Annotated in this window: 36 protein-coding genes and 1 pseudogene (2 of these 37 cut by a window edge); 23 read left to right on the plus strand and 14 right to left on the minus strand. The window is 72.9% G+C overall.

What is annotated here, in order from left to right:
- The 3 genes in view from IA22_RS0128950 to mnhG are tightly spaced (each overlapping or abutting the next) and all read left to right on the plus strand, a layout consistent with a single transcriptional unit that may run on beyond the window.
- Positions 1-624 carry the 3' portion of a Na+/H+ antiporter subunit E gene (locus tag IA22_RS0128950; protein ID WP_030125302.1) on the plus strand. The gene continues 57 nt to the left of window position 1, outside the view, so only the last 624 of its 681 coding nucleotides appear in the window; its start codon lies beyond the left edge, outside the window; it ends in the stop codon at positions 622-624.
- Positions 621-944 (plus strand): MrpF/PhaF family protein, encoded by a 324-nt coding sequence (locus IA22_RS0128955; protein ID WP_014153478.1) that lies wholly within the window; start codon positions 621-623, stop codon positions 942-944. The genes IA22_RS0128950 and IA22_RS0128955 overlap by 4 nt, the downstream gene beginning before the upstream one ends.
- Positions 941-1,342 (plus strand): monovalent cation/H(+) antiporter subunit G, encoded by a 402-nt coding sequence (mnhG, locus tag IA22_RS0128960; RefSeq protein ID WP_014153477.1) that lies wholly within the window; start codon positions 941-943, stop codon positions 1,340-1,342. The genes IA22_RS0128955 and mnhG overlap by 4 nt, the downstream gene beginning before the upstream one ends.
- 9 nt (positions 1,343-1,351) lie before the next feature.
- Here the strand turns inward: mnhG and IA22_RS36540 are convergent.
- Positions 1,352-1,480 (minus strand): annotated as a pseudogene (locus tag IA22_RS36540) (tyrosine-protein phosphatase); the annotation flags it as partial.
- A 162-nt stretch (positions 1,481-1,642) separates the two neighbouring features.
- Between IA22_RS36540 and IA22_RS0128965 the strand changes: the two are divergent.
- The gene (locus IA22_RS0128965; protein WP_030125303.1) at positions 1,643-2,374 is read left to right on the plus strand and encodes a CDP-alcohol phosphatidyltransferase family protein; all 732 of its coding nucleotides are present in this window, start codon (positions 1,643-1,645) and stop codon (positions 2,372-2,374) included.
- Here the strand turns inward: IA22_RS0128965 and IA22_RS0128970 are convergent.
- Positions 2,343-2,792: an FAD synthase family protein gene (locus tag IA22_RS0128970; RefSeq protein WP_014153475.1), complete on the minus strand. Its 450-nt coding sequence runs from the start codon at positions 2,790-2,792 to the stop codon at positions 2,343-2,345. The genes IA22_RS0128965 and IA22_RS0128970 overlap by 32 nt on opposite strands.
- Before the next feature lie 166 nt (positions 2,793-2,958).
- On the opposite strand from IA22_RS0128970, the gene IA22_RS0128975 reads away from it, so the two are divergent.
- Genes IA22_RS0128975 through IA22_RS0128985 form a run of 3 tightly spaced genes read left to right on the plus strand, consistent with a single transcriptional unit; the run spans position 2,959 to position 7,129 of the window.
- On the plus strand, positions 2,959-4,203 hold the full coding sequence (locus IA22_RS0128975) for a glycosyltransferase (protein ID WP_030125304.1): 1,245 nt from the start codon (positions 2,959-2,961) through the stop codon (positions 4,201-4,203).
- Positions 4,200-5,888, plus strand: a complete 1,689-nt coding sequence (locus IA22_RS0128980) for a tyrosine-protein kinase domain-containing protein (RefSeq protein ID WP_014153473.1) — start codon at positions 4,200-4,202, stop codon at positions 5,886-5,888. The genes IA22_RS0128975 and IA22_RS0128980 overlap by 4 nt, the downstream gene beginning before the upstream one ends.
- Positions 5,885-7,129 carry an MATE family efflux transporter gene (locus IA22_RS0128985; protein ID WP_030125305.1) on the plus strand — a complete coding sequence of 415 codons (1,245 nt, stop codon included), beginning with the start codon at positions 5,885-5,887 and terminating at the stop codon, positions 7,127-7,129. Before IA22_RS0128980 ends, IA22_RS0128985 begins: the two co-directional genes overlap by 4 nt.
- On the opposite strand, the gene IA22_RS0128990 is transcribed toward IA22_RS0128985, so the two are convergent.
- Positions 7,098-8,639 carry a hypothetical protein gene (locus IA22_RS0128990; RefSeq protein WP_030125306.1) on the minus strand — a complete coding sequence of 514 codons (1,542 nt, stop codon included), beginning with the start codon at positions 8,637-8,639 and terminating at the stop codon, positions 7,098-7,100. The genes IA22_RS0128985 and IA22_RS0128990 overlap by 32 nt on opposite strands.
- A gap of 108 nt (positions 8,640-8,747) precedes the next feature.
- On the opposite strand from IA22_RS0128990, the gene IA22_RS0128995 reads away from it, so the two are divergent.
- On the plus strand, positions 8,748-9,908 hold the full coding sequence (locus IA22_RS0128995; protein ID WP_030125307.1) for a glycosyltransferase: 1,161 nt from the start codon (positions 8,748-8,750) through the stop codon (positions 9,906-9,908).
- 3 nt (positions 9,909-9,911) lie between these two features.
- On the opposite strand, the gene IA22_RS0129000 is transcribed toward IA22_RS0128995, so the two are convergent.
- From IA22_RS0129000 to gmd, 5 genes are read right to left on the minus strand one after another with little or no spacing between them, the layout of a single operon-like run.
- Positions 9,912-10,739 carry a glycosyltransferase family 2 protein gene (locus tag IA22_RS0129000; RefSeq protein ID WP_030125308.1) on the minus strand — a complete coding sequence of 276 codons (828 nt, stop codon included), beginning with the start codon at positions 10,737-10,739 and terminating at the stop codon, positions 9,912-9,914.
- Entirely contained in the window at positions 10,736-11,437 is a 702-nt protein-coding gene (locus IA22_RS0129005; protein ID WP_015579172.1) for a hypothetical protein, read from the minus strand. The genes IA22_RS0129000 and IA22_RS0129005 overlap by 4 nt, the downstream gene beginning before the upstream one ends.
- Positions 11,434-13,689: a LamG domain-containing protein gene (locus IA22_RS0129010; protein WP_051694854.1), complete on the minus strand. Its 2,256-nt coding sequence runs from the start codon at positions 13,687-13,689 to the stop codon at positions 11,434-11,436. The genes IA22_RS0129005 and IA22_RS0129010 overlap by 4 nt, the downstream gene beginning before the upstream one ends.
- Positions 13,686-14,132: a DNRLRE domain-containing protein gene (locus IA22_RS0129015; protein WP_245229612.1), complete on the minus strand. Its 447-nt coding sequence runs from the start codon at positions 14,130-14,132 to the stop codon at positions 13,686-13,688. Before IA22_RS0129015 ends, IA22_RS0129010 begins: the two co-directional genes overlap by 4 nt.
- Positions 14,129-15,142 carry a GDP-mannose 4,6-dehydratase gene (gmd, locus tag IA22_RS0129025; RefSeq protein WP_014153466.1) on the minus strand — a complete coding sequence of 338 codons (1,014 nt, stop codon included), beginning with the start codon at positions 15,140-15,142 and terminating at the stop codon, positions 14,129-14,131. Before gmd ends, IA22_RS0129015 begins: the two co-directional genes overlap by 4 nt.
- Positions 15,143-15,257: 115 nt before the next feature.
- Here gmd and IA22_RS0129030 point away from each other — a divergent pair, with 115 nt between their 5' ends.
- A complete protein-coding gene (locus IA22_RS0129030; protein WP_030125312.1) occupies positions 15,258-16,241 on the plus strand; it encodes a GDP-L-fucose synthase family protein in 984 nt (327 codons plus the stop codon).
- A 72-nt stretch (positions 16,242-16,313) separates the two neighbouring features.
- Here IA22_RS0129030 and IA22_RS0129035 read toward each other — a convergent pair whose 3' ends face one another.
- Positions 16,314-17,861, minus strand: a complete 1,548-nt coding sequence (locus IA22_RS0129035) for a sugar transferase (RefSeq protein ID WP_049799029.1) — start codon at positions 17,859-17,861, stop codon at positions 16,314-16,316.
- Between the two features lie 202 nt (positions 17,862-18,063).
- Here IA22_RS0129035 and IA22_RS0129040 point away from each other — a divergent pair, with 202 nt between their 5' ends.
- On the plus strand, positions 18,064-18,441 hold the full coding sequence (locus tag IA22_RS0129040; protein WP_030125314.1) for an ankyrin repeat domain-containing protein: 378 nt from the start codon (positions 18,064-18,066) through the stop codon (positions 18,439-18,441).
- 143 nt (positions 18,442-18,584) lie between these two features.
- On the opposite strand, the gene IA22_RS0129045 is transcribed toward IA22_RS0129040, so the two are convergent.
- Both IA22_RS0129045 and IA22_RS0129050 read right to left on the minus strand, forming a co-directional pair.
- Positions 18,585-20,051, minus strand: coding sequence for a catalase (locus tag IA22_RS0129045; RefSeq protein WP_014153462.1), 1,467 nt, complete (start codon positions 20,049-20,051; stop codon positions 18,585-18,587).
- Positions 20,044-20,523 (minus strand): Fur family transcriptional regulator, encoded by a 480-nt coding sequence (locus IA22_RS0129050; protein WP_014153461.1) that lies wholly within the window; start codon positions 20,521-20,523, stop codon positions 20,044-20,046. Before IA22_RS0129050 ends, IA22_RS0129045 begins: the two co-directional genes overlap by 8 nt.
- A gap of 190 nt (positions 20,524-20,713) precedes the next feature.
- Between IA22_RS0129050 and IA22_RS0129055 the strand changes: the two genes are divergently transcribed.
- From IA22_RS0129055 to IA22_RS0129090, 8 genes are all read left to right on the plus strand, one after another.
- Complete coding sequence (locus IA22_RS0129055; protein WP_033249809.1) at positions 20,714-22,201, plus strand: AlkA N-terminal domain-containing protein; 1,488 nt, start codon at positions 20,714-20,716, stop codon at positions 22,199-22,201.
- A gap of 77 nt (positions 22,202-22,278) precedes the next feature.
- On the plus strand, positions 22,279-22,788 hold the full coding sequence (locus IA22_RS0129060; protein ID WP_014153459.1) for a methylated-DNA--[protein]-cysteine S-methyltransferase: 510 nt from the start codon (positions 22,279-22,281) through the stop codon (positions 22,786-22,788).
- 13 nt (positions 22,789-22,801) lie between these two features.
- Positions 22,802-23,470 (plus strand): alpha-ketoglutarate-dependent dioxygenase AlkB family protein, encoded by a 669-nt coding sequence (locus tag IA22_RS0129065; protein ID WP_030125315.1) that lies wholly within the window; start codon positions 22,802-22,804, stop codon positions 23,468-23,470.
- 124 nt (positions 23,471-23,594) lie between these two features.
- Positions 23,595-24,113: a hypothetical protein gene (locus IA22_RS0129070; RefSeq protein ID WP_078468484.1), complete on the plus strand. Its 519-nt coding sequence runs from the start codon at positions 23,595-23,597 to the stop codon at positions 24,111-24,113.
- Complete coding sequence (locus IA22_RS0129075; protein WP_015579184.1) at positions 24,113-25,501, plus strand: hypothetical protein; 1,389 nt, start codon at positions 24,113-24,115, stop codon at positions 25,499-25,501. Before IA22_RS0129070 ends, IA22_RS0129075 begins: the two co-directional genes overlap by 1 nt.
- Positions 25,498-26,952, plus strand: coding sequence for a vWA domain-containing protein (locus IA22_RS0129080; protein WP_014153455.1), 1,455 nt, complete (start codon positions 25,498-25,500; stop codon positions 26,950-26,952). The genes IA22_RS0129075 and IA22_RS0129080 overlap by 4 nt, the downstream gene beginning before the upstream one ends.
- Positions 26,953-27,047: 95 nt before the next feature.
- Positions 27,048-28,160, plus strand: coding sequence for an ATP-binding protein (locus tag IA22_RS0129085; protein WP_014153454.1), 1,113 nt, complete (start codon positions 27,048-27,050; stop codon positions 28,158-28,160).
- Positions 28,157-30,949, plus strand: a complete 2,793-nt coding sequence (locus IA22_RS0129090) for a DUF5682 family protein (protein WP_030125316.1) — start codon at positions 28,157-28,159, stop codon at positions 30,947-30,949. The genes IA22_RS0129085 and IA22_RS0129090 overlap by 4 nt, the downstream gene beginning before the upstream one ends.
- Positions 30,950-31,022: 73 nt before the next feature.
- On the opposite strand, the gene IA22_RS0129095 is transcribed toward IA22_RS0129090, so the two are convergent.
- Together IA22_RS0129095 and IA22_RS0129100 are read right to left on the minus strand one after the other, a co-directional pair.
- Positions 31,023-31,493, minus strand: coding sequence for a DUF3291 domain-containing protein (locus tag IA22_RS0129095; protein ID WP_015579187.1), 471 nt, complete (start codon positions 31,491-31,493; stop codon positions 31,023-31,025).
- 48 nt (positions 31,494-31,541) lie between these two features.
- A complete protein-coding gene (locus IA22_RS0129100) occupies positions 31,542-32,204 on the minus strand; it encodes a helix-turn-helix transcriptional regulator (RefSeq protein WP_014153451.1) in 663 nt (220 codons plus the stop codon).
- 165 nt (positions 32,205-32,369) lie between these two features.
- Between IA22_RS0129100 and IA22_RS0129105 the strand changes: the two genes are divergently transcribed.
- Positions 32,370-32,993 carry a DUF6058 family natural product biosynthesis protein gene (locus tag IA22_RS0129105; protein ID WP_030125317.1) on the plus strand — a complete coding sequence of 208 codons (624 nt, stop codon included), beginning with the start codon at positions 32,370-32,372 and terminating at the stop codon, positions 32,991-32,993.
- A gap of 41 nt (positions 32,994-33,034) precedes the next feature.
- Here IA22_RS0129105 and IA22_RS0129110 read toward each other — a convergent pair whose 3' ends face one another.
- Positions 33,035-34,135: a hypothetical protein gene (locus IA22_RS0129110; RefSeq protein WP_030125318.1), complete on the minus strand. Its 1,101-nt coding sequence runs from the start codon at positions 34,133-34,135 to the stop codon at positions 33,035-33,037.
- A gap of 606 nt (positions 34,136-34,741) precedes the next feature.
- Here IA22_RS0129110 and IA22_RS0129115 point away from each other — a divergent pair.
- From IA22_RS0129115 to IA22_RS0129130, 4 genes are all read left to right on the plus strand, one after another.
- On the plus strand, positions 34,742-34,960 hold the full coding sequence (locus IA22_RS0129115) for an MbtH family protein (protein ID WP_015579190.1): 219 nt from the start codon (positions 34,742-34,744) through the stop codon (positions 34,958-34,960).
- Between the two features lie 393 nt (positions 34,961-35,353).
- Positions 35,354-49,816 carry a non-ribosomal peptide synthetase gene (locus IA22_RS0129120; protein WP_030125319.1) on the plus strand — a complete coding sequence of 4,821 codons (14,463 nt, stop codon included), beginning with the start codon at positions 35,354-35,356 and terminating at the stop codon, positions 49,814-49,816.
- The gene (locus IA22_RS0129125) at positions 49,813-57,384 is read left to right on the plus strand and encodes a non-ribosomal peptide synthetase (RefSeq protein WP_030125320.1); all 7,572 of its coding nucleotides are present in this window, start codon (positions 49,813-49,815) and stop codon (positions 57,382-57,384) included. Before IA22_RS0129120 ends, IA22_RS0129125 begins: the two co-directional genes overlap by 4 nt.
- A gap of 57 nt (positions 57,385-57,441) precedes the next feature.
- Positions 57,442-57,671: the beginning of a GNAT family N-acetyltransferase gene (locus tag IA22_RS0129130; protein WP_030125321.1), read on the plus strand. 232 nt of this gene lie beyond the right edge of the window; the window shows 230 of its 462 coding nt (coding positions 1-230); the start codon lies at positions 57,442-57,444; the stop codon falls past the right edge of the window.

A 57,671-nucleotide genomic window follows, 5' to 3' on the forward strand; every position in this document is an offset into this window, starting at 1 on the left:
GGGTTCGCGGGCCGGCGGCGCCGCGTGCTCGACCTCCCGCTGATCGCCTGGCTCACCTTCATCTGGGTGCTGCTGTGGTCCACCCTGACCTGGGCCAACGTCGTCACCGGTGTGGTCGTCGCGGTCGCCGTGTGCCTCGCGTTCCCGTTGCCCCAGGTCGACCTCGGGCTGAGGCTGCACCCCTGGGGCATCCTCCTGCTCGCCGCCTATCTGCTCTACGACATGTACACCTCGGGGGTGAAGGTCACCCGGCAGATCTTCGCGGACCGCCCTCACCGGCCCGCTGTCATCGGTGTCCCGCTGCGCTGCAGGAGCGACCTGATGCTCGCCGCGACCGCCGTCTCCGTCTCCAACGTCCCCGGTGGCTCCGTCGTCGAGGTGCGCAGGGCCACGGCCACGCTCTTCCTGCACGTCCTGGACGCCGACCGGCCGGCCGAGCTGGAGGCGGTCCGGCGTTCCGTCTGGAAGCTGGAGGAGCTGACGGTCCGGGCGTTCGGCACCTCCGACGAGATCGCCCGGGTGTCCGAGCCGCCGCCACCGGTCCCAGGGTCCGACACCGCTCCCGGCACCGGTCCCGAACGGGGCCCCGACACAGGTTCCGACACCGGAGAGGAGGGGGCATGAGTGTTCCCGAGACCGTCGACCGGGTGCTGATCAGCGCCGCCGTCGTGCTCGTCGTCGTGGCCGGAGCGCTGCTGCTCTTCCGCATCAGCCGCGGTCCCTCGATGCTGGACCGGGCCATCGGGCTCGACGTGTTCGCCGCCGTGATGATCGCGGGACTGGGCGCCAAGTCGGCGTTCGCCCGGGACTCGTTCTACTTCCCGATCATGCTGGTGCTCGCCTTCCTCGGCTTCACCGGCTCGGTCGGCATCGCCCGGTTCATCGCCGTCCGCGACAAGCCGCTGTCGCGGCGCGGGCCCAGGCGGAAGGAGGAGCGAAAATGAGCGTCTGGCTCCAGATCACCGATACGGCTGGGGCGGTGCTGGTCTTCCTCGGCGCGGCCATCTGCCTTCTCGGCGTGGTCGGCATGCTGAAGCTGCCCGACGTCCTGTCGCGCAGTCACGCGGCGACCAAGCCGCAGACCCTCGGGCTGCTCCTGGTCCTGGCCGGGGTCGCGCTGAGGCTGCGCGGCGGGATGGACTTCGCGACACTCGCGCTCATCGGCTTCTTCCAGCTCATGACCAGTCCGGTGGCTTCCCACCTCGTGGCGCGGTCGGCGTACCGGACGGGACAGATCGAGCGCGGCGAGCTGCTGTTCGACGACCTGGACGCGCAGCTCACCGAGCCCGGGCAGGAAGCCGGGAAGCGGCCGGAGCCCGACAGCGGGCCCGAGCGGGACTGACACCGGCCGTCAGCCGTCGAGCAGCCTGTCAGGCAGAGCGCCCACCGTGGCGTCGCTGATGCCGAGCCTGCCGGTGACGTACCCCCGGACCGACCCGTGCGCGGCTCCCAGGTCGGCCAGGAACAGCCGGATGACCTCCTCGGGCGCACGCCCGCGGCGGACCGGCCGTCCGAAGCCCGACGGCCGCCCAGGTCACGGAAGTTGTGCAGTCTCTCGAACGTGATGCGTCCCGTTGTCCCCACGCCGCACACACTGTTTCTGCGATGATGCGGCGGGGAACCACCGGGCGCTGGGGGGCGTATGTCGGGTACGGGTACGGTGCTGCGCGAATTGCGCGGTGCACAGAAGTCGTCCAAAGGTGTCTCGCTCTACTCGCGGTACGTGAACCGCCCGGCCGGGCGCCTGCTCGCGGCGGGTGCGTACCGTGCGGGGCTGACACCCAATCAGGTCACCATGATCAGCGCGCTGTTCACGTTCTCGTCGATCGTCGCGGTCGTGCTCGTCGAGCCGTCCTGGTGGCTGGGAGTGGCTGTGTACGCTGGTCTCGTCGTCGGCTTCGCCTTCGACTCGGCCGACGGGCAGCTCGCCCGGCTGACCGGACGCGGCGGGCCGGACGGCGAATGGCTCGACCACGTCGTGGACTGCGCGAAGATGATCCTCGTCCACAGCGCCGTCCTCATCTCCTTCGACCGCTTCGGCGCGCTGCCGGGGGAGGGGTGGCTCCTGCTGCCGCTCGGCTTCCTGTTCGTCGCCGTGCTGACCTTCTGCGCGGGACTGCTCCGTGAGCAGCTCGGCAAGGCGGCGGCCGGCACGGTGCCGACGGCCACGGGCCCCGCGGCTCCGGTGTCCCGGGTGCGGGCGGTGGCGCTGCTGCCCGCGGACTACGGGGTCTTCTGCCTGGTCTTCCTGCTGCTCGGCGCACCCGGCGCCTTCCGGGCCGGGTACGCCGCACTCGCGGCCGTGCACGCCGTGTTCCTGGTGGCGTTCCTGGTCAAGTGGTTCAGGGAGCTGAAAGCGCTCCGGGCCGGCTGACCAGCACGTCCAGCGCCCGGCGCAGCTGGGTGCTGGACGTGTGCACCGTGTAGGGGAAGTAGACGACCTCCACCCCGACGGCGGCGAAGTCCCGCTCCAGGCGTTCACCCTTCTCGGTGCCCCGCCAGTCGTCGCCCTTGAAGAGGACGTCGAAGCGGACCTGCTGCCATGTCTCGACCTTGTCCGGAACGGTCTCCACGAACGCCGCGTCCACGTACCGCACACCGCGCACGATCTCCAGCCGCTCGGCCAGAGGGATCACCGGGGTGTGGCCCTTGGCCCGCGCGGCCATCTCGTCGGAGACCACTCCGGCCACCAGGTAGTCGCACTGGCTGCGCGCGTGCCGCAGGATGTTGAGGTGGCCGACGTGGAACAGGTCGTACACCCCCGGCGCATAACCGACCCTGTGCTGCACCATCCGTTCTCTCCCCCCACGGTGGAACTGGTCCAACGACCTTACTGTGAAGAACACTTGTGCAACCCGTGAACGGATAAGCTCGGACAAGAGGCTGTTCCGGGGGGAAGGCGATCATCCGTTGTCCGCTGCTGAGCATCAGAGACCGTTCGAAAACCGCAGACTTCTCGTGGTCTCCACGAACTACGCCCCCGAGCTGACGGGCATAGGGCCCTACGCCACCCAGCTCGCCGAGCACTGGGCGGCGTCGGGGGCGCGTACCCAGGTGCTGACCGGGATGCCGCACTACCCCGCCTGGCGCGTGGACGAGGGCTACCGGGGGGTGTGGCGCAGGGAGGAGACCCGCGAGGGAGTCCGCGTGCACCGGCGGCGCCACTACGTGCCGCCCCGCCAGACCGCGCTGCGCAGAGCCGCGTTCGAGGCGTCCGTCCTGGTCCACGGCGTCCTCGCCCCGCCGCCCGGCCGTCCCGACGCGGTGATCTCCCAGATGCCGAGCCTCGCGGGCGGGGTGATCGGTGCCCGGCTCGCGCGCCGCCACCGCGTTCCCCACATACCGGTCGTCCAGGACCTGATGGGCGCCGCCGCCGCGCAGAGCGGCATCCGCGGGGGAGGCAGGGCGGCGCTGGTCGCCGCGAAGGCCGAGCGCCACGCACTGCGCGGCGCCACCCTCGTCGGGGTCATCCACGAGAGTTTCGTTGCGGGTGTCACCGCCCTCGGCGTGGACCCCGGCCGCATCCGTGTCGTCCCGAACTGGACGCATGTGAAGAACCCTTCGGCGGACCGTGCCGCCACCCGGGCCAGGCTCGGGTGGGCCGAGGGCACCCCCGTGCTGCTGCACTCGGGGAACATGGGACTCAAGCAGGGACTGGACGTCCTGGTCGACCTGGCGCGGCTGGCCCCGGACATCCGGGTCGTCCTGATGGGCGACGGGAACCAGCGTGACGGGTTGCGGGAGCGCGCCGCCGGCCTGCCCAACCTCGACTTCCTCCCGCCCGCGGGCGCCGACGACTTCACCGACGTGCTCGCCGCCGCCGACGTCCTCGCGGTGACCCAGCGGGCCTCCGTCCTCGACATGAGCGTGCCGTCCAAGCTGACCTCGTACTTCGTCTCCGGGCGGCCCGTCGTCGCCTCGGTGGCCGACGAGGGCGGTACGGCCGACGAGGTGCGCCGTTCGGGCGCCGGGGTCCTGGTCGCCGCCGAGGACCCGGCCGCGCTCCTCGCCGCCGTACGCCGGCTGGCCGCCGATCCCGTCGCGGCCGAGGCGCTGGGGGCACACGGCCCCCGGTACGTCGCACAGCATCTGAGCAGGGAGGCGGGTCTCGCCCGCTTCGACGCCCTGCTCGCCGAGGCGCTCGGGGACGCGACGGCCGGCGCCACGCGCACCGGGGAATCACGAGGGGGAGCAAGCCGATGACACACCAGATCCGTCCCCTGGACGACCAGGACGAACCAGCGCTGCTGCGCGACCAGTTCCGCCAGCTCCTGCGTTACCGCGCCCTGCTCGCCGGCGGTGTCGTGGCGGGGCTGCTCGGCGGCGGGTTCCTCGCGCTCAGCGGCGACGACACGTACACGGCCACCGGCGAGGTGCAGGTGCGTTCCGCGACCGCCGACCCCTTCGCCACCGGGGCGTCCGCCGACAAGGGCATCAACATCGGCTCCGAGCGGCAGACCGCGGTGAGCGACACCGTGGGAGACCTGGCCGCCGGAACCCTGCTGAAGAAGGGCGACGACGTGACCGCCCGGAAGCTGCTCGCCGGCCTCCAGGTGACGAACCCGCCCAACACCCTCACCCTGCGTTTCTCCTACACCGGTGCCAGTCCCGAGCAGGCCCGGGCCCGCGCCGAGGCCCTGGCCAACGCCTATCTGGCCCATCGCAAGGCGCGGACCCAGGAGAGCATCGACAACATGGCGAACGGCTACCGCGCCCAGCTCGATCCGCTGGAGGAGAAGCGCGACCTGCTGGAGGAACGCACCGGGGTCGACGCCGCGGACGACGTCAGCAGCGCACGCGCCAACATCATCGTCTCCATCTCCGAGCTGAGCCGGAAGATCTCCGAGCTCAAGGCACTCGACACCACCCCCGGCTACCTCAACAAGAAGCCCGTCGCGCCCACCGAGCCCGCCGGCGCCGGGCTGCCGCTGCTCCTCGGGCTGGGCGCGGTCGTGGGTCTCGCCCTCGGACTGCTGCTCTCCTGGGTGCGCCTCGTCTTCGACCCGGCCGTACGCTCACCCCGGGAGCTCGTCCGCTCCCTCGGGGCGCCCCTGCTCGGCACCCTGCCCAGGGAGCGCGCCGCCGCGGGCGCCCTGCTCGCGATCGGGCGCAGCGGTTCGCGGCTCGCCGAGGAGTACCGGGCGGTGGCCTTCCGGCTCGCCTACGACCCGTCGTTCGCGGAGCGCCGCCGGCTCCTGGTCACCGCCCCGCGCGGGGACAACGCGGCGGCGTCCGCCGCGGCGGTCAACCTGGCCGCCGCCTTCGCCGAGATGGGCCGCGACGTCCTGCTCGTGGAGGCCGACCTCCGCACCCCGTCCCTCGCCCGTGACCTGGGACCGGCCGCCCACGAGGTCCGGCCGCCGAGCTGGGCGGCGGAGGAGGGCGACCGTACCTGGCCGGCGGGCGGGCGATGCAACGTGGACGTGCCGGGATCCGGCGCGTTCGCCCTGGTGGCCGGGACCACCGCGGACAACGTGCCGCGCGCCCTGACCTCCGCGTCCGTCGCACGGATCGTGGCCGAGGCCGACCGCCCCGGCGCCGTGGTCATCGTGCTCGCCCCGCCGGTGCTGTCGTACGCCGACGCCGTCGCGCTCGTCGACCGGGTCGAGGGCGTCATGATCGTCTGCGATCCTCGCGAGGTCCACCGCAGCGACCTGGAACGCATCCGGGAGATCATCAGCGCTTCCGGGGGACAGGTGCTCGGAGCCCTGCTCCACACCGGCAGGGGCAGGCTGGGACGGGGCGAACGCCGCTCCGGGTCCGGCCGGCGGCGCGGAGGCGGCGGACCGGGCGCCCCGGCCGTCGACGCGGACGCACCGGAGCTCACCAGGAACCCCGACGAGACCATGGGGCTGCGCACCTTCACCCTCCCGGGGGCGCGCCGGTGAGAGCCCGCACCGCGATCCTCTGCTCGGTCGCGGACCAGGGCGTGGCGGCGCTCACCAACATCCTGGTGCTCGTGGCCGCAGCCCGGCTCTCCACCGTCGCCGACTTCGCCCGCTTCTCCGCCGTCTACCTCGTCTTCACGGTCCTGCTGGGCGTCTCCGGCGCGTACACCGGGCAGCCCCTGGTCCTGCGGCGCGGCGCCGGTGCGGACGTCCGGGGCGCCTGCCGCTCGGCCGTCCTGTTCACCGTGGGGGCCTCAGCCGCCCTGGGCGGCCTGCTCGCCGCCGTCTGCCTGTTCGTCCCGGGGGACACCGCACGCGCCCTCGTGATGCTGGGCGCCGTCCTGCCGGTCGTGCTGGGGCAGGACGCCCTGCGCTACGCCTTCTCCACCCTCCAGAGCCCTCATCTCGCCCTGATTTCCGACCTGCTGAGGCTGGCCTGCGTGCTCGGCGCCCTGTCCGCCCAGGGCTACGGAGCCACCCCCGCCCGGCTGATCCTGGTCTGGGGACTCTCCGCCGTACCCGCCCTCGCGCTGTCCGCCGCACTGCTGCACCGCGGCACGGCCGGGGCCCCGCTGCTGCTGCGTCCGCTGCTCCGGCGCGGTCACCTCGGGCAGCGCTTCGTCGTCGAGTTCGGTGTCGGCAACGCCGCCGGCCAGCTCTCCGTCCTCGGTCTCGGAGCCGTCGGCAATCCGCTCCTGGTCGGCGCGCTGCGCGGCGCGACGACCCTGTTCGGGCCGCTCAACGTGCTGTTCACCTCCGCCACGTCCTTCGGCCCGCCGCTGCTCGGCCGGATCGGCGACGAGCGGCGCCGGGTACGGGCCACCGCTGGGCTCGCGGCCGTCCTCGCCGCGACCGCCGCCCTCTGGGCCACCGCGCTGGCGCTGCTGCCCGAGCGCGCGGGCCGGGAACTCCTGGGCGACACCTGGCCGACGGCCGCCGCCCTGCTCCCGGCGACCGGCAGCCAGTACGCGGCCATGGCCGCCGGCACCTGCGGACTGCTCGCCCTGCGCATGCTCGACCCGCGTACGACGCTGAGCATCCAGGTCGTCTTCTCGCTCACCGCCGTGGCACTGATGGCCGGCGGCTACGCCCTCGGCGGTGTCCCCGGGGCCGCCTGGGGGCTCTGCCTGGGATCGGTCTGCAAGGCCGCCGCCACCTGGACGCGGGTGATCCGGGTCCGGCGCCGGAAGCCGTCGCCCGAGGAGGCCGTCACCGCCGACGCGCTGTCCTCCGCTCCTTGAACGTGCTGATCAGCAGCAGACACAGCGCGGCGATGGCCAGCTTCCCCGCCGCCTGCAGGAGCGGGCCGCGCAGCAGGATGAAGGTGTATCCGGCGATCAGCGGCGCGGCGACGGCCAGCACACTCCCGGGGCCGGGCCCCGCCCGGGTGACGGCCAGCGCGTAGCGTCGGTCGGTGCGGGCCACCGCGTAGCCGATCAGTGCGAGCCCGCCGATCACCCCGGAGGCGCCGAAGTCGACCCAGAACTCGGTCCACAGCGGGGCCGAGAGGTTGGTCATGCGCAGCCCCATCCACTGCCCGACCCGGACCCCGGTGTCCTCCGGCTTCCCGCTCCACACCGCGCGTGGCACGAAGAACAGTGCGGAGCCGCTCAGCTGGCGGCCGTAGGTGTGGCCCCGGGTGTCGACCCACGAGATGGTGTTGGCGAACATCACCATCTGGTCGTAGTCCTTGGTCACCAGCGGCTCGAAGACCGAGGCCGACTGTGCGGGCCGCTGTGCTTCGTCGTCGTACCGGAACTTGTCGGCGTACGGGAACACCACCAGAGCCCCCACCACCCCTGTCGCCAGCACCACGCGGTAGATCGCCGCACTGCTCGGGAACGCGGTGAACACGAAGGCCATCAACACCGTCAGGAACCAGTAACGAGCGTTGGAGACCGGGTTGTTCACCACGAGGTTCAGTGCCACCAGCGCCACCCACACCAGTGCGGTCGACGGGGTGCGCCGGGCCCGGTAGGACGTCGCCAGACGGCGGGTGTAGAAGAGCAGCGCCAGCAGCGCCGGGACCTGGCCGAAGCCCTTGACGAACGCCGAGCCGACATTGGACCCTTCCGAGACCACCCCGCTCGCCGCGACGGTCTCGTTGATCTCCTGCCGGCTGGAGAAGAAGACCGAGGGCCCGCCCAGCTTCATCACGTAGAACGCGCTCGCCGCGAACGCCAGCAGCACCAGCAGTCGTAGCCGCAGCGGATGCGCCACGGCCTGCCCCCCGCCCGGGCTCCGCGGCGAGGGCGTACGGCGCCGCAGCGGGCGCCGCGAGGCCAGCAGCGCCCCCAGGTCGAAGGCGGCGCACCCCACCAGGACCAGCGCGACGGCCGTGATCAGGTCCTGGCGCGGTCCCACCATCGGCGTCGGCGTCTGCCCGATCACCACCTGGGCGAAGGGCGCCACGCCCATGGCGATGTACACGAACATCCAGAAGACGCCCTGAAGCAGCCGCCGCCTGGTGGAGAGGATCATCGTCGCCAGCCGGGCTCCCGCATAGCAGGTCAGCACCAACTGGAGCCAGTACGCGGTGTCCTTGACTCCGCTGCCGGGCTGGGCGGCGATCACCGCGGGCAGGAAGCACACCAAGCCTAGGATGAGGGGCACGGACAGGGCCCGCGACAGCATCGACCAGGCGATAGGCCGCTCGGGCGGCTCCGGGAGGCCGCCCCGGGTACGTGCCCACTCCGGACTCGCGACCGCGCGGGCGTCCTGCTCCTGCGTCGATGTGTGCACCGACGTCATGCGCCCCCCCGGGATCAGTGAACCACTGAACACTCTAACGAATCAGCCCACTTGAAGGAGTGCGATGGATACCCTGTGAATTACTGGCCACAGTCGAGGGGAACTCTGGTGAAGGTCCTGCATGTCGTCACGCTGCACACTCCGGACCATGCCTTCGGCGGGCCGACCCGGGTGGCGTTCAACCTCTCCAAGGTTCAGCGGGCGCACGGCGACGACGCGCGCGTCATGGCCCTCGGAGACGGCTTTCCCGACGGTGAACTGCCCAGCCATGTCGAGGGAGTTCCCGTCCACCTCTTCCAGGCACGGCATCTGCTCCCGATGTTCGAGGTCAGCGGCATCACCTCCGCCGCGCTGCTGCGCACCGCACGCCGCATGATGCGCGGTGCCGACCTCGTACACGTCCATCTGATGAGGGACCTGGTGACCCTTCCGGCGGCGCTCCTCGCGCTCGCGACCCGTACGCCCCTGGTCGTCCAGACCCACGGCATGATCGACCCCACCGAGAAGAAGGTCGCCCAGCTCACCGACGTCCTCGGGGTCCGCAAGGTGCTGCGCGAGGCCGACGCCGTCCTGCACCTCACCGAGATGGAGCGGATCGACGTGAACGCGGTGGCCGCGCCGACCGTCCTCACCAACACCGTCAGGCTGGTCAACGGCGTCCGTCCGCAGGAGCGCAAGCCCGCCCGCGAACCCGGGCGCCCACCGACCGTGCTGTACCTCGCCCGCATCCAGGAGCGCAAGCGGCCCGAGGACTTCATCGCCGCGATGCCGCACGTCCTGGCCCGCCACCCGGACGCCCGCTTCGTGCTGGCCGGACCGGACACCGGCGCGCTGGCCGGCACCCTTGCCCTCGCCCGGAAGCTGGGCGTCACGGACTCCCTCGACCATGTGGGGCCGCTGGAGCACGACGAGGTGCTGGCCGCCGGGCGCGAGGCGGACGTGTACGTGCTGCCGGCGATCGAGGAGCCGTTCCCGGTCTCGGTCCTGGAGGCGATGTCGGTCGGCACTCCGGTCGTCATCACCCGTACCTGCGGGCAGGGCCCCGATGTGTCGGGGGCCGGCGCGGGCCGGGTCATCGACAGCCGCGTCGGCGAGGACGCGGCCAACGCCCGCAAGGTCGCCGACGCGATCCTGGAGCTGCTGGAGCCGGAGGCCGCGGAGCAGGCGGGCAAGGCCGCATGGCAGCTCGTCAACGACCAGTTCACCATCGAGGCCGTCACCGCCACCCTCCGGCAGACCTACGAGGACGTGGTCCGCCGGAGGAGGTGACACTCAACCCGCTCTGCCCTCGCGGGACTTCAGGGCGATCTGCCAGCGGTAGAAGCTCATCGCGAGGGCGAAGTCCAGGCCCGCACGCCCGTCGAGGAAGCCCCTCCGGTAGACGTACATGTAGGCGAAGGACACCAGCGGCTTGAACGGCGCCTTGTGGAAGAGCTGCCCCTGACGGGACTTCACCCTCCGCACCTGCTCCTTGACGTCGGGGTGGTGTTCCAGCCACGCCTCCCAGTCCGAGTAGCGGTTGTGCCGCTCGAACCAGGCGGTGACCGGGTCCAGGTCCTGGTGCTCGATGGGGTTGCTCAGCGCCTCGGCCGTCGACGCGACCGGCTGGTAGTGCCCCTCGACCTCACCGATGCCGGGGGCCGCGAGGTCACCGACCTCCGGGTAGTAGCACCTGGTCCGGTCGGTCAGGGACCGCTTGCGGATGGTGTAGCCGTGGCGGAGCCGCTTTCCCGAGAACCAGTAACCCAGCGGTATGTCGTACGCCGCCGGTTTCGGGCCGTCCCGGTCGGCGAAGATCCTCCGCAGCTCCGCGAGCAGCCCGGGGCTGAGCCGCTCGTCACCGTCGAGCAGCAGGATCCAGTCCAGATCGGTACGGACGTTCTCCAGGCACCACTGCTTCTTGCGGGGATGCCCTCCGTCCCAGGTGTAGGTGACCACCTCGGCCCCGCACTCCTCGGCGATCTTCGCCGTGTCGTCGGTGCTGTGGGAGTCCACCACGACGACCGCCTCGAAGTGGCCCAGGACCGACTTCACCGCCTCGGCGATGTTCAGTCCCTCGTTCTTCGTGGGGATCGCGACGGCGATCGGCAGCTTGTTCATCCGTTCTCTCCTCGGGGCAACCAGGCGTAGCAGCCTGTGGAGGTGAAGGCGCGGGCTGACTTCGGGACGGTGATCTCCACCGGCTTCCCGGTGGCGGAGGAGCCCGCGGCGAGCTCCTTGCCCCCGGCCCCGGTCAGCTGCCAGCTGCACGCGGTGGTCGGTGAGACGGCCCTGTACCGTCCCGGCCGGATCTTCGCTCCCTCGTAGGTGCCGTCGGCGTAACCGAGGGCGGCCTCGTCCACGAGGTCCTGGTGCCGCGGGCAGAGATGCGTGACGGCCGGCTTCGCGTCCACGACCTCGCCGGAGACGATCGCCCCGACGGCGATGTCCCGGTCGGCCTTGACCAGGTACCGGAGCCGGTCACAGGTCTCCTGCCCCGTCTGGAGCACCGCGGCGGGGTCCATCCCCTCGGGCACGCGGTCGGTCAGGTACTCCTTCTGCTTCTCGGTGAGGGAACCCGTGGCCGGGGTGATCTCCCCGGCGGGCGCCTTCGCGGGGTCACTGGACTTCCGGGGCGTCGGAGCCGTCGTACCGGCCGCCGGGCCGGCCACGGAGGGTGTGGCGGAGGCCACCGCGGACGGCTTGCCGCCCGCCGCGGCCTCCGTGCCCCCGCCGCCGGACCCGCCGGACGAGCCGCAGGCGGCCAGCACCGCCGTCGCGAGCGCGACGGCGGCACCGGCCAGGAACGGGTATCTCACTCACTCGTCCTCAGGGCGTAGTGCGCGCTGACCTGGGAAGCGCTCAGCGCGGTCGGGTACACGGCCGTCTCGTCGATCTGGCCGGCGAAGAAGTTGCTGGTCGGGCGGTTCGGCCAGTTGGCCAGGTTGTCGCCGCCGACCCGCCAGTACCCCGGGTAGTTCTCGCTGCCCGAGAAGAGGAAGTTGGACGCCCGCAGCTGCCCGTCCACGTACAGCGCCATCCCGCCGGTGCCCTGCGTGGCGACGACGTGGTGCCAGTTGCCGTCGTTGTACGCGCCCGTCGTGGTGACGGTGCGGTAGCCGCCGCTGTAGACGCCGAAGACGAGGCGACCGTTGTTGGCCATGTAGACCTGCTTGTCGTAGCGGGTGCTGTTCTGCATGGTCAGGTTGCCGAACCCGATGACCTTGCCACCCCGGGTGGTGGTGGTCCTGATCCAGGTCTCCACGGAGAAGCGGGTGGGTGACGCGTGCAGCTTGTTGCTGTACGCGTACTCCGCGGCGCCGTCGAAACCGATGGCGGTCGAGTCGCCCGCGATCGCGGCAGGCGTCTGGCGGTAGGACGGGCCGTTGCGCAGGAAGCCGTTGTTCAGCTGCCCGGTGGTGTCCGCCGCGAAAGTGGAGGTGCCCTCGTCGTAGCGCCAGTAGAGCGAGGCGCCGTCGGACAGCACCCGTGCCGGATAGGGCTGGGTGGAGGACGCGACGGTCGCCGACTGCGCCGGGGACTTGGCGCTGGTGTTGGTGCCGTCGCTCGCGGTGATGCGGTACGAGTGCGTCTCACCCACCGCCACGTCCGTGTCCGTCCACTTCAGCTGCGGACGGTTCCAGGAGAGCGAGTACCCCGTGACCGTGTGCACCGGAGTGCTCGCACCGTCCTTGTAGATCCGGTAGGTCAGTTCACCGTCGTCCGTGTCGAAGCTGGTCTGCCACTGGACGTCGATCCGGCCCGGGGTGATCGTGGAGAGACTGACGTTGGGCACCCAGGGCGCCCCGGTGTCCGGTCCGTCGGCGAACCGGGTCAGCCCCTGCTGGCCGGTGCCGTTGACGGTGGTGAACTCGCCGCCGACCCAGAGGTAGTGGCGGCCGCCCTTGTCGGTCTGGGTCATGACCCGCGGCCCGACGGGCTCACCGATGCCGTCGTTCGTGTCCGGGAACCAGGGCAGGAGCGTCGGGTCGTCCACCGACTGGGCCAGCAGGTGCTTGCGCGGCTGGTCCGGGAAGCCGCCCATGCTGGCGCAGTCGTGGGCGTGGCTTCCGCTGTACAGCACGCCCGCGTGGACCAGCACGGCCTGGGTGGCGCCCAGGCAGGTGTCCCGCCAGCGCTGCTGGTAGTCGTCGAGGTCGATGGCGATCCGGCCGTCGAACACCCCGCCGCCGGTGCCCTCGTTGGCGGTGTACAGCCCCGTCGCGTCCGTGGTGAGGTCCTGCACGGTCGAGGTGTTGGGGATGAAGCCCGGGTAGCTCTTGGTGAGCGCGCCGGTGGTGGCGTCGACCACGGCCAGGGCGTGCGAGGTGGTGCCGTTCACGGTGAAGAAGTCACCGCCGAGCACCACGTGCTGCCCGTCCGGGGTCACCTGGACCGCCCTGGCCACCTCGTCCGCGTTGGCGGTCCACGGCAGCAGGGACGCGCCGGTGGTGACGGCGGCGAACTTGTTCCGGGTCTGGCCGCCCACGCTGTTGAAGTCACCGGCCAGGTAGACGGTGTCCGCGGTGACGTCCAGGGCCCGCACCGTCGCCGAGACGGCGATCTTGAAGTTCTGGCGCGGCGTGCAGGTCGCCGTGTCCACGGCCACGATGTTGCTGACGCCCACCCCGTTCACCGCGCCGAACTGTCCGCCGGCGTACAGGGTTCCGCCGTCCGGGGAGAGCGCGAGGGCTCGCACCGTCGCCGTCCCCGAGGACAGGGTGAACGACAGGCTGCACCCGGTCGGCGCGCCGGTCGCCGCGTCGAACGCGGCGAAGTTGACCGCGGGCTCCTCCGAGGTGCCCGCCGCCGCGTCCGGCGGCCGGACGGTGGAGAAGGTGCCGCCGGCGTAGACGACCCCGTCCGTCGCGGCCATCGACCAGACGATGCCGTTGGTCTGCCACGTGGTGAGGTCGTCCGCCGTGATCGACACCGGCGGTGTGAGCGCCGCCGCCGGGGAGGCCCCGGCCGCTGTCGCGGTCAGGGCTCCGGCGAACAGGCAGAGCGCGGCGGACGCGGCCCGCACACGGCCGCTCCCCCCATGTCTCCGCCCCGTGCTTCCGTTCATCATTCATCTCCGAAGGTGAGGACGAGCTGCGGCCGGCAGGCCGCGGTAGCCTCGCTCGACCAGATGCGGAGACTGTCCGTCCCGCTGCTGGTCAGGGCGAGTGAGGTGACGGAGCCGAGGGCCCCGTCCAGTGCCGTCGCGTCGAGGTCCGCCGAGTGGTCGGTGGAGACCGCGGACGCGCCGGTGATGGTCCCCGGCACGGACGTGGAGAGCGTCGGCCGGGTGCTGTAGGTGACCGCCGACTCGGTCCACGCGCCGGTGACCGGCACGATGCTGTGGCTGTCGGCCGAACCCGCCGTCGAGTCCGACGAGGTACGGAAGGTGAGCCGCGCGCTTCTGAGCACCCGGCCCGCCGGAGCGGGCGGCGGCGTGAACAGCGGACAGCTCCGGTGGGCCGAAGCGGGGAAGCCGGCCCGGGTGCGTCCGAGACGTCCGGGCCTGTTCACCGGTCCACCCGGACCGCGGACCCCGTGAGCTGGTCGCTCAGCAGCCGGATGTCGGCGTCCACCATGATCCGTGCCAGCTCCCGCGACTTCACCTCCGGCTTCCAGCCCAGGAGTTCCTCCGCCTTGGACGCGTCACCGATCAGCGCGTCGACCTCGCTGGGGCGCTCGTACTTCGGGTCGTAGCGCACGTGCTCCGCCCAGTCGAGGCCCGCGTGCTCGAAGGCGTACTCGAGGAACTGCCGCACACTGACCCCCTCTCCGGTGGCCACCACGTAGTCGTCGGGGGTCTCGCACTGGAGCATCCGCCACATCGCCTCCACGTACTCGGGGGCGTACCCCCAGTCGCGGACGGCGTCGAGGTTGCCCAGATGCAGCCGGTCCTGCAGGCCCGCTTTGATCCGGGCCACCCCACGGGTGATCTTGCGGGTCACGAAGGTCTCACCGCGCCGCGGGGACTCATGGTTGAACAGGATGCCGTTGGTGGCGAACATCCCGTACGCCTCACGGTAGTTGACCGTCGCCCAGTACGAGTAGACCTTGGCCACGCTGTACGGGCTGCGCGGGTGGAAGGGGGTCTTCTCGTTCTGCGGGGGCGGGCTCGCTCCGAACATCTCGGACGAGGACGCCTGGTAGACCCGGGTCTCGATCCCGCTCGCGCGGACCGCCTCCAGCAGCCGTACGGTGCCCAGACCGGTGACGTCACCGGTGTAGAGAGGCGCGTCGAAGGACACCCGGACGTGTGACTGCGCACCCAGGTTGTAGACCTCGTCCGGCTGGATGTCCCGCAGCAGGTTCACCAGCGCCACACCGTCGGAGAGGTCGGCGTGATGGAGCACGAAGGAACGATTCGCTTCCTCGGGACCCTGGTAGATGTGGTCGATCCGCTCCGTGTTGAAGCTCGACGATCGCCGTATCAGGCCGTGGACCGTGTACCCCTTCTCGAGCAGCAGCTCCGACAGGTACGAACCGTCCTGTCCGGTCACACCGGTGATGAGTGCGGTCTTTGCCATGACTCCCCCCTTCTGTGGTTGCCCATGGGGCGGTTTGTTTCACTGAAATATCTTGATCTGAGTGGAATGCGGCAAAGGGTCACCCGGATGCCGTGCTGCTGGCACAATCCGAGCCATGACGACCGAACCCCCGGGCCAGGCCCAGGAATCCACCCGCTCCCTGCTGCGTCCGGGCGCCCGCATATTCGTCGCGGGCCACCGCGGTCTCGTCGGATCGGCGCTGGTGCGCCGTCTCACCGCCGACGGCCATGAGGTGATCACCCGCGGCCGGGACGAGCTCGACCTGCGCGAGGGCGCGCCGACCGAGGCGTTCCTGCGCGAGACCCGGCCGGACGCGGTGGTGCTGGCCGCCGCCAAGGTGGGCGGGATCATGGCCAACAGCACGAGCCCGGTCCAGTTCCTGGAGGACAACCTCCGGATCCAGCTCGCCGTGGTCGCGGGCGCCCACGCGGCCGGCGTCCCGCGTCTTCTCCTCCTCGGCTCGTCGTGCATCTATCCCAAGCACGCCCCCCAGCCGATCCCCGAGAGCGCCCTGCTCACCGGCCCGCTCGAACCGACCAACGAGGCGTACGCGCTGGCCAAGATCGCCGGAATCGTCCAGGTCCAGTCCTACCGCCGGCAGTACGGCGCCTCGTACATCAGCGCCATGCCCACCAACCTCTACGGCCCCGGGGACAACTTCGACCTGGAGACCTCGCACGTGCTGCCCGCCCTGATCCGCCGCTTTCACGAGGCGAAGCGGGACGGCGCGGACGAGGTCACCCTGTGGGGTTCGGGCAGTCCCCGGAGGGAGTTCCTCCATGTCGACGACCTCGCCGCCGCCTGTGTCCGGCTGCTCGAGGTGTACGACGACGCCGAGCCGGTCAACGTCGGCTGCGGCGAGGACCTCGCCATCCGGGAACTGGCCGAGACCGTGGCCGACGTGACGGAGTACCAGGGACGCATCGTCTGGGACACCACGAAGCCCGACGGCACCCCCCGCAAGCTCCTCGACGTCTCCCGGCTCTCCTCGCTCGGCTTCAAGCCGCGGATTCCGCTGCGGGACGGCATCGCCCGTACCTACGCCTGGTGGCTCGGCCGGCAGGCCCCGCAGGACTGACCGTCCGGCCGGACGGCCGCGGCCCGTCCTGTTCCCGTGCACGCGGCCCCCCTCGTGACCCCCCACCACGATTCAGTACGCTCCCCGGCCGTCGGTGACGGCGCGTACCGTCCGGGCGAGCAGCCCCATGTCCGTCGCCACCGACCAGTTGTCGACGTACCAGAGGTCCAGCGAGACCGTCTCCTGCCAGGACAGGTCCGACCGCCCGCTCACCTGCCACAGGCCGGTCAGGCCCGGCCGTACGGCCAGGCGCCGCAGCTCGCGCTCGTCGTAGCGCGACACCTCGTCCGGCAGGGGCGGACGTGGACCTACCAGGGACATGTCACCCCGTAGCACGTTGAGGAGCTGCGGGAGCTCGTCCAGGGACGTCCTGCGCAGGGCATGGCCGACCCGGGTCACCCGCGGGTCGCGGCGCATCTTGAACATCGGCCCCTCGCTCTCGTTCGCTGCCGAGAGCTGCTCCCTGCGGGCCTCCGCGTCCGCCACCATCGTGCGGAACTTCCACATGGTGAAGGGCCGGTTGTGGCGGCCGTGACGGGTCTGGCGATGGAAGACGGGGCCCGGCGACGAGAGGCGGACCGCCAGCGCCAGCCCGAAGAACAGCGGGGCGAGCAGCAGCAGGCCGAGTGCGGCTCCGGTCCGGTCCACCACGGTCTTGAGCAGGGCCTGCGGACCGTTCCGCAGCGGCGGTGCGACGTGCAGCAGCGTCAGTCCGGCCGCGGACGCCGGACGCACCCGGGCGGCGGCGACCCCCGACAGCTCCGAGAGCACGCACAGGGCGAGCCCGCCGTCGTGCAGGCCCCACGCCAGCCGGCGCACCCGGTCGTCGTCCAGCTGCGGACCGGGGGCGACGAGCACCAGATCCGCGTCGTGGGCGAAGGCGCCGCCCAGCACCGTGGACACGTCGTCGTCGGCCGGCTCGGGTGCCAGCCTGCCGGGCACCGGGGTCCCGCAGTCCGGCATCGCCGGGCCCACCGGGACCACCGCGACCGCCGTGTACGGGTGCCCCTTGCGGGAGTTGAGCAGACGCACCGCTCGGTCCAGGCCCGCCGCCTCACCGACCACCAGGACCCGGCGCGGGCGTCGGCCCCCCGTGGTCCGCAGCCGGCCGACGGCCCCGGCCAGGACCGCGAGAACCAGGCCCGGCACCAGCGCCGCGACGGCGGTCGCCGGGTCGAGGCCCCCGCCCGTCACGGCCAGCAGCACGGCCAGCCCCCCGACCAGCGCGAACCAGTCCCCGAAGGGCGCGTAGGGGTCCCCGGACGACTCCCCCGGAAGCGGTCGCGCGTACCGGCCGCGTGCCGCCCGCACTCCGGCCCACATCAGCGCCGCCGACGTCGCGGCCGCCCCCGGCCCCGGCTGGTCACCGGCCCGGAGCACGAGCCAGGCGGGTACTCCCGTACCCGCCAGATCCATCAGGACGAGCAGGGCCGCACGCGGATCGGGCCGGTGCCTCGCCCGAGGTCTCTCCGCGTGGTCGCGCTGTACATGCGCCGGGGCCCTCCACACGTGCCCGGGAGCCACCCCGTGATTCCGGGAGGCGGCGGTACGCGGTCGTGGTGCCCCCGCCAGCCCGACAGGCCCGGATATATCCGATTCAGGTATTTCGACATGCCCCATGAACCCCCCAGCCACAGTTGCATCCCCACAAACGGGGCGCATCCGCCGATCCCATGGACAGACGGATGCGCCCTCGCTCGGTGCACGATATCCACACACGTGCCATTTCGCTGGAGTTCCCGTGAAGTTCAGACAGGACGGACGTTGTGATGCGTATCGCTCCGCCCGGCGGGTTTGAGGGGTGCCCGCCTAATATGGCGGCATGGAACCGCTTTCCGAGGAACAGAGCGACCAGCTTGTCGCGATCGTGACGGACCTGGCCCGGCAGGGGCGCACGGACGAGCTCCTGGAGTTCTTCGACCACGGCCTGCCGGTCGACGTCCAGGACCACGAGGGCAACACGGCGCTGATGCTCGCCGCGTACCACGGGCACACGGGGACGGTGCGCGCACTGATCGGCCGCGGCGCCGACGTCGATCTGCGCAACGCCCGGGACCAGTCCCCCGTCGCGGGTGCCCTGTTCAAGGGCGAGGAGGCGATCGTGGGGGCTCTGGTCGACGCGGGCGCCGACCTCGACGCGGGGACGCCCAGCGCACGGGCCACCGCGGAGATGTTCGGACGGACGACCCTGCTCGGGTAGCCGCGGTCGCGCGCGGAGCCGCGGGAGGCTCCCGCCGGGTCGCCGGCGGCCTCCCGGACGGACCGGCGGCGACGGACACGGCACGAGGGCCCCGGGCGACGGTCGTCGCCCGGGGCCCTCGTGCGCTATGGCCGAAAAGAGCTCTACTTGGCGGCCTGCAGTGCCTCGATCGCCTTGCGGACACCCTCGCCGTAGGCCGGGTCGGCCTGCGTGCAGTGGCCGATGTGGCGCTCGATGGTGGCCTGGGAGGCGCCGTCGATGGCCCGAGCGGTGTTGCCGAACAGGGCGTCCTGCTCCTCCGGGGTCATCGCCCGGAACAGGTTCCCCGGCTGCTCGAAGTAGTTGTCGTCGTCCTCGCGGTAGTCGAACCGGTCCGCCGCGGCGCCGTCCAGCGCCAGGCCCGGCTCGGCGAACTGCGGCTGCTCCGCCCAGCGGCCGTAGCTGTTGGGGGTGTAGCCGGGCACGGCGCCCTGGTTGCCGTCCACGCGCAGCTGGCCGTCACGGTGGTAGGTGTTGACGTTCTTCGCGCCGCGGGGCTGGTTCACCGGGATCTGGTGGTGGTTGACCCCGACGCGGTAGCGGGCGGCGTCACCGTACGAGAACAGCCGGCCCTGCAGCATGCGGTCGGGCGAGGCGCCCACGCCCGGGACGAGGTTGGCCGGGGTGAAGGCGGCCTGCTCCACGTCGGCGAAGTAGTTCTCCGGGTTGCGGTTGAGCTCGAACTCGCCGACCTCGATGAGCGGGTAGTCCTTCTTGGACCAGACCTTGGTGAGGTCGAACGGGTGGTAGCGGTACGTCGCGGCGTCCGCCTCCGGCATGACCTGGATGTAGAAGGTCCACTTCGGGTGGTCGCCGCGCTCGATGGCGTCGAACAGGTCAGCCTGCGAGGACTCGCGGTCGTCGGCGACGACCGCGGCGGCCTCGGCGTCGGTCAGGTTCTTGATGCCCTGCTGGGTACGGAAGTGGAACTTCACCCAGAAGCGCTCGTTGCTCTCGTTGATGAACGAGTACGTGTGCGAGCCGAAGCCGTGCATGTGGCGGTAACCGTCGGGGATGCCGCGGTCCGACATCACGATGGTGATCTGGTGCAGGGCCTCGGGGAGGCTGGTCCAGAAGTCCCAGTTGTTCTCCGCCGAGCGCAGGTTGGTGCGCGGGTCGCGCTTCACGGCGCGGTTCAGGTCGGGGAAGTGGTGGGGGTCGCGGTGGAAGAACACCGGCGTGTTGTTGCCGACGACGTCCCAGTTGCCCTCCTCCGTGTAGAAGCGGAGGGCGAAACCGCGGATGTCGCGCTCGGCGTCGGCCGCGCCGCGCTCACCGGCCACGGTTGAGAAGCGGGCGAAGAGCTCCGTCTCCTTGCCGACCTCGGAGAAGAGGGCGGCCCGGGAGTAGCGCGTGATGTCCTGCGTCACCCGGAACGTGCCGAAGGCGCCGGATCCCTTGGCGTGCATACGACGCTCCGGGATGACCTCGCGGCTGAAGTGCGCGAGCTTCTCCAGGAACCAGACGTCCTGGAGCAGCATCGGGCCGCGCGGCCCCGCGGTGACGGCGTTCTCGTTGTTCGCGACGGGCGCGCCGGCGGCAGTGGTCAGCGGCTTCGTGTTGTCAGAAATTTTCCTGCTCCTCTTCGTGAAGACTTCGGTGCACCGACTCCGGATCCCGCCGACCACACTCGGCCCGGCATCCGGGACATAGGCCCCAGTACGTCACCTCTACGTGGTCCACGGTGAACCCGTGATCCTCGGGCGTCCCGGGACGCGGGGCGCCCTGCGGGACATCGACGTCGGCGATCGTGCCGCACGAGCGGCAGACCACGTGCTGATGGTCGTCCCGGGACCGGCCCTCGAACCGTGCCGCGGAACTCGGCAGGTCGATCCGTCGTGCCAGTCCCGCGTCGACGAGCGTCCTGAGCACGTCGTAGACGGCTTGGGTCGAAACCGCGCCGATGCGTGTGCGAACCAGGGTGAGGAGGGTACTGGCATCGGAGTGCGGGGCCTCGTGGACCGCCGAGAGTACGGCGACCCTGGGGCGGGTCACTCGCAAGGACGCGCCGCGCAGGAGGGCCTTGGCCTCGGTTTCGGTCACGTACGCAGTCAACCACCTTTTTGGAATGATTCCAATCAAAGACATGTAAGAGAACTGTTGCCCGTAGAGAACTGTGGCTCATAAAGAACTGTGAGCGGTCGAACAACGGGAGACGAGCGGTCGAACAACCGGAAGCGCGCTGTCCGATATCCGCCAGCACAGCGGGGGCGCCATGCCGCACCCTGGAGGCATGACCAGCGACGACAGCAGGTACGAGGCGGTGACCAGTCGCGACGCCCGGTTCGACGGCGAGTTCTTCTTCGCCGTGTCCACGACCGGTATCTACTGCCGCCCGAGCTGTCCGGCCACCACACCGAAGCGCCGGAACGTGACGTTCTTCCCCACCGCGGCCGCGGCCCAGAGCGGAGGATTCCGTGCCTGCAGGCGCTGCCGCCCGGACGCCGTGCCCGGCTCCGCCGACTGGAACGCGCGCGCCGACCTGGTCGGCCGGGCGATGCGGCTGATCGGCGACGGGGTCGTCGACCGGGAAGGGGTGGCCGGGCTCGCCGCGCGCCTCGGCTACAGCGCCCGCCAGGTCCAGCGCCAGCTGAACGCCGAGGTCGGTGCCGGGCCCATCGCGCTCGCCCGCGCCCAGCGCGCCCACACCGCCCGGGTCCTGCTGCAGACCACCACCCTGGGGGCCGCCGAGATCGCGTTCGCCTCCGGCTTCGCCAGCGTGCGGCAGTTCAACGACACGGTGCGCGAGATCTACGCCCTCACCCCCGGAGAGCTGCGTACCGCCCGGCCCGGCGGGTCCTCCCGCCACGGCTCCGTCGGCACCGCCGACGGGGGCGGGGGAGTGCCCCTGAGGCTCGCCCACCGGGGCCCCTACGCCGCGGCCGGGATCTTCGACCACCTCGCGGCGCGCGCCCTCACCGGCGTCGAGGAGATGGCGGGTGAGCCGGGTGACCGCACCTACCGGCGCACCCTGGACCTGCCGAACGGCACCGGCATCGCCGAGGTCGGGGAGAGGACCGGCGACGGCTGGCTGGAGTGCCGGCTGCACCTCGGGGACCTGCGGGACCTGACGACCGCGACCCAGCGGATGCGCCGCCTCTTCGACCTGGACGCCGACCCGGACGCGGTCGCCGAGCGCCTCGGCGCGGATCCCGCACTCGCCCCGCTCGTCGCCCGGTCGCCGGGGCTGCGCGCCCCCGGCGCCGCCGACGTCCACGAACTCGCCGTCCGGGCGGTCCTCGGCCAGCAGGTCTCCGTGGCCGCGGGCCGCCGGCTCGGCAGCGCGCTGGTCGCGGCCCACGGACCGCTGCTCCAGGTCCCCAGCGGCGCCCTGACCCGTACGTTCCCCGGCCCCGGGGACCTCGCCGAGGCCGCCCTGGACGAGCTCGGGATGCCCGGCTCCCGGCGCGCCACGCTGCGCGCCGTCGCGGCCGCCCTGGCCGACGGGAGGATCGGCCTGGACCCGGGTGCCGACCGCGAACGGGCCGAGAAGGACCTCCTGGCCCTGCCGGGCGTCGGACCCTGGACCGCCGGATACATCCGCATGCGGGCACTCGGCGACCCCGACGTACTGCTCACCGGCGACGTGGCCGTCCGTGCGGGGATGCGGCGGACGGGAGCGCGGGCCGCCGACGCCGGGAGCTGGCGCCCCTGGCGCACGTACGCCGTGCACCACTTCTGGCAGGCAGCCGCGGACCGGCGCCGCCCCGTGCCGGCGTGATGTCCGGATCCCACCGGTCGCACCGCCCGTGACCCGGCACCCTTGACGTGTACGACGAACCCGGAAGGACCCCGACCATGACGCTCTACACCACGACCGACAGCCCGCTCGGCGCGCTGCTGCTGGTGGGCGAGGAGTCGGCCACCGCGCCCGGCGGCACCGCGCTCGCCTCGCTCTCCGTGCCGGGCCAGAAGGGCGGTGCGGCGGTCCAGGACGGATGGACGCGGGACGACGGGGCCTTCGCCACGATCGCCGCCGAGCTGCGCGCGTACTTCGAGGGCAGCCGGACCGGCTTCTCCGTCGAATACGCGGCCGGCCGCGGCACCGACTTCCAGCGGCGCGTGTGGCGGGCACTGGAGGCCATCCCGTACGGCACCACGCTCAGCTACGGCGAGATCGCCGCACGGATCGGTGCCTCGCGCATGGCCGTGCGCTCGGTCGGCACGGCGATCGGCGCCAACCCGCTGCTGGTCGTGCGCCCCTGCCACCGTGTGATCGGCGCGAGCGGCGCACTGAGCGGCTACGCGGGGGGCCTGGAGCGCAAGCGACTGCTCCTCGACCTGGAGAACGGCCGCCGGGCGGCCTGAGAGGAGCGACGCCGTGGACGCCCTGATCCCGCGCCCCGCCAGGGAGATCGCCCCGGGCGCCTGGCACGTGCCGGACTGGCTCACCCCCGCGCAGCGGCGCGCGTTGGTGACGGCCTGCCGAGCCTGGGCCACCGGCCCCGTACCCATCCGTCACACCCGGCTTCCGCGCGGTGGCGTCATGTCCGTGCGGACCGTCTGCGTCGGCTGGCACTGGCAGCCGTACCGGTACACCCGCACCGCGGACGACGTGAACGGCCTGCGGGTCGCCGAGTTCCCGGACTGGATGGTCCGGCTGGGCCGCCGCGCCGTCCTCGCGGCCTACGGCGACGAGGCCCGCGCGCAGGAGTACACCCCGGACACCGCGCTGATCAACTTCTACGACGGCCAGGCCAGGATGGGCATGCACCAGGACAAGGACGAGCGGTCGCCCGCCCCGGTCGTCTCCCTGTCCATCGGAGACACCTGTGTCTTCCGCGTGGGGAACACCGAGACCCGCACCAGGCCCTACACCGACGTCGAACTCTGCTCGGGCGATCTGTTCGTCCTCGGAGGCCCCTCACGCTTCGCCTACCACGGGGTGCCGAAGGTCCGGGAGGGCACCGGTGACCCGGACACCGGACTGGCCTCCGGACGGCTGAACATCACCATGCGGGTCACCGGGCTCGACCGGCCCGGAAGGTGACGGGGCGTCCGCCGCGCCCAGGCCCCCGGCGCGCACTCCCGCCTGCGGCGACGGCGTTGTCAGTGGCCGCCACTAGGTTCAGTCGTGTTCCGCCGGTCCGGCGAGGACGACCCCTTAGTTGTGCATGGGAGATGGCGTGTTGTCCTATTGGGAGAGGTCGAGCACGGCACGGGTGATACCACCCGCGCGGCCGCGCAAGCTCGCCAAGGTTCCGTTCGTCGAGCTGGCCGACGGGCGTCTGCAGGGTGTGGTGTCCAGCGGATCGGACATCGGGCGGGTCTACGTCTCGTCCGTCGCCGCCGGGTCCTACGCCTTCGCCTGCAGCACCAACAACAACCGGCCCTGCGGCGGCGCGCGCGGATCGTTCTGCAACCACATCGGCGCCCTGATCAACGAGTCGGTCCTGCAGTACGGCGCGGACCGCGTGGTCCGGTACCTGAAGGCAGAGGTCCCGGAGGGTGAGGTGGACGGGGCGGTGCTCGCCTCCGCCATGCGGAGCACCCGTCCGGAAGCGGACACGACGAAGGCCGCCGCGTCCGTCTTCAGCCGCTTCCTGCGTCATCTCACCTACCTCGAACACGCCCCGGCGACCCTGCCGTTGCCCGAGATGCAGTTCTTCCCGCCGACCAGGGCGGTGGCGTGATGCGCGCCGACCTGCTCGCCGGGCCCTTCGACGGGCTGGACGAGGCCCTGGAGGCCGTCGACGCCTTCGACCGGGCGCTCGTCGCCGGCCTCCTGCGCCCCCAGCCCGCCGGTGCCGGCCCGGCACGGCTGGCGGACGCCGTCGTGGGGACACCGCTCGCGGCCCGGGTCGCGGAGGCCGCCGCGAAGGCGGCGGCCGGAGCCGCCGGCGAGGAGCACTTCCTGGCCCTGGCCGGCGCGCGCACCGCCCTCCTCGGCTCGGTCCACGACGCCCTGCTGGCCCGTGTGGAGGAGGCGGCCGGACGCTCCCACGGTACGGAGAGCGCGCCGCCGGCCGCACCGGGGGCCGCGGAGAACGTCCTCACAGCCGCCCGGGCGTGGCTCTCCGATCTGGCACGCTGCGGATGGCAGGGCCTCGACCACGAGGTGGTGTCCGGAGCCGCGGAGGTCGTCACCGCCATGCTTCCCGACCCGTCGCTGCGCCGCCTCGCGACCCTCCTCGACGGCTTCGCCGCCGAGCTCGCGGCGTCCTGTCCCGGTGCTTCGGCCGAGCGCTTCCCGGTGCGCCGCTGGGCCGACCTCTGGTCGCGCGGGATGCTCCTGACGGTGCCCGGCGCGGTCGGCGCCCCCGTCACGGGGACCGCCGACGGACGCCTGCTGCCCCTCGGCATCGACGTGCAGGAGCACGCGACCGCGGCCCAGGCGCAGGTGCACGCCGTGTTCGAACCCGCGGACGGCTCCGCGTCCCGGCTCGTGCGCGCGAGTGTGTCGGTGCCGAAACCCGACACGGTCGTCGGAGCCGGGATCTGGCAGCTGCTCCGCCCGCACATGTCGCTCCTCGCGGCTGCCGGCGAGGGCCGTTCGATGGACCTCACCGGTATGCCGGTCACCGCCGAGGGCGATCTCGTCTGGAGCGACGAGCACGCCCGTACCGGTGAGCCCGCCGAGGCGTTCGCCACCGCGCGCGTGGCCCTGCCCACCGCGGTCGCCCACGTGACCGCACCCCTGGACCGGCACCCCGCGAGGCTCGCCGTCCCCGTCTTCCTGGAGGGATACACCGCCTCGACGGACGACGACGGCGTCCTCACCTTCACCGTCGCCGGGCTCGAACTGCTCGTCGACACCGACCGCGTCCCGGCCGCCGGACCCCTCACACCCGAGGCCGTGGGCACCTCCGGGGCGTGCATCGCGCTGGTCCGCTGGGACGCCGGGGCGTTCCACGTGCAGCCGCTCGCCGTCGAGACCACCGTGCGCAGGAAGGTGACCGCGGTGCACGCGGGGGCGTGGGCCGGAGGGACGACCGACAAGGCCGGGGTCAGGGCCGAGAAGGCGGCCACCGACGCCGCGAAGGTGCTGAGCGAGCGCGCGGGAAGGCTGCTGCGGAAATGACCGGACAGCAGAGCCCCGGGACGACCGGGGAACCCTCGTACGACAGCCGCCGCCAGGTCGTGTACTGGCGCCTCCTCGCCCGCCTCTTCGACCACGAGGAGCAGGCCGCCCTGGAGTCGGCGAGCCTCGCCGTGGTGGAGGACATCGGGCTTCCGCCGACGCTGCTGGACCCGCAGGCGTCGGTCGACTCCGTGGTGCAGCGCCACCCGGAGCTGGCCGCCGAGTTCGACGGCCTGATGGTGCCGGAGCCGGAGGAGGACGCCGACGGCGGACGGACAGCCGGGGAGGCGGACGCCGACGCGGCAGCCGACACCCGCGACCGGGCCGCCGAGGTGCGCCGCGCCGCGCTCGTGTCGAAGGTGCTGCTGAACGTCTTCCACTCGCCGCCCGGCACCGTCACCGCCGGCCAGTTGTCCCGGTGGCAGTCCGACGCCGGCTGGCTGGAGCGCGCGCTCGGCTGCGGCCCCGGGGAACTGCGCGGCGGGCGCGCCGGAGGGCCGGGAGCGAGTCCGACCGGCACGGGCGGCGGAGGCCGGACGCCCGATCTCAGCAGGCTCATCCCGGAGATCGGACCGGCACTCGGCTCCATCGAGGCCGGACTCGTCAAGCGGATGCGCCTGCGCGAGGTGCTCGCCGACCCCCAGCTCGCCGGGCAGCTGACACCGAGCATGTCGCTCATCGAGCAACTGCTGCGTGACAAGGACAACTTGTCCGGGGTGGCCCTGGCCAACGCCAAGGCGCTGATCCGCCGCTTCGTCGACGAGGTCGCGGAGGTGCTGCGCACGCAGGTGGAGAAGTCGACCGTCGGCGCCCTGGACCGTTCGGTCCCGCCCAAGCGGGTGTTCCGCAACCTGGACCTCGACCGCACGATCTGGAAGAACCTCACCAACTGGGACCCGGAGGAGGAGCGGCTGTACGTCGACCGCCTCTTCTACCGCCACACCGCGCGGAAGACCACACCCCAGCGGCTCATCGTGGTCGTCGACCAGTCGGGCTCGATGGTGGACTCGATGGTCAACTGCACCATCCTCGCCTCGATCTTCGCCGGCCTGCCCAAGGTGGACGTCCACCTCATCGCGTACGACACCCAGGCGCTCGACCTCACCCCGTGGGTGCACGATCCGTTCGAGACGCTGCTGCGCACCAATCTCGGCGGCGGCACCGACGGCACGGTCGCGATGGCTCTGGCCCAGCCGAAGATCGCCGAGCCCCGCAACACGGTCGTGGTGTGGATCTCGGACTTCTACGAATGGCAGACCGAGCCGCTGTTCGAGAGCATGGCCGCCATCCACCGCTCCGGTGCCAAGTTCATCCCGGTCGGCTCCGTGACCAGCTCCGGCCGCGCCAGCGTCAACCCGTGGTTCCGGGAGCGCTTCAAGGACCAGGGGACGCCGGTGCTCTCCGGCCACATCCGCAAGCTCGTCCACGAGCTCAAGACCTTCCTCACCTAGGGCCGGGCCCGAGGGCCGGGTCCCGGGACCGAAGGCCCCGCCGAGCCCCCGCCCAGGTGCAGTCGAAACCGAACATCCCAGAAAGGCTTACAGACATGTCCGACCTGCTGCGCGCCCCTGCCGAGATCAAGTACGCCGAGGAGCTCGACTGGCTGGAGTCCGTCGACGACGGCCCCAAGCCGTTCTCCTGGCGCCTGTCGCCGAAGATGGTCCGCCTCTTCATCCTGGGCTCCGAGCGTGCCGACGGCCTCGACCGGGAGATCTCCCAGAAGTGGTACGGCGACCGCAGCTTCGTCGAGCGCTCCATCGTCACGCTGGCCTCGGACCGGGGGCTGCTGCTCATCGGTGACCCGGGCACGGGCAAGAGCTGGCTGGCCGAGCTGCTGTCCGCCGCCATCTCCCGCAACTCCACCCTCGTGGTGCAGGGGACGGCGGGCACCACCGAGGACCACATCAAGTACTCGTGGAACGTGTCCATGGTGATCTCCAAGGGCCAGTCGCGGGAGTCGATGATCCCCTCACCGATCATGACCGCGATGGAGACCGGGGCGGTCGGCCGGTTCGAGGAACTGACCCGTTCCACCAGCGACGTCCAGGACGCGCTGATCTCGATCCTGTCGGAGAAGTACATCTCCGTCCCGGAGATGGACAGCGACAACATCGTCTTCGCCAAGCCGGGCTTCTCCGTCATCGCCACGGCCAACAGTCGCGACCGCGGTGTCAACGACCTGTCGTCCGCACTCAAGCGCCGCTTCAACTTCGTGCGCATCCCCGTGGTCACGAACAAGAAGAGCGAGGCGGAGATCGTCCGATTCCGTACCGAGGAGCTCCTGAAGCGGCACCGGATCGAGCTGGACGTGCCGCCGACCCTGCTCGACGTGCTGCTGCAGAGCTTCGCCGACCTGCGGGCCTCCGCCGCCGCGGCCGGCAGCGACGACGAGAAGCTGGAGTCCGCCCTGTCGAGCGCGGAACAGATCGGTGTCCTGGAGGACGCGATCCTGCACAGCAACTTCTTCGGCGAACGCGCGCTGACCGCCCGCACCCTGGCCTCCTCGCTCGTCGGCTCGCTGGCACGGCGGGAACCGGAGGACCTGGCCATCCTCAACAAGTATCTGCACGGTGTCGTCGAGCCGCGCAGCAAGGAGGAGGGCGGCTCCTGGCCGGAGTTCCTGGAGGGCGGCCGCGACGCGATCGCCACCCTGTCATGAGCGCCCTGGACGAAGGCACGCCGTTCGAGGCGCTGCGTGGCCAACTCCAGGCCGCGGCGACGCAGTTCGCGGACGGCCCGGACGCCCTGGAGGGCATCCTCCTCGGCATCGTCGACGACGTCGACCGCGCCGTGCGCGAGCCGCTGGAGATCTTTCCCGTCTGCCACCACTCGCCCGCGTCCGCGGTCGCGATGGCTCGCAGGCTGCGGGAGAAGCAGCCGAAGGTGGTCTACCTGGAGCTGTGCGAGGACATGGCGCCGCTCCTGCCGGAGCTCCGCAACTGCCGGCTTCCGGTGGCCGTCCAGGCGTTCGCGAGCGAGGTCAAGGGCTTCCCCGAAGCATGGGCCCCCCTGTCGGTCGTGGCCCCGATCACCGAGGCGTCGGCCGAGTACCAGGCCATCGCCTACGCACTGGACACCCCGGGCGTCGAGCTGGTCCTGGTCGACCGCTCCTCGGACCACGTGTTCCAGTGGCAGGCGGGCGGCGAGGAGCCCGCCGGCCCTGACGACCCGCCCGTCGAGGAGGAGGCCGCACTGCACGGCGACGCCGTCGGTGTGGAGATCGGTGACCTGCGCCCCCGTTTCGCCGAACTGGAGGAGCATCTGCTGCACCACGGCCGTGTGCGGCACTGGTCGGAGTGGTGGCACCAGTACGTCGAGCTGCCGCTCGGCGACAGCGACCACGACACCTACCGCCAGGTCATGCTCCTCATCGGCAGCCTGTTCCGCCGCCTGGCTCCCGGGGACACGGACCGGGTGCGGGTGGACGAGGACCGCGAACGCTACATGTGGACCCGGATGCGGGAACACCTCGCCGCGACGGGGACCGACCCCGAGGACTGCCTCTACGTCTGCGGCGCGTTCCACGCGTCCAGCCGGGTCGAGGAGTTCGGCGTCCACGGCACCGAGACCTTCGAGATCACACCGCCCGGCGAGAGCACCTGGCAGCACGGCCTGATCCCGTCCAGCCACGCGGCGATCGAGGCGCAGTTCGGCCTGGCCGCCGGTTCCGTGTCGATCGCCGCCACCCAGTGGGCGAAGAACCTCAGGCGCACCCGGGTGCAGCCGTTCCGGCTGGAAGGCCAGGCCGGGGCCCGGAAGGCCGCGAAGCCCAGGAAGGCCTCGGGGCCGCCTGCCCCCGTGGCACCGGAAGCACCGGCAGACAAGCTCTCCGGATTCCTGCAGAGCCCGCCGGCCCTCGACCGGCTGGACGAGGCCGAACTCCTCGGCTGGTCCGTGGAGATCGTGCGCTCCGCCCGGCGCAACGGCTACCTCGCCTCGACCGCGGACGCCATCGCCGTGTTCGAGACCTCGATCCTGCTGGCCGGCATGCGGGACCGGGCCAGGCCCACCCCGTACGACTTCCAGGACGCGGCGGTCACCTGCATCGAGAAGGAGACGGTGCCGGGCAGGCGCGACGTCCGCCGTCTCGTCGAGATCCTGATGGGCGGCGACCGCGTCGGCCAGGTCGGCTACGACGCGCTGCCGCCCCTGGCCCGCGACGTGCACGACCGGCTCGCCCCGCTGAACCTCAAGCTCCAGCAGCGCGGTGTGCAGCGTGCCCTGCTGGACATGACCTCGCAGCCGGAACTGCGCCGGTGCTCCGACGTGCTGTGGATGCTGCGCCATCTGATGCCGCACGGCGCCGCACGGCCGATCATGGGCGAGCGGGAACTCGGCAAGCAGTCCGTCCAGGAGTCCTGGGACCTGGCGCTGGGCACCCACCAGAGGGCGCTCATCGAGCTCGGTTACGAAGGCGTCAGCATCGAGCAGGTCCTGGAGCAGCGCCTGCGCCGCGTCGCGTACGCGCCGAACGCCACCACGGCGCAGGTCCTCGGGGCCGTCGAGGACGCCGTGCTGCATCTGCGCAGCGGCCGCCTCGCCGACGAGCTGGGCACCCACGCCCTCGAGGTGCTGGCCACCGAGCGCAGCGTCGACGGAGCCCCCGAGGTGCTGCGGAGGGTGCGCAGGCTCCTCGCGTACTACCGGATCAGCCGGCCGGTGCTGCCGGCGTGGATCGAGTCCTTCGCCAAGACGGGGTACGCGCACTACTGCACGCTTCTGCCGACGGCGTTCACGGACGAGGACGCGACGGTACGCCAGGTCGCCGCGATGCTGGGGTTCCTCTTCAGCATGGAGAGCCTGGCCCTGTCGCTCGGCTGCGACCGGACCCAGCTGGATCTGGCCTTCGCGCAGTCGCACCCTCGGGAACCCTCCAGGGTGGCGCTGCTGTGGGCGTCCCAGGTACACCTCGGGCAGCTGTCCCGAGCCGAGTTGAGGGAGCGGTGCGACGGACTGCTCGCCGACCCGCTGGTGGTGCCTGCCTACCCGCGCTACCTCAGCGGGTTCCTGCACGCCCTGGAACCGGTGCCGCAACTGGCCGACTTCGTCGTGGAGGCGGTCTCCAACGCGTTCGCGCGCCTGCCGGACCCGGTGCTGCTGCCCTGGCTTCCGAAGCTGATCACCACACTCCGGTCCGAGGGTGCCGAGCTGGCCCCCCTGCTGATCCGTGAGGCCGGCCGCGTCTTCCCCGGCCGCCTCGCGGCCCTGGACGCCTGGGTCCCGCCGTGGCAGGCCGCCCCCGCAGCAACGGCCGCGCCGGAGGCCGGCGGCGGTGCCCGCCGGGCCGTGCTGCTCGTCGCCCACCCGGAGACGTGCGACAGCGTGGCGGAGCTGCTGGGCTGCGAGGGCACCTGGGAGGCGGAGGCGCCCGAGCCCTCGGGCGCGGTACTCGTCGGCCGTCACCCGGAGACGGCCGCGGCGGTGGAGCTGCTGCTGACGGGAGGCTGACGGGACACGCCGACGAGTCGGTCCCGGGACCACCGGAGGAGCGCCGGGGGTCCCGGGACCGTCGGCGCGGCCCTCAGGCGGTCGGGACTCCGGACGGCGGCGGGTGCGGGGCCCGGAGGGTGAACGCCTCGGGCCCCTCGCCCCCCTCACGGATCAGGGCGATGCGCTCCATCGCTTCGCTGACGGTCGGGCGGTGGCCCGCGGGCACCCACCACAGCGCGAGGTGGAAGTCGGCGAGCCGTTCGAACCATTCCCGGCGCCGGGCCAGCACCTTGAGGTGGTCACTGCGGTAGGTGTACTCCCGCAGCGCCTCGACCGACTCCCATACCGAGCAGTTGATCAGGAGGAGGTCGTCGTCGTTCTCGGGGCGCAGGGAAGTCGAGTCGGCCCCTTCGCCGTCGACCAGGCGCCAGACGAAGCCGGGAGCACGATCGGCGAGGGCGTTGATCCCGGGAAGCTGTGCGACGAAGTCGGCCAGTTGCGGACTGTCGAGCGGGGCGAGGATCCGCCCGACGTTGACCTGGGCAAGGTGGAAGTCGTTCACGGCGTCAGCATGCCCGCGTGAACCTTCTAAAGTCAACGAGTTTTGTTTTTAGTTCTCGCCCTCGGCCGCCCTGAGTGCGACGCAGCACCCCCGCGGCAGCGGATCCATCTCCGCGGTCCAGTCCTGACCACCCGTCAGCCCCGCCAGCAGCCCCTCGATCCCGGCCAGGTTCATCCCGCAGACCAGAGCGGGGAACTGGTCGGCCAAGGCGTGGAACGGGCAGTTGTGGAGCCGGAGGGTCCCGCCGTCCCAGAACGGCTCGAAACCGCGCGCACGCAGGATCTCGACCGGGTCGGACCCCTCGTCGGAGGCCGCGCCCCCGGCCTCCCCGGCAGCCCGTGCCGCGGCCTGTAGTTCCCCGTCCAGCCCCGCCTGCTCCACCACCTCGGCGAGCAGCCGGCCCGCCGTGTCGTAGGTGCGGGGAGGCATGGACACCGTCCGCTCGCCCTCGGCCCGCCGGTAGAGCTTCGCGGGGCGCCCGGCGCCCGGACCGCTGCGCCCCGACAGCCGCCGGAAGGACACCTCGAGCAGCCCCGCCTCGACCAGTTTGTCCAGGTGGAAGGCGGCCAGCGAGCGGGAGATACCGGCGGCCTCGGCCGCCGCGTCCCGTCCCACCTCGCCCGGTGATCCGCTCACGTGCCGGTACAGTCCGCGCCGCACCGGGTCGCCCAGCACGGCCAGCGCCTCGAGGGCGGCATCCTCACTGCTCACGGCGCGATTCTATGACCAACGAAGATTGACGCCGGCGGGAGCCGCCCGGCCGGGGCGTCCACCTCCCCTCCTGACACTTCGGCGGGGGCCGAACCGCCGGACGGATAGCGTCCTGAAACGCGCCGCGGGAGATGCCCGGTCGGCGGAAACGGTGAGGGGCGGATCATGGTGCCGGTGGCGGGGAGAAGCCTGAAGCGGGAGATCGCGGAGCGCTACCGCGAGGTCAACGGCGACCATCCGATGACCGAGGCCGACGACGCCTATGTGAGCGCGCAGTTCGTCGTGCTGGAGGAACTCTGCGCGATCCACGACCGCGGCGCCGAGGAGGTGCGCCGGCTGATGCTGGAGGGGTTCCTGCCGCTGCCGGGTTACCTCAGGTCCGACGGCGCGGAGATGGTGCCGGCCGACCTCTTCGCCCTGGCCGACGAAGCCGGGGGTACGGACGGACTCGAGGCCTGGTTCACCGCCCACTGGGCCGACCCGGTCGCCGGCGGGGTGGAGTGGAAGGCCTACCTCGGCGGACGGTACGTGTGCCTGCACTCGGTCACCCCGTCCACCATCCGGCGCAAGGACGAACTGACGGCCGCCATCGCCGCCGCACCGGACGCGCGGGATGCCGGTTCGCCGCAGTGGTCGGCCCGGCTGCACCTGCTGATCGACGAACTCGACCGATTGGAGCCCGGGTTCACCGGATACGACCGCCTGCGCTTCGGCGGGCCCACGTCGCGGGACACCTGCATCGACGCGATGCGCGCACGCTTCCCGCGGCCGGCAGGCCTCGGATCCTGACGGCAGCGGTGTCCGGCCCGCCTCCCCGGCGGGCCGGCCGCCTACTGGAAGCTCAGCCGGTGCGGATGGGACGGGTCGGCCGGGCAGGTGTGGACACGCATCAGCCCCCGGCCGAGATGGACACCGACCGGGTCATGGGCGCGTGGACCGCCGTCCCGGTCCTCGAGCGGCCGCCAACTGCGTGAGGCGCCGCCGCCCTCCCACATGTCCACGGTGAGGAGCGGCGGCATGGGGGTGTCGCAGACCTCGCAGTCGACGCGGGCGGGGTCCGTCAGATGCCAGGAGGCGAAGCCTCCGACCTTCCAGCCGGGCGCGATCGACAGATCGCCCATGTAGGTGAAGGACTCCGGCTCGTCCTCCAGGGCGGCCGCCATGGCGGCCTCGTAGTCCTCGTACGTCGCGTAGCTCGCCGGGGGAGGGGCATCCTGCTCTTCCCCGCCCTCCTCGTCCCAGCCCTCGTCCGGCTCCTCGTCGTCGAGAAGCCCGCCCCTCCATGAGCAGATCTCCTCCTGGAGGCCCTCCTCCAGAAGGCCCAGGTACTCGTACTCCACGACCTGTTCGGGGTGCACGACGCACATCGTCGGGACGCATTCGTCACGGCCGGCCACGCGGGGTTCGGGCTGCGGGTCCAGCACCGTCCCGACGTCGGCCGAGCGCCGCCACGTCAGCATCACGTCGATCGTCGAGCCGGCCCCGTGGGCCTCGAACGGGCACCAGAGGACCTGGAGCAGGTCGTGGCCCTCCGGCCCGGTCAGATCAAGGATGTCCCGTGCGTACAACTGCGCGACGGCAAGCATCGGCACAGGGGCGTCCTTGCCGAGGTCGGGGGCGTGGTTGCCCCGCCCGATGCCCCGCAGGACGCGGAGCTCCTCCTCCGTGAGGTCGCGCCCCTGTGCCTCCGCGTGGATCCGGCGCTTCAGCCGCACCTCGGACAGCAGGTGTCCCCTTCCCTTCGTGTGCGTGGCGGTGCACACCGGCCACGGCTCGTCGGCCGGCCACAGCAGGGGGCCGGCCACCGAACTCTCCCGCGCCGTGGGGGTGCCGGGCCGGGGGTGCAGGCGCGTGGCCGTACGCCGGTGAGCCGCCAGGGCGGGGAAGACCGCTCCGACGTCGAGTGGACGCGGCGGCGTGGTGCGGGTCATGGGAGAGACCTCCAGATCGGTGCGGCGGCGATGCTACACACGGTCCCCTCGGCGGAGACGCCGCGTGCGGTGCCGGCCGTGACCCGGCCGGCGCCAGGTCGGCTCCTGTCCGGTTCGTCGGCCGCTCGGGGGGCGCGTACCCGGCGCATGGGGGCTCGGCAGGATCTTCGCTCGTAACGGGAGTACGCGGGCGCACTACGGGGCGCTATCCGAAAGTGGATGGTTCATATCAAGCGCTACCGGACTATAGGGACATCGGGCTGGCTGGATATTTCTGCTCACCGACTTTTGGCATATCCCCGGGGCCGATGCGCCCTCTGACGGCCGGGCGGGTGCGTTCAGGTAATCAGGCGAATACGCGCCGTTCGCAGCGCTGAGTCCTCTAATGTGATCGGCGTGAACGGGCGACATCGGATTAAGGGCGGATCGGTCAAGGATCCGCCGGCGCGGACGGAGGCGTAACGTATCTCCGTTCCGATGGGACGAGATCTCGCCGCAGAGGTGTCGGGGGGCTCGACGGTGCGTCGCGGGAACGACCGGAGCCATACGCCGAGCGCAGTGGACGAACAAGTCATGGAGAACGTGAGAACACGTGGGGGGACAGTCGTGACCAATCCTTTCGATGACGAGTCGGGGCGATTCGTGGCGCTCGTGAACGACGAGGGGCAGTACTCGTTGTGGCCCGCGCACATTGAGGTTCCGGGCGGCTGGCGCGCCGACGGTCCGGAAGGTTCGCGTCAGGAATGTCTCGATGTGATCGAGCGCGCCTGGACCGATATGCGGCCCGCCGGTCTGGTGCGGGCGTCGGGCGCCGACGCGGGATAGAGCAGCGGCAGGGCCGCCGGGTATCCCCAGGTGGGACTGTGTGCCGATACGCCAACCTGATCGATTTCGCTCTCGCTCGGGCGAATTCGATCAGGTTTGATCAGTCACGGTCACGCTTTACTCGACAGTGCTCACGCTGCCTTCATGTGGCGTTCATAAAACATCGATGGGCTGTGTGACGACGCCCTCGGTGGGCGAAGACGACGTGATATCCCGTGGGCGGGTGAGCCCCTCGCCGCGGGATCCTGGCCGCGCCCCGGAGAAGAGGGTGTGGCGATGTTCCTTCTCCGCTTGCGCCGGCTCCGGCGTCGATGATCGGTGCACTGGCGCGGCCGGTTCGATCCGGCCCTTCTTCACCGTCCCCGAAATCTCTCCCCAAAGGTGTGGACCGGCATGCACGAAATCCGTTCGATTCCGACCGGCGTGGTTCCCGATGAGCTTCTCGAACTGACCGCGGCACAGCAGGGCGTCTGGTACGGGCAACTCGTCGATCCGGGCAGTCCGAAATACAACATCGGTGAATGCTTCCAGATCCACGGTGACCTCGACGAGGAATTGTTCGCCGCCGCTCTGGCCCGGGCCCTGGCGCTTTGCGACAGCCTCAACCTCGAGTTCGTCGTCCGGGGCGAGACGGTGCGTCAGCGCGTCGTGCACCGCCCCGCCGCCGACACCGGACGAATCCGTGCCGTCGATCTGTCCGCCACCGACGACCCGGTCGCCGCGGCCGAGCGCTACATGGCCGACGACATGTCGACCGTCGACCGCCTCGACGCCCCGCGCCACCACTTCGCGCTGCTGCGTCTCGGCCCCCGGCTGCACTACTGGTACGTCCGCTTCCACCACATAGCCGTCGACGGCCTCGGCGGTGCCGTGTTCGGGCGCGCCGTGGCCGAGCTCTACGGGCGCGCCGCGCGCGGGGAGGACCTCGCTGAGGCGGAGCTGCCCGCCGCCGCACCCCTGCGCGACCTCGTCGCCGACGAAGCGGCGTACCTCGGCTCGGACCGCTACGAGGCCGACCGTGCCTACTGGACCGGCAGGTTCGCCGACCTGGCGGACGCCGCCGCGACCGACGCCGCGGGTGCGGATGCCGCAGGCGAGGCGCACGCGCGCGGCGGTACCGCCCTCGTACGCCGCCGCACCGACGCCCCCGCGCCCGCCGGATCCGAGGTCCGGATGCACACCGGCGAGACCCTGCCCGTGGCCGTGCTCGACGCGCTGCGCGGTCTCGCGGCCGGCCACCGCACCAGCTGGACCGCGGCCCTCGTGGGAGCGGTCGCCGCCTACGTCGCCCGGGTCGGCGGGGCCCAGGACGTGACCGTGGGGCTCGCCTCGAACGGCCGTCACGGCGGGCTCCGGCACATCGTCGGCATGACGTCCAACATCCTGCCGCTCCGGCTGCGCGTCACCGCCGACATGACGGTCGGCGCCCTCGTGCGCGCCGCCGCCGACGAGATGCGCGGCGCCCTGCGCCACCGCCGCTTCTCCCGCGAACAGCTCGCCCGCGAGCTGAACATGACGGACGGCGCGTCCCACCTCACCGACGTCGTCGTCAACATCATGGGCTACGACTACGACCTCGACTTCGCCGGCAGCCCCGCCCCCTCCCGTGTGCTGTCCATCGGCCCGGTCGGCGACGTCTCGCTCTTCGTCTCCGAACGGGGCGAGAGCCAGGGCCCGTTGATCGGATTCGACGCCAACGCGGAGCTGTACGACCCCGAGGACGTACGGTTGCTCCAGCAGGCCGTCCTCTCCTTCCTCACGACCCTGGCCGAGGCGGACGCCGGAACGCTCCTGCGTGACCTGCCGTTCGTCGACGCGGCCGCCGCCGAGGCGCTGCTCGCCCAGGGACGCGGCGCGGCACTGCCGGCCGGGGGGACGGCTCCCGTGAGCCTGCCCGAGGCCTTCGGCGCGCAGGCACGGCTGACCCCGGACGCCCCGGCGGTCGTGGACGGCGCGGCCGCACTGACCTACCGGGAGCTGGCGGGGACCGCGGACGAACTCTCCACCCTCCTCGCCCACTCGGGCATCGGTGCCGAGGACGCCGTCGGTGTCCTCGTGGGCCGCTCCGCGGCGGTGGTGACCACCACGGTCGGTGTGGTCGGGGCGGGAGCCGCGTACGTACCCATGGACCCGGCCTGGCCCGCCGAACGGCTCGACCGGGTGGCGGGGGTCGCCGGCGTCCGCGCCCTGGTGGTCGACGAGGCCGCCGCCGCCCTGCCGTGGACCGAGCGTGCGGCCGCCACCCTGCCGGTGACCGTCGTCGACGCGCTCGGCCGCGTCGTCGGCCACGCCCCGCCTCCGGCCAGGACGCTGCCGCCGGTACTCCGTGGAGACCGGCTCGCCTACGTGATGTTCACCTCCGGCTCGACCGGCCTGCCGAAGGGGGTCGGCGTCACCCACGCCGACGTGCTCGCGCTGGCCGCCGACTCCGCGTGGTCGGACGGGGTGTGCGACGCGGTGCTGCTCCACTCGGCGTACGTCTTCGACGCCTCCACGTTCGAGATCTGGGCACCGCTCCTGAACGGCGGCCGTGTGGTCGTCGCACCCGCCGGCGCCGTGGACGCGCCGGCCCTGGAGGACGCGGTGTCCCGGCTCGGGGTGACCGCCCTGTTCCTGACGACCGCCCTGTTCAACGTGGTGGCCGAGGCCGACCCCGCGGCGTTCGCCGGACTGCGACTGGTCGCCGCGGGGGGCGAGGCCGCCACCCCGGACCTGATGCAGCAGGTGGCGGCGGCCGCACCCGGCACCCGCGTCCTCCATGTGTACGGGCCCACGGAGACCACGACGTTCGCCACCCGCCACGAGGTCGTCGCGGGCGTGCCGGGCGTGCCGCCCATCGGCCGGGCCCTGGACGGGATGCGCCTCCACGTGCTCGACGGCTCCCTCTCGATGGTGCCGCCCGGCGTGGTGGGGGAGCTGTACGTCGGCGGCCGGGGCGTCGCCCGCGGCTACCAGGGCCGCCCGGCGCTGACGGCCACCCGCTTCGTCGCCGACCCGTACGCCGCGGGCGGCGGCCGCATGTACCGGACGGGCGACCTCGTGCGCTGGACCGCGCGCGGTGACATCGAGTACGTCGGGCGCGCGGACGGCCAGGTCAAACTCCGCGGCTTCCGCATCGAGCCCGCCGAGATCGAGAACACGCTCCTCGCCGACCCGGACGTCCGCGCCGCGTGCGTCCTGGTACGTGAGGACATACCCGGCGACCGGAGTCTCGTCGCGTATCTCGCCACGGCCCCCGGCACCCGGCCGGACGAGGCGGCGCTGGCCCGCCGGGTGGGACGCACGCTGCCCGCGTACATGGTGCCGTCCGCGTTCGTCCTGCTCGACGCGCTGCCCCTCAACGCCAACGGCAAGGTCGACCGCCGCGCCCTGCCCGCACCCCGCGCCGCCACCGCCACGGGACGTGCGCCGCGCACCGCCTACGAGGAGGTCCTCGCCGGACTGTTCGCGGACGTCCTGGGGGTGGAGTCCGTCGGCATCGACGACAACTTCTTCTCCCTCGGCGGCCACTCCCTGCTCGCCACCCGTCTCACCGGCCGGGTCCGGGCCGCCCTGGGCGCCGAACTGGCCATGCGCACCCTCTTCGACCACCCCACCGTCGCCGCCCTCGCCTCCGCCCTCGACACCACCGCGACGGCCCGCCCGGCCCTCACCCCGCGGCGACGGCCCGAAGCGGTGCCGCTGTCCTACGCGCAGCAGCGCCTCTGGTTCCTCAACCGGGCCGAAGGGCCCGGTGACACCTACACCGTCCCGCTGGTCCTCGAACTCGAGGGCCCCCTGGACACGGACGCCCTGCGCGGTGCCCTGGCCGACGTGGTCGCCCGGCACGAGAGCCTGCGCACCGTCTTCGCCGAACACGACGGGACGGCCCGCCAGGAGATCCTCGACGCGTCGGTCGCCGCCACGCTCGTCCCCCTCGTCACCGAGGACTGCCCGTCCGGAGTGGACGCCGACGTCTGGGCCGAGGAGACGGTGCGCCGCCTGTCCGCGGTGCCCTTCGACCTCAGCGGTGACGTCGGTGTCCGCGCCCACCTGCTACGTCCGGGCCCCGACCGCCACGTCCTGCTGCTCGTCCTCCACCACGTCGTCGCGGACGGCTGGTCCCTCGCCCCGCTCAGCCGGGACCTCGGCGCCGCCTACCGTGCCAGGAGCGCGGGCGCGGACACCCCGGAGTGGCCGGCCCTGCGGGTGCAGTACGCCGACTACGCCCTCTGGCAGCGCGACATGCTCGGCGCCGACGAGGATCCCGACAGCCTGGCCGCACGCCAACTCGCCTTCTGGCGGGAGGCGCTGCGCGGTGCCCCCGATCTGCTCGACCTGCCGCTCGACCGCCCCCGCCCGGCCGTCGCCGGCCACCGGGGCGACGCGGTCCCCTTCGACCTGCCCGCTCCCGCGCACGCCGCACTCACCCGGCTCGCCCGCACCGCCGGGTGCACCCCGTTCATGGTGCTGCAGGCGGCGCTCGCGGTCACGCTGCACGCCCACGGCGCGGGGACCGACATCCCGCTGGGAGCCGCGGTCGCCGGGCGCACCGACGAGGCACTCGACGATCTGGTCGGGTTCTTCGTGAACACCGTGGTCCTGAGGGCCGACCTGTCAGGGAACCCGACCTTCCGCGAACTCCTGCGAAGGGTCGCGGAGTTCGACATCGCCGCCTTCAGCAACGGAGACATCCCCTTCGAACGGGTCGTGGAGGCGCTCAACCCCGAACGCTCCGGTGACCATCACCCGCTCTTCCAGACCATGCTCGTCCTGCAGAACCAGGACCGGGCGGAACTCGGTCTCCCCGGCATCACCGTCACCGACCGGTCCCGGCACACCGGGGTGAGCAAGTTCGACCTGACGTTCTCGCTCACCGAGCTCACCGACGACGGCATCCCTGACGAGCAGGGCTCCAAGCGCGAGGCAGCCGGCATCGGCGGCTACCTGGAGTACGACACCGACCTCTTCGACGCCGGAACCGCCCGCGCCCTCTGCGCCCGCCTCGCCCGCGTCCTCACCCTGGCGGTGGCCGACCCCGACCGCACGATCGGTGACCTCGACCCCCTCGCCCCCGGCGAGCGGGACCTCGTCCTGCGCCAAGGACGGGGAGCGGAGAGGCCGTTGCCCGTCCGGAGCGCGCCCGAGGCGGTCCGGGAATGGGCCGCGCGCACCCCCCACGCCGTCGCCGTGCGCGACGCGCACACGAGCCTCACCTACGCCGAGCTCGACGCCCGAGCCGACGCCCTCGCCCACGCCCTGCGCGAACGGGGCGCGAGCCGCGAGGACCGGGTGGCCCTCGCCGCGCCCCCGTCCGTGGACACCGTCGTCGCCATGCTGGCCGTCCTGCGCTCCGGCGCCGCCTACCTGCCGGTCGACCCGCAGTATCCGCCCGCCCGCATCCGGCACATGCTCGACGACGCCCGCCCCGTCCTGCTGCTCACCACCGCGGACGTCCGGGCGTCCCTGCCCGACTGCGACGTACCGTGGCTCGCCCTCGACGACCCGGGTGCCGGGCTGCCCGGGGCGGCCGTGCCCGTCGCGCACACGCCCCACCCGGCGGACCCGGCGTACGTCATCTACACCTCGGGTTCGACCGGCCGCCCCAAGGGCGTGGTCGTGGCGCACTCCGCGCTGGCCAACCACATGGCCTGGATGACCGGGCACCTCGCGGTGACCCCCGAGGACCGGGTGCTCGCCCGCACCTCCACCAGCTTCGACGCCTCCGTGTGGGAGATCTGGCTCCCGCTGATGAACGGCGCCGAGGTGTGCGTCCTGCCGCAGGAGGCCAACCGGGAACCCGGCACCCTCGTCTCCTGGATGAACCGGTTCGGCGTCACCCTCGCCCAGTTCGTGCCCTCGCACCTGGCCCTCGTCCTCACCGAGGCCGCGCACGCCGCGCCCCCTCCCGGGCTGCGCGCCGTCCTGTGCGGCGGGGAGCCGCTGCCGCGCTCCCTCGCCGACGACGTCGCCGGTCTGTGGCGGGCCGAGGTCCACAACCTGTACGGGCCCACCGAGACGACCGTCGACGCGACCGCCCACCGTGCGGTTCCGCGGGGGGCCGACGGACACGAGGACACCCGCACGCCGTCCGAGAGCGTGCCGATCGGCCTTCCCGTCGACACCATGCGCGCCTACGTCCTCGACCCCCGGCTGCGGCCCGTGCCGCCCGGTGTCACCGGCGAGCTCTACCTGTCGGGTCCCAACCTGGCCCGTGGCTATCTGGACAGGCCCGGCACGACCGCCGCCCGGTTCGTCGCCGACCCCTTCGCCACCTCGGGCGCCCGCATGTACCGGACGGGCGACCTCGTACGGTGGAACCGGCACGGTCTGCTCGACTACGTCGCCCGCGCCGACGACCAGGTCAAACTCCGGGGCTTCCGCATCGAGCTCGGTGAGGTCGAGGCCGCGCTCCTCGCCCGGCCCGGTGTCACCGCCGCCCGCGCCGTGATCCGCGAGGACACACCCGGCCACCGCACGCTCGTCGCCTACGCGGTCACCGGGGGACCGGATCCGCGCCCCGCCGACCTGCGGGACGCCCTCGCCGCGAGCCTTCCGCACTACATGGTGCCCGGTGCCGTGGTCGTGCTGGACGAACTGCCCCTCCTGCCCAACGGCAAGGTGGACCGGCGCGCCCTGCCCGAACCCGGTGCGGACGCGGGCGTCCCCGCCGGCACAGGCACCCGTACCGTCCAGGAGGACCTGCTCGCCGGGATCTTCTCCGACGTCCTGGACAGACCCGTTGCCGGACCGCACGACAGCTTCTTCGACCTCGGCGGCCACTCGCTCCTGGCCATGCGTGTCGTGAGCCGGGTCCGCGCCGTCCTGGGCGCGGAGATCGCCGTGCGCACCCTCTTCGAGCACCCGACCGTCGCGGGTCTCGCCCGGGCCCTCCGGACACCGGGCCCGACCCGTCCGCCGGTGGTGCGGGCCGAACGGCGGCCCGATCCGATGCCGCTGTCCCCGGCGCAGCAGCGCCTGTGGTTCCTCAACCGGCTCGAAGGGCCCGGTTCCGCCTACAACATCCCGCTCGTCCTCGAACTCGAAGGCACGCTGGACACCGCCGCGTTGGGGTCCGCCCTGCACGACGTCGTACGACGCCACGAGGCGCTGCGCACCCTGTTCCCCGAACGGGACGGCGTACCGCACCAGTTGATCCTGCCCGCCGACACCGTGGCGATCCCGCTGCCCGCCGTCGCCACGGCCCCCGGCGACCTGGAGGAAGCCGTCCTGGCCGCCGTGCGCGAGCCGTTCGACGTCCTCACGGACCTGCCGCTGCGCGCCCTGCTGCTCCGCCCCGCACCGGAGCACCACGTCCTCGTGCTGGTGCTGCACCACATCGCGGGCGACGGCTGGTCCCTCGCCCCGCTCGCCCGCCACCTCGGCGACGCCTACCGGGCCCGCGTCGAGGGCCGCCGGCCCGAGCCGGCGGCCGCCGCCCCTCTCCAGTACGCCGACTACACCCTCTGGCAGCACGAGACCCTGGGCGACGGAGAGGCCCCGCACAGCGTGCTGCGGCAGCAACTCGACCACTGGCACACGGCCCTCGACGGCCTGCCCGGACTGATAGACCTGCCGCTGGACCGGCCGCGCCCCGCGACCACCGATCCGCGTGGCGCCGTCCACACCTTCGACGTACCGCCCCCCGTGTACGGCGGACTCCTGCGCCTGGCGCGTGAGTCGGGCAGCAGCCTGTTCATGGTCCTCCAGGCAGCTCTGGCCACCCTGCTGCACCGGCACGGCGCGGGCGACGACATCCCGCTCGGCTCACCCGTCGCCGGCCGCACGGACGAGGCGCTGGAGGACCTGGTCGGCTTCTTCGTCAACACGCTCGTGCTGCGGACGGACCTGACCGGCAATCCGACCTTCAGTGAACTCCTCGTACGTGTAAGGGAGTTCGACCTCGCCGCGTACGCCCACCAGGACGTGCCCTTCGAGCGGCTCGTCGAGAGCCTCAACCCCGTCCGGGCGCGCAACCACCACCCGCTCTTCCAGACCATGCTGGTTCTCCAGAACCAGGAGACGGCCCGCCCGGATCTGCCCGGCCTCCTCGTCGAGGACCGGCTCGTCCACAACGGCCTGAGCAAGTTCGACCTCACCTTCGCCTTCACGGAGGAGCGCGGCGGGGCCGAGGGAGCGGGCGGGGGCCGCCTCACCGCCGGGATCGAGTACGCCACCGCCCTCTTCGACCGGTCCACGGCCGAGACGCTCGCCACCCGCCTGGTCCGCCTTCTGGAGCAGGTGGCCGCCGACCCCGGACGGCCCGTGGCCGCATACGGCCTGATGGCGGCCGACGAGCACGCCCGGGTCACCCACTGGGGGACCGGCCGCCGTCTGCCCGCGGACCCGGACGCCACCCTGCCCGACCTCTTCTCCGCCCAGGCACTCCGCACCCCGGACGCGGTGGCCGTCACGGCTGGGGGCGCCACGCTGACGTACGCCGAACTCGACGGGATCTCCGACGACCTCGCCCACGCCCTCGCGGGTCTCGGCGTCGGCCCCGAGTCCGGGGTGGGTGTGCTCCTCGCCCGGTCACCGGCCGTGGTGTCGGTGTCCCTGGGGACGGTCCGGGCGTCCGGCGCCTACGTCCCGCTGGACGCGCGCTGGCCGGAGGAACGGCTCGACCAGGCCGCCGGGGTGGCGGACGTGCGGGTCCTCGTCGTCGACGAGGACGCCTCCGCCTCCCCCTGGGTGACCGACACGGCCCGCCGGACACCGGTCGTGGTCGTCGACCGGCTCGGCCGGGTCCTGCGGGGCGGGCCCGGCAGGCCGGCCCGGCCCGCCCCGGTCCCGGGTCCCGGAGCGCTCGCCTACGTCATGTTCACGTCCGGCTCCACCGGTCTGCCCAAGGGTGTCGGCGTCACGCACGCCGACGTGGCCGCGCTCACCGCCGACTCCGCCTGGGAGGGCGGCGCCGGCGACGCCGTACTGATGCACTCGGCGTACGTCTTCGACGCCTCCACCTTCGAGATATGGGCTCCTCTCCTGAACGGCGGGCGGATCGTCGTCGCGCCGGACGGGGTCCTGGAGGCAGGGGCACTCGGTGACGCCGTCCGGGAGGACGGGGTGTCCGCGGTCTTCCTGACGACCGCGCTGTTCAACGTGATCGCCGAGACCGATCCGGGCGCCTTCGCCGGCCTCCGGCTCGTCTGCGCCGGCGGGGAACTGGCCTCGCCGGACGCGATGCAGCGGATCGCCGGCGCCGCGCCCGGCGTACGGGTCCTCCACGTGTACGGGCCCACCGAGACCACCACCTTCGCCACCCGCCACGACGTGGCGGCGGACCTCCCCTCCGGGCCTCCGCCCATCGGCCGCCCCCTGGACGGCATGCGCCTGTACGTCCTCGACGGGTCCCTCGGTCAGGTCCCGCCGGGCGTCGTGGGCGAGCTGTACCTCGCGGGACGCGGCGTGGCACGCGGGTACACGGGGCTCCCCGGTCTGACCGCCACACGCTTCGTGGCCGACCCGTTCGACGCGGCGGGCGGACGCATGTACCGCACCGGCGACCTCGTCCGGTGGACCGACGACGGACAGATCGCCTACGTCAGCCGTGCCGACGGGCAGGTGAAACTGCGCGGCTACCGCATCGAACTCGGCGAGATCGAGGGCGTGCTGGCCTGCTGCGAGGGCGTGGCCGACTCCTTCGCCGTCGTACGGGAGGACACCCCGGGCGACCGGAGGCTCGTCGCGTACGTGGTGCCCGCGGACGGTGCACGCCCCGAACCGGGCGACCTCGCCGGGGCCGTCGGGCGGTCCCTGCCCGCCTACATGGTGCCCTCCGCGTTCGTCCTGCTGGAGGCACTGCCGCTGACCGTCAACGGCAAGGTGGACCGGCGTGCCCTGCCCGCACCCGGCCACTCCGCGCCGGCCGGCGGGCGACCCGCCCGCACCGTCCGCGAGGAGATCCTGTGCGGGCTCTTCGCCGACGTGCTCGGGCTGGACGCCGCGGGCGCCGACGACGACTTCTTCGCCCTCGGCGGCCACTCGCTGCTCGCCACCCGGCTCGTCGCCCGCATCCGCTCTGCGCTCGGCGCGGAGGTCCAGGTCAAGGCCCTCTTCGAGCACCCGACACCGGCGGCGCTGGCCGCCGTGCTGGACGGCGCCGCGGCCGCCCGTACGCCGCTGGAGCGGGCACCGCACCGCCCCGACCCGATGCCGCTGTCCTTTGCCCAGCAGCGGCTGTGGTTCCTCAACCGGCTCGAAGGGCCCAGTGCCACGTACAACGTGCCGCTCGTGCTCCGTCTCCGGGGCCCGCTCGACGCGGAAGCCCTGGAGAGCGCCCTCGCGGACGTCGTGGGACGCCACGAGAGCCTGCGCACCGTCTTCCCCGAGACCGACGGCGTGTCGCGTCAGCTGGTCCTCGACGCCGACGGCGCCGACCTGGACCTGACGCCCCGCGTCACCCCCGCCGACCGTCTCGACGAGGTCCTCGCCGCCGAGGTGGCGCACGCCTTCGACGTCGGCACCGACATCCCCGTACGGGCACGGCTGGTGCGGCTGGAGGCCGAGGACCACGTCCTCGTGCTGCTCGTCCACCACATCGCGGGCGACGGCTGGTCCCTCGCCCCGCTCGCGCGCGACCTCGGCACGGCCTACCGGGCCCGCGCCGAGGGTGTGGAGCCGCCCTGGACGGAACTCGCCGTCCAGTACGCCGACTACACCCTCTGGCAGCGCGCGCTGCTCGGCGACGAGGACGACCCCGCCGGGCAGGCGGCCCGCCAGCTGGATTTCTGGCGCACGGCGCTCGCGGGCGCCCCCGACGTCCTCGACCTGCCCTACGACCACCCCCGGCCCGCCGTGACGGCGCACCGCGGCGACGCGTTCGCCTTTCCCGTCGACGCGGACACGCACCGCGCCCTGGCGGGACTGGCCCGCGCCCGCGGCTGCAGCCTCTTCATGGTGCTCCAGGCGGCCCTGTCGGTGCTCCTCTCACGGCACGGCGCCGGTGAGGACATCCCTCTCGGCACCGCCGTCGCCGGCCGCACCGACGAGGCCCTCGACGACCTGGTGGGCTTCTTCGTCAACACCCTCGTGCTGCGCACCGATCTGAGCGGGGACCCCTCCTTCGTCGAAGTCCTGGACCGGGTAAGGGAGTTCGACCTGGCGGCGTACGCCCACCAGGACGTCCCGTTCGAGCGGCTGGTGGACGCCCTCGACCCGGTCCGGGCGCAGAACCACCACCCGCTGTTCCAGACCATGCTCGTCCTCCAGAACCACGCCGACGCGGTGATCGACCTGCCGGGCCTCACGGTCACGGAGCAGCCCGTGCACACCGGCATCAGCAAGTTCGACCTGACCTTCACCTTCACCGAGAAGCACGACGGCACGGGAGGGGCGGCCGGCCTCGACGGCGTACTGGAGTTCTCCACCGAACTCTTCGGCCCCGCCACCGCGCACGCCCTGGCGGACCGGCTGACCCGGCTGCTCGCCTCGCTCGCCGCCGACCCCGGCCTGCGCGTCCACGCGGTGGACGTCCTGGACGCCGCCGAGCGGCGCGACCTCGAACGGGCCGCGCACGGCCGCGTCCGGCCGACCGCGGCACGCACGGTGCCCGACGCGTTCCGCGCACAGTGCGCGCGGACCCCGGCGGCGGTCGCCGTGCTGGACGGCACGCACCGCCTCACCTTCGCCGAACTCGACGCCCTCTCCGACGATCTGGCGCACCACCTGTGGAGCCGGGGCATCGGCCGCGGCGACCTCGTCGCCCTCGCCCTGGAAGGCACCACCGACCAGGTGGTCGCGATGCTGGCGGTGGCCAAGTCGGGCGCCGCGTACCTGCCGCTGGACCTGGAGTACCCCGAGGCGCGTGTCGCCCACATGATCGAGGACGCCCGTCCGGCCCTGCTCCTCACCCACGGCACCGCGCGCACCGCGGCCCACGACGGGGCGGTGCCCTGCCTCGCACTCGACGACCGGGCCGCCTGGTCCACCGGGTGCGCGGGGCCGCCCGCCGCCGTGCCGGACCCGCACGACGCGGCGTACGTCATCTACACCTCCGGTTCCACCGGCCGCCCCAAGGGCGTCGTCGCCACCCACGCCGCCCTGACCAACCACATGGCGTGGATGGCGGACCACCTGGGCCTCACCGACGACGACCGGGTCCTCGCCCGTACGTCGCCGAGCTTCGACGCCTCCGTCTGGGAGACCTGGCTGACGCTGCTGCACGGCGGTTCCACCTGCCTCGTGCCGCCCGCACTCAACCACGACCCCGCGGGGCTGCTGGCGCGGATGCGCGACGCGGGCACGACCGTCGCGCAGTTCGTCCCCTCGCACCTCGCGGTCGTCCTCACCGAGACCGGGGCCGACGAGGCTCCCACGACGCTGCGGGCCGTGCTCTGCGGCGGCGAACCCCTGACCCGGACGCTGGCCGAACGGGTGGGACGGGCCTGGCACGCCGAGGTCCACAACCTCTACGGGCCCACCGAGACGACGATCGACGCGACCGCCCACCACCACCACCACCACGCCGGGGACGCCGACGCCTCCGCGGGTGAGGGGACCGTGCCGCTGGGACGCCCGGTCGACAACACCCGCGCCCATGTCCTGGACGCCGGACTGCGGCCCGTACCGCCGGGCGCCACCGGCGAGCTCTACGTCGCGGGCGACGGCCTCGCACGCGGCTACCTGGGACGCCCCGGCCTGACCGCCGGGCGGTTCGTCGCCGACCCGTACGGCCCGGCCGGGAGCCGCATGTACCGCACCGGCGACCTCGTCCGGCGGGACGCCTACGGCCTGCTCACCTATGTCTCCCGCGCCGACGACCAGGTCAAGCTGCACGGCTTCCGTATCGAACTCGGCGAGGTCGAGGCCGCCCTCACCTCCCTCGACGGGATCGCCGCCGCCTGCGCCCTCGTCCGGGAGGACCGGCCCGGCGAGCGGCGACTGGTCGCCTACACCGTCGCCGACCGGCGCGACGGGGCCACGGACCTCACCGACGCCGACCTGCGCGCCCGGCTCACGGCACTCCTGCCGCCCTACATGGTTCCCGCCGTCCACGTGCCGCTCGACGCCCTGCCGCTGCTGCCCAACGGCAAGACCGACCGGCATGCCCTGCCCGCACCCGAGCGCCCCGCGGCCACCCGGCCGGGAGGCCGGCCGCGCACCGCACGGGAAAGCGTCCTGTGCGACGTGTTCACCTCCGTGCTGCGCACCCCGGCCGTCCGCACCGACGACGACTTCTTCGCGCTCGGCGGTGACAGCATCCTCTCCATCCAGCTCGTCAGCCGGGTCCGCGAGGCCGGCCTCGGCGTCACCCCGCGCGACGTCTTCGTCCACCGCACGCCCGAGGCCATTGCGGCCGTCGCCACCGAGCTCGGCCGGGCGGCCGCCGTCCCGGCCGGGCAGGGCACCGGACAGATGCCCCTGACTCCCATCGCCGCCTGGTTCCTGGAACGGCCGGGCACCACCGACGGCTACAACCAGTCCGGGGTGCTGCGCACGCCCGCGGGCGCCGACGCGGAATCCCTCGTGGCCGCCCTGCAACTCGTGCTGGACCACCACGACACGCTCCGGCTCCGCGTCCTCCGCCCGGCCGACGGCGCCCCTCTCCTGGAAGCGCTGCCGCCCGGCTCCGTGAGCGCCCGGGACCGGTTCACCCGCGTCGACGTCGCCGGACTCGACGCCGACGCGGTGCGCGCCGCCGTCACCGAGGCGGGCGAACAGGCCCGCAGACGGCTGAGGCCCGCGCGCGGAGAGGTCGTCGAGGCCGTCTGGTGCGACGCCGGGCCCCGGACGCGCGGGAGACTGCTGCTGGTCGTGCACCATCTGGCCGTCGACGCGGTCTCCTGGCGCATCCTCGCCGCCGATCTGGCCGCCGCCTGGCGGGCCGTCACCGAGGTCCCCCGCACCCCCGGGACGCCGGCGCTGCCCGCACCCACCACCTCCTACCGGGAGTGGGCGCGGCTCCTCGCCACCCAGGCGCACGAGGCCGCACGCGAGGCGGAACTCCCGCTGTGGCAAGGGGTGCTGAGCACCCCCGACCCCCAGCTCGGGTACCGGCCGCTCGATCCCGACCGGGACACCGCCGACCGCACCCGCACCCTCACCACCCACCTGCCCGCCACCTGGACGAACCCCCTGCTCACCACGGTCCCCGCCGCCTTCCACGCCGGGGTGGAGGACGTCCTGCTCACGGGCCTCGCCCTCGCCGTCTGCTCCTGGCGCGCCGAACGCGCGGCCGCCGCCGGCGGGGCACGGCCCGCCGGCACCGCGGTCCTCCTCGACCTGGAGGGGCACGGCCGTGAGCAGCTGGCCGAACACCTCGACCTCTCCCGTACGGTCGGCTGGTTCACCAGCCTCTACCCGGTCCGGCTCGACCCCGGACCCGTCGACGCCCGCGACCCCGGACGCTTCGACGCCGCACTGGTCGAGCGCGCACTCAAACGCGTCAAGGAACAGCTGCGCGCCCTTCCCGACCACGGTGTCGGCTACGGCCTGCTGCGCCGTCTCAACCCGGCCACCCGCGCCGGGCTGGCTCCCGGGCCCGACCCGCAGATCGGGTTCAACTACCTGGGCCGGTACGCCTCCCCGCAGGATTCCGTGAGCGGGGGCGCCGACTGGGACGTGCTGCTCGACGCGGGCGGCCCGCGCGCACAGGACCCCGACATGCCCGTCCACCACGTCCTCGACATCAACGCGCACACCGAGGACCTGCCGGACGGCCCCCGGCTGGTGATCCGCTGGACCTGGCCCAGCGACCTCCTCAAGGAGGAGGACGTGGAGGCCCTGGCCGAGGCGTTCACACGGGCGCTGCGCGCCACGGCCGAACACGCCGACCGGCCCGACGCGGGCGGCTGGACGCCGTCCGACCTTCCCCTGGTCTCGCTCGACCAGGCCCAGATCGACCGACTGCAGAACAGGTGGGGTGGACGCAAGTGACCGGGTTCCGACTGGAAGACGTACTGCCGCTGACACCGCTACAGGCGGGCATGCTGTTCCACGCGCTGTACGACTCCCGCGCCGTGGACGTCTACACCGCACAGTTCGTCTTCGAACTCGAAGGCCCCGTCGGCGTCCCCGCCCTGCGGGCCGCCGTCGGCGGGCTGCTGCGGCGGCACGCCAACCTGCGGGTCGGGTTCCTCCACGAGGACCTGGACGAGCCCGTGCAGGCCGTCGCCGCGGAGGTGCCGGTGCCGCTGGAGGAGCTGGACCTGACCGGTGGGGACGCCCCGGGGACGGTCGAGGACCGCCTCGCCGCGTTCCTCGCCGCCGACCGCACCCGCCGGTTCGACCTCGCCACGCCGCCGCTGATGCGGTTCACCCTGGTGCGCACCGCACCCGACCGGCACCGTCTCGTCATGACGAGCCATCACATCCTGCTGGACGGATGGTCGATGCCCCTGCTGGTGCGCGAGCTCTTCGAGCTGTACGCACACCACGGCGACGACAGCACCCTGCCCCGCGTCGCTCCCTACCGGACCTATCTCGCCTGGCTGGCCCAGCAGGACAGGGCCGCGGCCCTGGACGTCTGGCGCACCGCACTGGCCGGGATCGAGGCACCGACCCTGCTCGCCGGCCGGGGCGGGACCGACGTGCCGGCCCCCGGCGAGCTGCCCGGCACACTCGTGCTCGAACTCGACGCGGCCACGACACACCGGCTGCGTGAGACGGCCCGCGACCACCGGCTCACCCTCAACACCCTGGTGCAGGGCGCCTGGGGCCTGCTGCTCGCACACCTCACCGGGCGCCCCGACGTCGTCTTCGGCACCACCGTCTCCGGGCGCCCGCCGGAGATCCCCGGCATCGAGTCGATGGTCGGGCTCTTCATCAACACCGTCCCGGTGCGGCTCCGCCCGGAGCCCGGCGAGACCCTGGCGACGCTCCTGACCCGGCTCCAGGAGGAACAGGGCCGGCTCCTCGGCAGCCAGTACGTGGGGCTGACCGAGATACGCGGCGTCACGGACCTGCCCGAACTCTTCGACACGCTCGCCGTGTTCGAGAACTACCCGATGGACGCCGAGGCCCTGCGCACCGCGCAGCAGGCGCTGCCCGGCCTCTCCGTGACCGGATTCAGCGGCACGGACGCGGCGCACTACCCGCTCACCCTCACCATCGCCCCCGGCGACACCTTGAAGATCACCTTCGGCTACCGGGCCGCTGTGCTCGACCGGGCCGAGGTGGCCCGCACGGTCGCGCGTACGCGGCGCCTGCTGACGGCGATGGCGCAGGGACTCGGCCTGCGCGCCGACAGCGTTCCCGTACTCCTGGACGGCGAGCGCGAGGCACTGCTCTCGCTGGGCGAGGGTGCCGGACTCCCGCACACGACCGCCGGGACGAGCATCCCGGACGCCGTGGCCCGGCACGCCGCCCGGCACCCCGACGCGGTGGCCGTGGCCGGCGTCGGTGAACAGCTCACCTACGCGGGGCTCCGCGACCTCGCGGAGGAGACGGCCGGCGCCCTGACCGGGCTCGGCACCGGTGCGGAGGACGGTGTCGGCATCCTCCTGGGCCGCTCGGCCGCCACTGTCACCGCGTCCCTGGCGGCCCTGCGCGCGGGCGCCGCCTATGTGCCGCTCGACCCGCGCTGGCCCGCCGAACGGCTCGCCCGTGTGGCCGAGGTGGCCGGCCTGCGCGCACTGATCGTCGACGGGACCACCCGCACCCACCCCTGGGCCGCGGGACTGGGCCCCGAGGTGGCCGTACTGACCGTCGACGCGTCGGGCCGCGTCGTGCACGGAGGGCCGGCCGCCCCCGGAGCCCTCCCCGCCGTCACGGGCGGCGCCCGGCTCGCCTACGTGATGTTCACCTCCGGCTCCACCGGCCTGCCGAAGGGCGTCGGCGTCACCCACGCCGACATCGCCGCGCTCGCCGCCGACCGGACCTGGGGCGACGGCGCGGCCGACGCGGTGCTGATGCACTCGGCGTACGTCTTCGACGCCTCCACCTTCGAGATCTGGGCACCCCTCCTCAACGGCGGCCGCGTCGTCGTCGCCCCCGAGGGCGTCCTCCAGCCCGCCGCGCTCCGCGAGCTCGTCGCACGCGACGGCGTGACGGCGGCCTTCCTGACGACGGCCCTCTTCAACGTCGTCGCCGAGACCGACCCCGGCGCCCTCGGCCTGCTCCGGCTGGTCGCCTCCGGAGGGGAGAGCGCCGCGCCCGGCCTCCTCCAGAGCCTCGCCGCCGCGTACCCCGGAACCGCCTTCCTCAACGTCTACGGGCCCACCGAGACCACCACGTTCGCCACGCGCCACCGCGTCCGCCCCGGCGCCCCGGACGGCGTGCCCCCGATCGGCCTGCCGCTGGACGGCGCGCGGGCCTACGTCCTGGACACGGCGCTGCGGCCCGTTCCGGCCGGCGCCGAGGGAGAGCTGTACGTCGCAGGACCGGGAGTCGCCCGCGGCTACCTGGGGCGCCCCGGCCCGACCGCCACCCGTTTCGTCGCCGACCCGTTCTCCGGCGCCGGGGCCCGCATGTACCGCACCGGGGACCTCGTACGCCGGGACCCCGACGGCACCCTGCACCACGTCGCCCGGTCCGACCAGCAGATCAAGCTGCGCGGCCACCGCATCGAGCCGGCCGAGATCGAGGCCGTGCTCCGCAGCGACGACTCCGTACGCGCCGCGTGCGTCGTGGTCCGCGAGGACCTGCCCGGCGACCGCACCCTGACCGCGTACGTCGTCCCCGCCCCCGGGCACACCCCGGACCCCGACCTGCTCGCCTCGTACGTCGGCCGCCGACTGCCCGCGTACATGGTGCCCGCCACCGTCCAGTGCCTCGACGCGCTGCCCCTGACCGCCAACGGCAAACTCGACCGGTCCGCCCTGCCCGCGCCCGCCACCGCGCCGGCCACGGGAAACCGCGCGCCCCGCACGGCCCACGAGGAGATCCTCGCCGGGCTGTTCGCCGACGTCCTGGGCGTCGAACGCGTCGGGATCGACGACAGCTTCTTCGCCCTGGGCGGCCACTCCCTGCTCGCCACCCGCCTCGTCGGCCGCGTCCGTACCGCGCTGGACACCGAGACCGAGATCCGCACCCTCTTCGAGAACCCCACCGTCGCCACGCTCGCCGGCGTCCTGCGCGACGCGGACCGTCCCGCCCGACCGGCCCTCGTGCCCCAGGAGCGTCCCACCCTGCTCCCGCTGTCCTCCGCGCAGCAGCGCCTCTGGTTCCTCCACCGTCTCGAAGGCCCCTCCGCCACCTACAACATCCCCTTCGCCCTGCGCCTCGACGGGCCGCTGGACGCCGAAGCCCTGCGCCGGGCCCTCCACGACGTCGTCGGCCGGCACGCAGCACTGCGCACCGTCTTCCCCGAGCACGACAGCAGACCGCACCAGAGGATCACCGCCCCGGCCGACGTCCGCCTCCCGCTCGCCGCGGAAGCCGTCGACGAGGACCGCCTGTCCGCCCGGATCACGGCCGCCGTGACCGCGCCGATCGACATCGAGCACCAACTGCCCCTCCGGGCCACCCTGCTGCGCCTGGACGCCACCGCACACGTCCTGGTCCTCGTGATCCACCACATCGCCGCCGACGGCTCCTCCCTGGCCCCCTTCGCCCGTGACCTCGGTGCCGCCTACCGCGCCCGCGTCCACTCCGGCGCGCCGGAGTGGACGGACCTTCCCGTCGACTACGCCGACCACACCCTCTGGCAACGCCGCCTGCTCGGCGACGAGCACGACCCCGACAGCCTGCTCGCACGGCAACTCGACCACTGGAAGGCCGCGTTGGACGGCATGCCGGAGATGATCGAGCTGCCCTGGGACCGGTCGCGTCCCGCCGTGCCCCGGCACACCGGCGCCACCCACGACTTCGCGCTCGACCCCGCCACCGCCCGGCAGGTCACGGACCTGGCCCGGGCCCGCGGCTGCAGCGTCTTCATGGTGCTCCAGGCGGCACTGTCGGCTGTCCTCTCCCGGCACGGCGCGGGTGACGACATACCCCTGGGCACGGCCGTCGCCGGACGCACCGACGAGGCGGCCGCGGACCTCGTCGGCTTCTTCGTCAACACGCTCGTGCTGCGCACGGACCTGACCGGCGACCCCACGTTCCTCGAACTGCTCGACCGGGTGAAGGAGTTCGACCTCTCCGCGTACGCGCACCAGGACGTTCCCTTCGAGCGGCTGGTGGAGCTGCTCAACCCCGCGCGCTCGCAGAACCACCACCCGCTCTTCCAGACCATGCTCATCCTCCAGAACCACACCCCCGCCGCCCCGGTCGACCTGCCCGGCATCACCGCCCGGGGCATCCCGGTCGACCCCGGTGTCAGCAAGTTCGACCTGTCGTTCACCTTCACCGAGACCTACGACGACGACGGTGCGCCCCACGGCATGCGGGCCTCCGTCGACTACGCGACGGAACTCTTCGACGCGTCCACGGTCCGCGGCCTCGCCGGACGCCTCGTCCTGCTGCTCACCGCCGCCACCGCCGACCCGGACCGCCCCCTGAGCACGTACGACGTGTTCACCGCCGCCGAGCGCGCCCGCCTGACGGCCTGGGGCACGGGGCCCGTCGACGACGGGCCCGGATCGACCGTCCCCGCCCTCTTCGAGCAGTGGGCCCGGCGCACCCCGGACGCCCCCGCCGTCCGCGACGCCGGGACCACCCTCACCTACGGAGAGCTCGACCGCCGCGCCGACGCCCTCGCCCGCCGGCTGGCGGCGCGCGGCATCGGCCCCGAGGACCGGGTGGCGGTCGCCCTGCCCCGCACCGCCGAACTCGTCGTGGCCCTGCTCGGCATCCTCAAGGCCGGGGCGGCGTACGTCCCCCTCGACCCGGACTACCCCGCCCGGCGCCTTTCCTACATGCTCGACGACTCCCGCCCGCGCCTGCTCCTCACCACGCCCGCCGTCCGCAGCCGGCTGCCGCAGACCCCGGTGCCCTGCCTGTACGCCGGTGACCACACGGACTCCGCACCGACGGCCGGGCCGGCCGCCGGGCCCGTCCCGGCCCTGCTCCCCGCCCACCCCGCGTACGTCATCTACACCTCCGGCTCCACCGGCCGTCCCAAGGGCGTCGTGGTCACCCACCGGGGTGCCGGCGCCATGGCCAGGACCCAGCGCGAACGGCTGCGCGTCACCCCGGGCAGCCGTGTGCTGCACGCGGCGTCGGTCAGCTTCGACGCCGCGTTCTGGGAACTGTGCATGGGGCTCCTCTCCGGGGCCTGCCTGGAGATCGACGAACGCGAGGCCCTGATGCCCGGCCCCGCTCTCGCCGGCCTGGTCCGCGAGCGGGGCGTCACCCACCTCACCCTGCCGCCCGCCGCGCTCGCCGTGATGCCGCCGGACTCACTGCCCGCCGGTACGACGCTGGTCCTCGCCGGTGAGGCGTGCACACCGGCCCTGGTGCACGCCTGGGCGGCCGACCGGTTCCTCGTCAACGCCTACGGCCCGACCGAGACCACCGTCTGCGCGACGATGAGCACCTTCCAGCACGCGGACGGACCGCTCGCCCCCGACCGCACCGTGCCCATCGGCGTCCCCGTCGACGGCACCCGCGTGCACGTCCTGGACGACAGGCTGCGTCCGGTGCCCCCGGGCGTCACCGGCGAACTCTACGTCGCCGGCGGGGGAGTGGCCCGCGGCTACCACGGCCGGGCCGCGCTGACCGCGTCCCGCTTCGTGGCCGACCCCTTCGGCGGAGGCGGCGGCAGGATGTACCGCACCGGTGACCTGGTGCGCTGGACGGCCGACGGGCAACTCGTCTACGTCTCCCGCGTCGACGACCAGGTCAAGCTCCGGGGCTTCCGCATCGAGCTCGGTGAGATCGAGGCCGCGCTCACCGCGATGCCGGGCGTCGCCGCGGCCTGCGCCGTCGTCCGCGAGGACCGTCCCGGCGACCGGCGGCTGGTCGCCTACACCGTCCCCGCCGACGGCGCGGACGGCCCGGACGACGGCGAGATCCGCACGCACCTCGCCGGAACCCTGCCCGACCACATGATCCCCGCCGCCCACGTGCGACTCGGCGTCCTGCCCGTCACACCCAACGGCAAGACCGACCGGCGCGCCCTGCCCGCACCGGACCATGCCGTACCGGCCGGCGGCCGGGCACCGCGCACCGCTCGCGAACGGGCCCTGTGCGAGGTGTTCGCCGAGACCCTCGGCGTACCCGAAGTGGGCGTCACCGACGACTTCTTCGCGCTCGGCGGGCACTCCCTGCTCGCCGTCACCCTCGCTCAGCGGATCGAGGAGCGGTGCGGCCGGCGCCCCTCCCTGCGGACCGTGTTCGCCGCGCCCACGGCCGAGGGCATGGCCCGCCTCCTGGACGACGGCGCGGGGGAGGAGAACGCCGGCCACGACGTCACACCGGACCTCCTCTCCGAGGTGCGGCTCGCCGCGGACATCACCGGGCGGCCAGGCCCGGCCCCCGTGCCCGCCCCCACCCGGACGCCCGCCCGGCCCACCGCCCGCCCCCTGCTGACCGGCGCCTCCGGCTTCCTCGGCGCCTTCCTCCTGCGCGATCTCGTCGAGACCACCGGCGAGCCCGTCGACTGCCTCGTACGCGCCGAGGACGAGCAGCACGCGGCACACCGGGTGCGGGCCAACCTGGAGCGGTACGGCCTGTGGCGCCCCCGCTACGCCGACCTGGTCCACGCCGTCCCCGGGGACCTCGCCGCCCCCGGACTGGGGCTGTCCGCCGAGGACCGGGACGCGCTGGTCCGCCGCCTCGGCACCGTCGTCCACAACGGCGCGCACGTCAACTTCGCGGCCGGGTACCGCGATCTGCGCGCCCCCAACGTGGCCGGAACCGAGGAACTGCTGCGCCTGCTCGCCGATTCCGGCTCACCCGGCCTGCACCACATCTCGACCACGAGCGTCTACGCCCCGGCGTCCGGCCCCGACCCCGTCACCATCACGGAGTCGACCCCGCCGGGCCCGCCCTCCGCCCTGCCCGACGGATACGCGCAGAGCAAGTGGGTCGCCGAGCAACTCGTCGGGCTGGCACGCGAACGAGGCCTGCCGGTCACCGTCCACCGGCCCGGCCGCATCAGCGGCGACACCACCACCGGCGCCTGCCAGGAGCGTGACCTCCTGTGGCAGCTCATCAAGGGATGCCTCCAGGCGGGCGCGGTGCCCGACCTGCCGCACGGCTCGACCGACTGGGTACCGGTGGACTACGTCAGCGCGGCCGTGGTGGCGCTCGCCACGTCCGGCCGGACGGACGCGGAGGTCCACCACTACACCCACCCCGAAGCGCCCGGCCTGGACCGCGTCTTCGAGGTCGCCGCCCGCCTGGGACACGAGCTGCGGACCGTCCCGGCCCCGCAGTGGCAGGCACGTGTCGCCGCCCGGCGCGACAACGCGGCGCAGCTGTTCCTCGGCGAAGCGGGAGGGGGACGTCACGGGGTGACGGACCACCGCGGCTTCGACTCCGGCCGGACGGCCGAGGCCGCGGCTGCCCTCGGCGTCCACCTGCCCGCGCTGACCGACGACGTACTGACCCGCTATCTGACCTACTTCCACGGGACGGGCTTCCTGCCCTCGCCGCAGGGGGTGCGGGCCGCGAGGTGAACGGCGCGGACGTCTGCCACCCGGGATTGTCGGTGGCGGGTGGCAGACTCCGTCGGCATGACCGAACAGGTGTGTCTGAGAGCCGTCGTCCAGGACGATCTGGAGGTGTTCCTCGCACAGGAGCACGATCCGGAGTCCGTACGCCGGTCGAACTTCCCGCCCCGCGAACGCGAGGCCTTCATGAAGCACTGGACGACGAAGGTGCTGGGGGACCCGTCCAACCGCGTGCGTGCCGTCACCGTCGACGGAGTGCTGGCCGGCAACCTGGTGGCGTGGTGGGACGGGGA

This window comes from Kitasatospora papulosa, from assembly GCF_000717245.1.
Lineage (GTDB): Bacteria > Actinomycetota > Actinomycetes > Streptomycetales > Streptomycetaceae > Streptomyces > Streptomyces papulosus.

Coding starts and splice junctions, on each gene's coding strand:
- IA22_RS0128955 (WP_014153478.1), top strand. CDS start 621: ATGAGTGTTCCCGAGACCGTCGACCGGGTGCTGATCAGCGCCGCCGTC.
- mnhG (WP_014153477.1), top strand. CDS start 941: ATGAGCGTCTGGCTCCAGATCACCGATACGGCTGGGGCGGTGCTGGTC.
- IA22_RS0128965 (WP_030125303.1), top strand. CDS start 1,643: ATGTCGGGTACGGGTACGGTGCTGCGCGAATTGCGCGGTGCACAGAAG.
- IA22_RS0128970 (WP_014153475.1), bottom strand. CDS start 2,792: ATGGTGCAGCACAGGGTCGGTTATGCGCCGGGGGTGTACGACCTGTTC.
- IA22_RS0128980 (WP_014153473.1), top strand. CDS start 4,200: ATGACACACCAGATCCGTCCCCTGGACGACCAGGACGAACCAGCGCTG.
- IA22_RS0128990 (WP_030125306.1), bottom strand. CDS start 8,639: ATGACGTCGGTGCACACATCGACGCAGGAGCAGGACGCCCGCGCGGTC.
- IA22_RS0129000 (WP_030125308.1), bottom strand. CDS start 10,739: ATGAACAAGCTGCCGATCGCCGTCGCGATCCCCACGAAGAACGAGGGA.
- IA22_RS0129010 (WP_051694854.1), bottom strand. CDS start 13,689: ATGATGAACGGAAGCACGGGGCGGAGACATGGGGGGAGCGGCCGTGTG.
- gmd (WP_014153466.1), bottom strand. CDS start 15,142: ATGGCAAAGACCGCACTCATCACCGGTGTGACCGGACAGGACGGTTCG.
- IA22_RS0129030 (WP_030125312.1), top strand. CDS start 15,258: ATGACGACCGAACCCCCGGGCCAGGCCCAGGAATCCACCCGCTCCCTG.
- IA22_RS0129035 (WP_049799029.1), bottom strand. CDS start 17,861: ATGGGGCATGTCGAAATACCTGAATCGGATATATCCGGGCCTGTCGGG.
- IA22_RS0129040 (WP_030125314.1), top strand. CDS start 18,064: ATGGAACCGCTTTCCGAGGAACAGAGCGACCAGCTTGTCGCGATCGTG.
- IA22_RS0129055 (WP_033249809.1), top strand. CDS start 20,714: ATGACCAGCGACGACAGCAGGTACGAGGCGGTGACCAGTCGCGACGCC.
- IA22_RS0129060 (WP_014153459.1), top strand. CDS start 22,279: ATGACGCTCTACACCACGACCGACAGCCCGCTCGGCGCGCTGCTGCTG.
- IA22_RS0129070 (WP_078468484.1), top strand. CDS start 23,595: ATGGGAGATGGCGTGTTGTCCTATTGGGAGAGGTCGAGCACGGCACGG.
- IA22_RS0129075 (WP_015579184.1), top strand. CDS start 24,113: ATGCGCGCCGACCTGCTCGCCGGGCCCTTCGACGGGCTGGACGAGGCC.
- IA22_RS0129080 (WP_014153455.1), top strand. CDS start 25,498: ATGACCGGACAGCAGAGCCCCGGGACGACCGGGGAACCCTCGTACGAC.
- IA22_RS0129085 (WP_014153454.1), top strand. CDS start 27,048: ATGTCCGACCTGCTGCGCGCCCCTGCCGAGATCAAGTACGCCGAGGAG.
- IA22_RS0129090 (WP_030125316.1), top strand. CDS start 28,157: ATGAGCGCCCTGGACGAAGGCACGCCGTTCGAGGCGCTGCGTGGCCAA.
- IA22_RS0129105 (WP_030125317.1), top strand. CDS start 32,370: ATGGTGCCGGTGGCGGGGAGAAGCCTGAAGCGGGAGATCGCGGAGCGC.
- IA22_RS0129110 (WP_030125318.1), bottom strand. CDS start 34,135: ATGACCCGCACCACGCCGCCGCGTCCACTCGACGTCGGAGCGGTCTTC.
- IA22_RS0129120 (WP_030125319.1), top strand. CDS start 35,354: ATGCACGAAATCCGTTCGATTCCGACCGGCGTGGTTCCCGATGAGCTT.